46 protein-coding genes are annotated in these 56,775 nt (G+C 64.1%); 18 read left to right on the top strand and 28 right to left on the bottom strand.

Annotation, left to right across the window (positions count from 1 at the left end):
• Positions 1-108 precede the first annotated feature (108 nt).
• On the bottom strand, positions 109-906 hold the full coding sequence (locus RAM80_RS04450; protein ID WP_416425026.1) for an SDR family NAD(P)-dependent oxidoreductase: 798 nt from the start codon (positions 904-906) through the stop codon (positions 109-111).
• 558 nt (positions 907-1,464) lie between these two features.
• Here RAM80_RS04450 and RAM80_RS04445 point away from each other — a divergent pair.
• Entirely contained in the window at positions 1,465-2,604 is a 1,140-nt protein-coding gene (locus tag RAM80_RS04445) for a glutathione-independent formaldehyde dehydrogenase (protein WP_176570409.1), read from the top strand.
• Between the two features lie 413 nt (positions 2,605-3,017).
• Here RAM80_RS04445 and RAM80_RS04440 read toward each other — a convergent pair whose 3' ends face one another.
• Positions 3,018-3,419 carry a GFA family protein gene (locus RAM80_RS04440; RefSeq protein WP_416425025.1) on the bottom strand — a complete coding sequence of 134 codons (402 nt, stop codon included), beginning with the start codon at positions 3,417-3,419 and terminating at the stop codon, positions 3,018-3,020.
• A 174-nt stretch (positions 3,420-3,593) separates the two neighbouring features.
• Here RAM80_RS04440 and RAM80_RS04435 point away from each other — a divergent pair, with 174 nt between their 5' ends.
• The gene (locus RAM80_RS04435; protein ID WP_416425024.1) at positions 3,594-4,037 is read left to right on the top strand and encodes a GNAT family N-acetyltransferase; all 444 of its coding nucleotides are present in this window, start codon (positions 3,594-3,596) and stop codon (positions 4,035-4,037) included.
• Positions 4,038-4,465: 428 nt separating this feature from the next.
• Here the strand turns inward: RAM80_RS04435 and RAM80_RS04430 are convergent, their stop codons facing one another.
• Positions 4,466-4,912, bottom strand: a complete 447-nt coding sequence (locus RAM80_RS04430) for an NUDIX hydrolase (RefSeq protein WP_416425023.1) — start codon at positions 4,910-4,912, stop codon at positions 4,466-4,468.
• A 633-nt stretch (positions 4,913-5,545) separates the two neighbouring features.
• On the opposite strand from RAM80_RS04430, the gene RAM80_RS04425 reads away from it, so the two are divergent.
• Entirely contained in the window at positions 5,546-5,950 is a 405-nt protein-coding gene (locus tag RAM80_RS04425) for a hypothetical protein (protein WP_416425022.1), read from the top strand.
• Between the two features lie 2 nt (positions 5,951-5,952).
• Here the strand turns inward: RAM80_RS04425 and RAM80_RS04420 are convergent, their stop codons facing one another.
• The 9 genes from RAM80_RS04420 to RAM80_RS04380 form a co-directional block, all read right to left on the bottom strand.
• Positions 5,953-6,561 carry a class I SAM-dependent methyltransferase gene (locus RAM80_RS04420; protein ID WP_416425021.1) on the bottom strand — a complete coding sequence of 203 codons (609 nt, stop codon included), beginning with the start codon at positions 6,559-6,561 and terminating at the stop codon, positions 5,953-5,955.
• Positions 6,562-6,754: 193 nt separating this feature from the next.
• Positions 6,755-9,184, bottom strand: coding sequence for a TonB-dependent siderophore receptor (locus RAM80_RS04415; protein ID WP_416425020.1), 2,430 nt, complete (start codon positions 9,182-9,184; stop codon positions 6,755-6,757).
• An 85-nt stretch (positions 9,185-9,269) separates the two neighbouring features.
• Positions 9,270-10,232: a FecR domain-containing protein gene (locus RAM80_RS04410; RefSeq protein WP_416425019.1), complete on the bottom strand. Its 963-nt coding sequence runs from the start codon at positions 10,230-10,232 to the stop codon at positions 9,270-9,272.
• On the bottom strand, positions 10,229-10,750 hold the full coding sequence (locus RAM80_RS04405; protein WP_416425018.1) for a sigma-70 family RNA polymerase sigma factor: 522 nt from the start codon (positions 10,748-10,750) through the stop codon (positions 10,229-10,231). The genes RAM80_RS04410 and RAM80_RS04405 overlap by 4 nt, the downstream gene beginning before the upstream one ends.
• A gap of 255 nt (positions 10,751-11,005) precedes the next feature.
• Entirely contained in the window at positions 11,006-11,479 is a 474-nt protein-coding gene (locus RAM80_RS04400; protein ID WP_416425017.1) for a hypothetical protein, read from the bottom strand.
• 217 nt (positions 11,480-11,696) lie between these two features.
• Complete coding sequence (locus RAM80_RS04395) at positions 11,697-14,150, bottom strand: TonB-dependent siderophore receptor (RefSeq protein WP_416425016.1); 2,454 nt, start codon at positions 14,148-14,150, stop codon at positions 11,697-11,699.
• 90 nt (positions 14,151-14,240) lie between these two features.
• On the bottom strand, positions 14,241-15,194 hold the full coding sequence (locus RAM80_RS04390) for a FecR domain-containing protein (RefSeq protein ID WP_416425015.1): 954 nt from the start codon (positions 15,192-15,194) through the stop codon (positions 14,241-14,243).
• Between the two features lie 26 nt (positions 15,195-15,220).
• The gene (locus RAM80_RS04385) at positions 15,221-15,766 is read right to left on the bottom strand and encodes a sigma-70 family RNA polymerase sigma factor (protein ID WP_416425014.1); all 546 of its coding nucleotides are present in this window, start codon (positions 15,764-15,766) and stop codon (positions 15,221-15,223) included.
• A 158-nt stretch (positions 15,767-15,924) separates the two neighbouring features.
• Positions 15,925-16,731 (bottom strand): alpha/beta fold hydrolase, encoded by an 807-nt coding sequence (locus RAM80_RS04380; RefSeq protein WP_416425013.1) that lies wholly within the window; start codon positions 16,729-16,731, stop codon positions 15,925-15,927.
• 188 nt (positions 16,732-16,919) lie between these two features.
• On the opposite strand from RAM80_RS04380, the gene RAM80_RS04375 reads away from it, so the two are divergent.
• The 3 genes from RAM80_RS04375 (at position 16,920) to RAM80_RS04365 (ending at position 20,312) form a co-directional block, all read left to right on the top strand.
• Positions 16,920-18,866, top strand: coding sequence for a hypothetical protein (locus tag RAM80_RS04375; RefSeq protein WP_416425012.1), 1,947 nt, complete (start codon positions 16,920-16,922; stop codon positions 18,864-18,866).
• Between the two features lie 154 nt (positions 18,867-19,020).
• Complete coding sequence (locus RAM80_RS04370) at positions 19,021-19,971, top strand: sel1 repeat family protein (RefSeq protein WP_416425011.1); 951 nt, start codon at positions 19,021-19,023, stop codon at positions 19,969-19,971.
• A 101-nt stretch (positions 19,972-20,072) separates the two neighbouring features.
• Positions 20,073-20,312, top strand: coding sequence for a hypothetical protein (locus RAM80_RS04365; RefSeq protein WP_416425010.1), 240 nt, complete (start codon positions 20,073-20,075; stop codon positions 20,310-20,312).
• Positions 20,313-20,406: 94 nt separating this feature from the next.
• Here RAM80_RS04365 and RAM80_RS04360 read toward each other — a convergent pair whose 3' ends face one another.
• Complete coding sequence (locus RAM80_RS04360) at positions 20,407-21,633, bottom strand: MFS transporter (protein ID WP_416425009.1); 1,227 nt, start codon at positions 21,631-21,633, stop codon at positions 20,407-20,409.
• A gap of 261 nt (positions 21,634-21,894) precedes the next feature.
• Here RAM80_RS04360 and RAM80_RS04355 point away from each other — a divergent pair, with 261 nt between their 5' ends.
• Together RAM80_RS04355 and RAM80_RS04350 are read left to right on the top strand one after the other, a co-directional pair.
• On the top strand, positions 21,895-22,659 hold the full coding sequence (locus tag RAM80_RS04355; protein ID WP_416425008.1) for a hypothetical protein: 765 nt from the start codon (positions 21,895-21,897) through the stop codon (positions 22,657-22,659).
• 182 nt (positions 22,660-22,841) lie between these two features.
• The gene (locus RAM80_RS04350) at positions 22,842-23,174 is read left to right on the top strand and encodes a hypothetical protein (protein ID WP_416425007.1); all 333 of its coding nucleotides are present in this window, start codon (positions 22,842-22,844) and stop codon (positions 23,172-23,174) included.
• Between the two features lie 62 nt (positions 23,175-23,236).
• On the opposite strand, the gene RAM80_RS04345 is transcribed toward RAM80_RS04350, so the two are convergent.
• The 5 genes from RAM80_RS04345 to RAM80_RS04325 form a co-directional block, all read right to left on the bottom strand.
• Entirely contained in the window at positions 23,237-24,103 is an 867-nt protein-coding gene (locus RAM80_RS04345) for an urea carboxylase-associated family protein (RefSeq protein ID WP_416425006.1), read from the bottom strand.
• A gap of 11 nt (positions 24,104-24,114) precedes the next feature.
• A complete protein-coding gene (locus RAM80_RS04340; protein WP_416425005.1) occupies positions 24,115-24,792 on the bottom strand; it encodes a GntR family transcriptional regulator in 678 nt (225 codons plus the stop codon).
• Complete coding sequence (locus RAM80_RS04335; protein ID WP_416425004.1) at positions 24,789-26,291, bottom strand: amino acid ABC transporter permease/ATP-binding protein; 1,503 nt, start codon at positions 26,289-26,291, stop codon at positions 24,789-24,791. Before RAM80_RS04335 ends, RAM80_RS04340 begins: the two co-directional genes overlap by 4 nt.
• Positions 26,292-26,306: 15 nt before the next feature.
• Entirely contained in the window at positions 26,307-27,149 is an 843-nt protein-coding gene (locus tag RAM80_RS04330; RefSeq protein WP_416425003.1) for a transporter substrate-binding domain-containing protein, read from the bottom strand.
• 209 nt (positions 27,150-27,358) lie between these two features.
• On the bottom strand, positions 27,359-28,264 hold the full coding sequence (locus tag RAM80_RS04325; protein WP_416427411.1) for a LysR family transcriptional regulator: 906 nt from the start codon (positions 28,262-28,264) through the stop codon (positions 27,359-27,361).
• A 139-nt stretch (positions 28,265-28,403) separates the two neighbouring features.
• Here RAM80_RS04325 and RAM80_RS04320 point away from each other — a divergent pair, with 139 nt between their 5' ends.
• From RAM80_RS04320 to RAM80_RS04310, 3 genes are read left to right on the top strand one after another with little or no spacing between them, the layout of a single operon-like run.
• Positions 28,404-29,153 (top strand): 5-oxoprolinase subunit PxpA, encoded by a 750-nt coding sequence (locus RAM80_RS04320; RefSeq protein WP_416425002.1) that lies wholly within the window; start codon positions 28,404-28,406, stop codon positions 29,151-29,153.
• Complete coding sequence (gene pxpB, locus RAM80_RS04315) at positions 29,150-29,854, top strand: 5-oxoprolinase subunit PxpB (RefSeq protein WP_416425001.1); 705 nt, start codon at positions 29,150-29,152, stop codon at positions 29,852-29,854. The genes RAM80_RS04320 and pxpB overlap by 4 nt, the downstream gene beginning before the upstream one ends.
• On the top strand, positions 29,851-30,777 hold the full coding sequence (locus RAM80_RS04310) for a biotin-dependent carboxyltransferase family protein (RefSeq protein ID WP_416425000.1): 927 nt from the start codon (positions 29,851-29,853) through the stop codon (positions 30,775-30,777). The genes pxpB and RAM80_RS04310 overlap by 4 nt, the downstream gene beginning before the upstream one ends.
• A 35-nt stretch (positions 30,778-30,812) precedes the next feature.
• Here the strand turns inward: RAM80_RS04310 and RAM80_RS04305 are convergent, their stop codons facing one another.
• From RAM80_RS04305 to RAM80_RS04295, 3 genes are all read right to left on the bottom strand, one after another.
• On the bottom strand, positions 30,813-31,373 hold the full coding sequence (locus RAM80_RS04305; protein WP_416424999.1) for a fasciclin domain-containing protein: 561 nt from the start codon (positions 31,371-31,373) through the stop codon (positions 30,813-30,815).
• A 122-nt stretch (positions 31,374-31,495) separates the two neighbouring features.
• Positions 31,496-32,107: a DUF1826 domain-containing protein gene (locus RAM80_RS04300; protein ID WP_416424998.1), complete on the bottom strand. Its 612-nt coding sequence runs from the start codon at positions 32,105-32,107 to the stop codon at positions 31,496-31,498.
• A gap of 67 nt (positions 32,108-32,174) precedes the next feature.
• Positions 32,175-34,214: a TonB-dependent receptor gene (locus RAM80_RS04295; RefSeq protein ID WP_416424997.1), complete on the bottom strand. Its 2,040-nt coding sequence runs from the start codon at positions 34,212-34,214 to the stop codon at positions 32,175-32,177.
• A 421-nt stretch (positions 34,215-34,635) separates the two neighbouring features.
• On the opposite strand from RAM80_RS04295, the gene RAM80_RS04290 reads away from it, so the two are divergent.
• From RAM80_RS04290 to RAM80_RS04280, 3 genes are all read left to right on the top strand, one after another.
• Positions 34,636-35,949, top strand: coding sequence for an MFS transporter (locus tag RAM80_RS04290; protein ID WP_416424996.1), 1,314 nt, complete (start codon positions 34,636-34,638; stop codon positions 35,947-35,949).
• Positions 35,946-38,285, top strand: coding sequence for a TIM-barrel domain-containing protein (locus RAM80_RS04285; protein ID WP_416424995.1), 2,340 nt, complete (start codon positions 35,946-35,948; stop codon positions 38,283-38,285). The genes RAM80_RS04290 and RAM80_RS04285 overlap by 4 nt, the downstream gene beginning before the upstream one ends.
• A 212-nt stretch (positions 38,286-38,497) precedes the next feature.
• Positions 38,498-42,349 carry a CheR family methyltransferase gene (locus RAM80_RS04280; protein WP_416424994.1) on the top strand — a complete coding sequence of 1,284 codons (3,852 nt, stop codon included), beginning with the start codon at positions 38,498-38,500 and terminating at the stop codon, positions 42,347-42,349.
• A gap of 3 nt (positions 42,350-42,352) precedes the next feature.
• Here the strand turns inward: RAM80_RS04280 and RAM80_RS04275 are convergent, their stop codons facing one another.
• From RAM80_RS04275 to RAM80_RS04260, 4 genes are all read right to left on the bottom strand, one after another.
• Complete coding sequence (locus RAM80_RS04275) at positions 42,353-44,551, bottom strand: EAL domain-containing protein (RefSeq protein WP_416424993.1); 2,199 nt, start codon at positions 44,549-44,551, stop codon at positions 42,353-42,355.
• A 289-nt stretch (positions 44,552-44,840) separates the two neighbouring features.
• Complete coding sequence (locus RAM80_RS04270) at positions 44,841-46,985, bottom strand: TonB-dependent siderophore receptor (RefSeq protein WP_416424992.1); 2,145 nt, start codon at positions 46,983-46,985, stop codon at positions 44,841-44,843.
• 207 nt (positions 46,986-47,192) lie between these two features.
• Complete coding sequence (locus RAM80_RS04265; protein ID WP_416424991.1) at positions 47,193-47,447, bottom strand: DUF3077 domain-containing protein; 255 nt, start codon at positions 47,445-47,447, stop codon at positions 47,193-47,195.
• Between the two features lie 436 nt (positions 47,448-47,883).
• Positions 47,884-49,308 carry a sugar porter family MFS transporter gene (locus RAM80_RS04260; protein WP_416424990.1) on the bottom strand — a complete coding sequence of 475 codons (1,425 nt, stop codon included), beginning with the start codon at positions 49,306-49,308 and terminating at the stop codon, positions 47,884-47,886.
• A 269-nt stretch (positions 49,309-49,577) separates the two neighbouring features.
• Between RAM80_RS04260 and RAM80_RS04255 the strand changes: the two genes are divergently transcribed.
• Both RAM80_RS04255 and RAM80_RS04250 read left to right on the top strand, forming a co-directional pair.
• A complete protein-coding gene (locus tag RAM80_RS04255; RefSeq protein ID WP_416424989.1) occupies positions 49,578-49,895 on the top strand; it encodes a helix-turn-helix domain-containing protein in 318 nt (105 codons plus the stop codon).
• A complete protein-coding gene (locus tag RAM80_RS04250; protein WP_416424988.1) occupies positions 49,888-51,147 on the top strand; it encodes a type II toxin-antitoxin system HipA family toxin in 1,260 nt (419 codons plus the stop codon). Before RAM80_RS04255 ends, RAM80_RS04250 begins: the two co-directional genes overlap by 8 nt.
• Positions 51,148-51,156: 9 nt before the next feature.
• On the opposite strand, the gene RAM80_RS04245 is transcribed toward RAM80_RS04250, so the two are convergent.
• Positions 51,157-52,017, bottom strand: a complete 861-nt coding sequence (locus RAM80_RS04245; protein ID WP_416424987.1) for a LysR family transcriptional regulator — start codon at positions 52,015-52,017, stop codon at positions 51,157-51,159.
• A 122-nt stretch (positions 52,018-52,139) separates the two neighbouring features.
• On the opposite strand from RAM80_RS04245, the gene RAM80_RS04240 reads away from it, so the two are divergent.
• Together RAM80_RS04240 and dctA are read left to right on the top strand one after the other, a co-directional pair.
• Positions 52,140-53,309, top strand: coding sequence for a mandelate racemase/muconate lactonizing enzyme family protein (locus RAM80_RS04240; RefSeq protein WP_416424986.1), 1,170 nt, complete (start codon positions 52,140-52,142; stop codon positions 53,307-53,309).
• A 77-nt stretch (positions 53,310-53,386) separates the two neighbouring features.
• Positions 53,387-54,682 carry a C4-dicarboxylate transporter DctA gene (gene dctA, locus RAM80_RS04235; protein ID WP_416424985.1) on the top strand — a complete coding sequence of 432 codons (1,296 nt, stop codon included), beginning with the start codon at positions 53,387-53,389 and terminating at the stop codon, positions 54,680-54,682.
• A gap of 115 nt (positions 54,683-54,797) precedes the next feature.
• Here dctA and RAM80_RS04230 read toward each other — a convergent pair whose 3' ends face one another.
• Entirely contained in the window at positions 54,798-55,580 is a 783-nt protein-coding gene (locus RAM80_RS04230; protein WP_416424984.1) for a WbqC family protein, read from the bottom strand.
• Positions 55,581-55,633: 53 nt separating this feature from the next.
• Complete coding sequence (locus RAM80_RS04225; protein ID WP_416424983.1) at positions 55,634-56,524, bottom strand: glycosyltransferase family 2 protein; 891 nt, start codon at positions 56,522-56,524, stop codon at positions 55,634-55,636.
• Positions 56,525-56,775 lie beyond the last annotated feature (251 nt).

Genomic DNA, 56,775 nt, shown 5'->3' with positions numbered 1-56,775 from the left:
CCAAATAGCTGGACCACCATTCGACTGTATTGGCAGCGCGACGTTCCCACGTCAGCAATTGCAAACTGGAGGCCCGTTTGCAGCTTTCTGTGCGTTACCCGTAAACGGTTACTGCTGCACCGCTTGTACCGACCCACCGTCCACTCGAACATTGCTGCCGTTTATGAAAGACCCCCGATGCGAGACCAGCAGCGCGATCACCGCCGCCACTTCCTCAGGCTGACCTCGGCGCTGCTGCACGATGCCGGGCCGCTCTTCCTTGAGAAAGCTCTCAACCGCTTGTTCAAAAGAGACGCCGAGCTTCTCGGCTCGCTTGCGCATCATGTCATTGGTCATTCCTGTTTCGATGAACGCGGGAGCCACGGTGTTGCACAACACGCCATGCTCGGCTTCCCTGTACGAGAGGTCCTTTACCCACGCAGCGAGGGCAGCCTTGGCAACGTTGTACACGGCCTCATCGTAGTAGGGCTGGGCGGCATTTTCCGAGGTGATACACACAAACCGCCCCCACCCGCGTGGGCGCATGCGTGGAATGGTGGCGCGTGCTACGCGCACCGAAGAGAAGAAGTCAGTTTGCCAGGCCTCTTCGTAGTCAGCATCAGAGAGTTCGAGAGGATCGCCTTTGGCACCGGTAACCCCGGCAGTGTGCACGACGATGTCGATTTTACCGAAATGTGATTCGCCATCAGCCACCACCTGGTTTACGGCTTGCTGGTTTGTGACATCTGCCGCCACCAACAGGCGTTCGCCGGGCAGGTTGGCGAACGCAGCCTGCAAGGCACCTTCATCACGATCGGTCAGTACCAGCAGGACACCTTCTTCGCTCAACAGTCGCGCTGTTGCCTGGCCTATCCCGCCACTGGCGCCCGTTATAAGCGCGACACGCCCTGTTATTCCAAGATCCATATGAGCCTCCTCATCGAAACAATGAAGCCGGTGGCATATCTCCGGCACTCATGGTTCGACCAACGCAGAACTACAGTGGCTCCAAAAAAATACTAGAAAGGGCGGCTGATTAAAGGTCCGAGAGCGTGTGCCACAAAACAGTTTGAATTCCACAAGGTACGCCCCCCTCCAAGACAATAACTACCTCGGGTATTTCAGGAGTAGCCATGAACACTCATTCAAAGGATCAAAATGGTCCAGCCCTAGACAATCCGGACTCATTGCCCCCCAGCCCGCTGGCTAGTGGTACTGGCTCAGATAAGGTCGATGAGCCTTTACCTCCAAGTCCGCTTGCGCCCAAGTCTGGACGGTCTGACAACCCGGTCTTGCCTAGTCCGCTGGCAGCCAGGTCGAAGAATGCTGACAACCCAATCCTGCCTAGCCCTTTAAGTCGCGCGACAAAAAAGGCTTGAAGGCCTTTCGTCAGGCTGTTGCTCGCTCCGTTGAAACGATGCCTGCGTGGGTGGGCCTGATACTCGTAAGCGAGCAAATTGTTCGGCCACACCAACGGAGAACGACATGAAAGCCATTGTCTACAACGGGCCCCGGAATGTAAGTGTGCAGAGCGTGCCAGACGCACGTATCGAGAAGCCCACTGACGCGCTCGTGCGGGTCACTACCACGAATATCTGCGGGTCTGACCTTCACATGTATGAAGGCCGTACTTCATTTGAGACCGGTCGGGTATTCGGCCATGAGAATCTGGGAGAGGTGATCGAGGTAGGCAAGGGCGTGGATCGCGTTAAGGTCGGCGACAGGGTTTGCCTGCCGTTCAATATTGGTTGCGGCTTCTGCGAAAACTGCGAGAAAGGCCTGACCGGCTTCTGTCTCACGGCTAACCCCGGCAGTGCAGGTGCCGCATATGGCTTCGCCGAAATGGGGCCTTACCAAGGCGGCCAAGCCGAATTGCTCCGGGTTCCTTATGCCGATTTCAACTGCCTGGTGTTGCCGGAAGACGCGCAGGAGCGCGAAGACGACTACGTCATGCTCTCCGACATTTTCCCCACGGGGTGGCATGCCACCGAGCTGGCAGGGTTGTTGCCTGGAGAGAGCATTGCTATCTACGGGGCTGGTCCGGTGGGCCTGATGGCAGCTCACTCGGCGATGATTAAAGGTGCGTCACAGGTGTTCGTGGTCGACAACCACCCTGATCGGTTAAAGCTTGCTGCGCAAATGGGGGCTACGCCGATCAATTCTCTGGAAAAAGAAGCAGTCGATCAGATTCTCAACCTTACCCATGGCAAAGGTACCGACCGTGGCTGTGAGTGCGTGGGCTACCAGTGCTGTGATCGTCACGGCCATGAGGCCAACCATCTGACAATGAACAACCTGGTCGCCTCCACCAAGGCCACGGGTGGCATCGGGGTGGTAGGGGTGTTTGTACCGCAGGACCCAGGAGCCAAGAATGACCTAGCGAAGGAAGGCAAGATGGCCTTTGACTTCGGCTCATTCTGGTTTAAAGGGCAGCAAATCCGCACGGGGCAAGCCAATGTGAAGGTTTACAATCGCCGGTTGGCGGAGCTGATCCATCATGGCCGCGCGTCACCTTCGCAAATTATCTCGCACCGTCTGACGTTGGACGAGGGGCCGGCGGCTTACGGGCACTTTGATGCCCGGGACGAGGGCTGGACCAAGGTAGTGCTCAAGCCAGCCGCTTGACGTTCATGATCTGGAATGGCGGAGGTGCGCCACAGAAATGTTCCCGGGGTGGAGCAGGTTCACTTTGCGTACCTCCGCTTTACTTTTGAACTACAAACGGCGCTGGGGCGATAGCTTTTGCTGGCTTACTAGATATCCACTAATAAATTTCCAGGACTTGCGATGGCAGCCGCAAGATTTTAGGCACAAGACTTGGAGCAGTCTTGGCTGAGATCCCCGAAGCGATCTTTCACTCCACGACCTGTCTGGGACTGGCGACCCCATCGTAGAGTTGCCGCCTGGAGTGCACGGCACCGCATTATTAGAACGACGCGCCTTCTCGCTACTGGCTGTGCGTGTGATAAGGGTGGAACGGGGAGCTGTTTTTGGCCGTGAGCAGTTGGCCGCGACTGACCGCTATCGACCCAAAGCGGTCACTCAGATTTTGAGCAACAGCCAGATGACTTGTACCAGAGGGCTGCGGAATCGACGTGGAGGTGCTTTTGGTTGTGGGGCAGTAGAGGCGTATCAAGCGTGCCTAGCGCTACCGAAATCCAGTCGGAAAATTCACCCTCACAACGTGACCAGAACAGGGTCGAACCGCACTCTGCACAGAACTCGCGCAACACCGTCTGTGAGGATGCATAGGTCTTGAGGTTGTTGGCGCCGCGAAGAATTCGTAGCGCGCTACGCGGAACGCTGCCATATGATGCAAACGCTGCTCCGTGAGCCTTGCGGCACTGGCTGCAATGACAATGGCTTACTGCTTTGGGAGGGACGAGCAACTCATAACCGACCTCTGCGCACAGGCAGCTTCCTTGGTATGCCTTGGGCATGTGTTTCTCCATGCGGTCAAAAAAACCAGTGTAACTGCCCCAGACTCGATCCGCCGAGAGACCGCCTGTGGCCGATAGCGGCTGCCCCGGCGATGGCTACGATTATTTGTCGGACTTTGCTATACAGCTCGTAGACCATGCCCTGTCTGCAGGCTCAATAAAAAGGCTAATGGAATGGCACTTCAACTTCGACAAGCACGTATCACCGATCTTCCGGCCGTCTATCGAGGCGAGGAGAGCTACATCCGCTGCTGGGAGCCCAAGCATGAATCTGCTTGGCGCACCCAACTGGAACGACACCTGACGCGGTGGGTAGAGAATTTTGACCGTCTGACAGTCGCGCTCATGGACGATCAATTCGCGGGTTACTCACTCTGGGTGCCTGAGCACTCTCACGCGGAACTTTGCACTGTTCATGTCGGGCCTGAGTATCGACGTTGCGGCGTTGGAATGGCCCTCCTGGAAGCTTTTGTGACGGACGCGGCACAGCATGGATTCCGGCAGCTGCGGCTGAGTGTGCGAGCGGATAACCCTGCGAAGAGACTGTATGAGAAAGCGGGATTTTTATGTACCGGGCTCGGTGCGCATGATTACCTGACGTACGAACGCCTCGTTTGAGAGGGCTTTGTTGTTTGTCCGGTTCTGGACGAGTGCCGTCTCTGGTAACCAGCCATTCCCGCTCCAACGCGGACAGCCCTCGATCCACTCGGTGTCACTCGCTAACTCAGCGCCAGAACTCTTTGAGTCTTTTGCGCAACAACTCCAGTGCTCGCTGGAACACCGAATGGCATTCGGTGTAGGGGAGGTCTTCGAGCGAAGCTGAGGACGAGAGCACAACTGCGCAATCATCCAGGTGGGAGCGAGGCCTGTAACGTCTCCAGATCGACTGTCGGGAGTTCGAGGTTTTCCAAAGCGAGCATACTGCCGTTGCAGAGCTGCCAGCTGTAGAAATCTGAAAAGTCGCTTCTGGCCAGTGCGCGGATTGTCTTTGCGACGAAGCCATGCGCAACGAGAAGAATACGCTTCGATGAGTATTTCGACTCTCGTCAGATGCCCGCGCGCACGAGGATGTCGACAAGCCCTTCCGGAAATATCCGCTCATTGGTGGACCTCAATTCTTCAATGGACCACCAATAATGGTCTGTCATGACCTGGCGCTCATGGGGCGACCACTCCGAGCGGGATAGGGACTGGTCCCCGGCATGCACGACAAAATATCGCTCTACGGCCAGCACCGTCTCGCCACTGGGTAGAAGCAGCGAGACACGCCGGTGCGCCACTGCTTCCCCCGTTACTGAAGCTTGCAGACCGGTTTCCTCACGCAACTCGCGCATCGCCGCAGCGTGGAATGTCTCGCCTTGCTCCAGGCCACCTCCAGGGGTTGCCCAGTGGCAAGTGCCTGCCAAAGCATCCTGGGTATGGGTAAACCTGAAAAGGAGCACTTTTCGAGACGGGCTGATAACGAGCAATCGCGCTGCCTTGCGTTCGCGCATACGTGGTTTCTCCTTCTACAACCGCGGACCGTAAATGCTGGATAACCCAGATGATATCCACGGCTCTTTTGCTGATGAGCAAATTGGCTCAACCGGGTGTTCCTGCCGGCAAAACGCCTAAAAGTCTGCAGGCCTGCTAATGGGTGGTTTGCTGCCAGGCCTGGCTAACTCATCCCATTCAGTAATCTGGGCCTGTCTTCGTTGCGGAAAATACAAGCACAACTCAGCGCCCACTTGCCCCTTCATGGAGGGGGCCGGTTTCGTGCCCTGGATCACTACCGCAATGATCCCGTCCTGCCCGGAGAAATAAGCGTTCGAGCGAAAAAACGATGGCTCGGTCAAGGTGCTCAAGGTTTTGCAGGCTGCCCGCGCCGCGTTTATCAACGCCGGTTCGCGGACAGCATCAGCATTTGCCGTTGCCCACCCCAGCAAAGCTATCCACAACGCCAAGCACTTCCATGTCAATTTCCGAATCTCCAGTCGGTGACAAACCTATTCATCGCGCAACGCGAGCAGCTTGCCAGTTGATGAAGTTATCCGAAAAAAATGACCGTTGTAGTCCGCGGGCCGTGGTCATAAAAGTGGAATCTCACTCGTGGATCATGCTGGGTATTAGCGGAGGAGGGATACCCCATGGATTGGAAGCTGGCGCTGGTATTGTCGGCATCGATTTTCACTTGTCAGGCCCACGCGGATTCAGTTGCACAAGTATTGGGAGGCGCGCTCGGCTCGCTGGACTGCGTTGAGATTAACGATGTAAGTAGCAAGCGTGTGTGCGAAGCACGCGCTGTATCAAACGGCGGCGGATGTCGTCAGCTGTCATCCTCTGCCGATCGTGAAGCCTGCCTGGATAGATCTGTCTTTCCACGCAAGGCTCGGCTCGCGCGGCTGGGTGGTGACCCGATAAAGGCAGATCTGCGCTGGCCGCCGACCGAACAGGCCGCGCCTACTGCGCCGCGCTTGCCTGGTACCGAACTTGACCGCATCGCGGGCGGCTTGGGAATAAGCCCGCTGAGGACTACGGCACTCAAACCCTGACCTCAGCGAGTTACGGCGATTGTTTCGGGGTTTCTGGCGATGAGGTCGAAGCGATGCCAGTTGAGAGGGCCGTCGTCTCTTTCAATCAACGTTTCAGTTTCCCGTAGTAGCGCGATCTCCATGCCGCCGCAGAGCCCTCGAATATCCTGCTCGGTGTGCAGAGTGAGATTTTCTAGCGCGGACCATCCATGTCGGACTCCGAAAAAATGACCGACGAACACGCCACCTGGTATCAGGGCACACCGAATGTGGTCCCACAGCAATGCAAAATGGCCAGGCCGGCAGAAGGGCAGTGACAAGCCGGCATGGATCAAGCCTGAGCGCGGCAACGGTGGCATTTGTTCAAAGCTGGCGAGCGCAGTGGTTAGTCTTCCGTGCTTTTCCGCTGGGCACGTCGCCGTAGTTAGCGCAATGGCTCCAGGCTCTTTATCGATAGCCAATACATGCCAGCCGGCGTCTAGCAACTGTCTTGTCTCGTTGCCCGCGCCACACCCCAGATCAACGGCCCATGGAGCACTTGTCCTTTCTGGCGCCAGGGCCAGTGCTTTGGCTAGCAGTGCGGAGGGGGCACGTGTGGCGGTTTGATGATAAAAGTCGTTCCAGGAGCGCACCGTTAAACCTCAATTCGCCCATGTTGCGGGGTACAGGGACGCAAAACCAGATTTGATTGCAGGGTGTCGATCGGAGGCCCGCTTCTGGCCGAGAGCAGCCAGTCGCTGGGCCTGTAATACACGGGAGAAATTCAGCGCGCCCTGCAGCCTGACGTGAACCAGCAACGGAAATCAGGCTACAAAGCGCCCATTATCAGAAGTCGTATCGCGTACTGATCATGAAGTTCCGGGGGTTACCATACAAACCTTGCGCTCCATTGATGCTACTGAAGTAAGTTTTATCGAACAGGTTGTTCAGGTTCAGCGTGGCGGAAAGTTTGGCGGTGAACTGGTAGCGAGCCATCGCGTTGAACACCGCGTAGTCGTCCTGTTTGATGGTTGTGCCGCTGAACGCCACGTAGGTCGGGGAATTCCAGTTGACGCCACCGCCTAGGGTCAGGGCATTCCAGTTCCCGCCGACGTTGTAGGTGGACCAGAACTTTACCATGTCGACTGGTATGGTCGTCAGGTTGCGGTCACCCTGGGCGTCACGCGTTTCGGCATGGGTATAGCTGCTACTTAGGTTCCAGCCTTGCACGGGTTGGCCATTGAGTTCCACCTCATAACCCTTGGTGATGGCACCTTTGACGGCGCGGTAGGCGCTATTGCTGGTTCCGGGAATCGTATAGCCGATATCCAGTTCGGCGAGGTTATCGCGCTTGACTTCGAACACCGCCGCGCTGGTGTTGAGGGCACCATTGAAGAACGCGCCTTTCCAGCCGGCTTCGTAGTTCTGGCCCGTGACCGGGTCAAGCACTACGCCGTTGCGATCCTGGTTGCTTTGTGGCTGGAAAATGTCGGTGTAGCTCAGATACACCGATTGTTCCGGAGTCAGGTCGTAGACCAGGCCTGCGTAGGGGGTGACTACGCCGTTTTCGCGTCGTCTCGACGTGCTGCCGGCCGTGCCGGTGTAGTAGCGCAGGCTGTAGTCGTAGCTGTAGTCGGAGTTGCGTACGCCCAGGATAAGATTCAGGTCGTCGGTCACCTTGAAGCGGTTGGCGATGAAAACCCCGCGCTGCTGGTAATGGGTCTTCATCACGAACGAGGGCGTATAGGTCGTACCCTCGGGCAGGTAGTTCTCCCACGTGTAGAAGTTGAAGAGGTTGGAGATGCCATCGCTCAGCACGTTATGGGTGTTGTCGTAGCTCGTGTAGTTGAAGCCGGTGACCAGTTCATGGGCGCGTCCGAACAGCTCGTAGGGAGCGTGCAGAGTCAGGTTGAAACCTTTCTGGGTTTGGTCCGCATTGGCCAGTCCACGATCGGCCCGGGCGTTACCAGTGGTCTGGTTGAGTGAAGGCAGCACGCCTACGTCTTTGAACAGGTAGTTGCCGATCAGGTCGGTGCGGTCGATGTCCATGTAGTTGCCCGCAACGTCCAGCGACCAGTCATTGGCGAACCGATGCTGCAGGGCAACCAGGTAGTTGTAGGTCTGGATCTCGTCCTTGGCCCAGCGGGCGCCCACGCTGGTGGATCGTGAGAAGTGAGCCGGCTGGCCGTTGCTGTACACCAGGGGGACGCCGGCGGCACCGTCGATGTCGATTTTCGAGTAGTCGACCCCGGTACGCAGGGTGGTGTCATCGTCCAGGTCGAACTCCATCACGCCGTAGAGAATGTCTCGATCGCTGCCATAGGCGTCCATGAAACTGTTCTGGGTCTGCTTGGCGCCCACTAGCCTCCCGCGAATGCTGCCTTCGGCGTTAAGGGGACCAGAGACGTCTACCTCGCTACGGTAGAGGTCCCACGAGCCCGCACCGGCTTGCACATGGGCCTGAAAGTCGCGGGTCGGTCGCTTGCGGACCATATTGATCAGGCCACCTGGGTCGCCGGATCCGGTCATGAGCCCGCTGGCGCCGCGCAGCACTTCGATGCGGTCGTAGAGCACCATGTCCATCGAGGTTTGTGGGATGGTGCGGGTCTGGCTGTCGGACTGGGTAGTGATGCCGTCGATCTGGTAATTGGTGATGGTGCTGCCGCGGGAGTAAATGTCGAAGCGGTCCATGCCGCTGTAGGCCACATTGATTCCGGGTGTCTGCTCCAGCACGTCGGTCAGGCGATTGAGTTGCTGGTCATCCATGCGCTGGCGAGTCATCACGCTCACCGACTGCGGAGTTTCGCGCAGGCTGAGACTCAACTGGGTTGCCGTGGCGCTGGCACCTGTGGTGTAGGAACCGGTATTTTCAGTGAGCTCCCCCAGCGCGTACCCCGATACCGATGTCGCACCCAGCTCCATGGCGCCAGCGTTGTCAGTCACTTTCAGCAAGTACACGCCATTGCTCTGGCGTACTGCCTGCAAACCACTGCCTGCCAGCAACATGGCAAAGCCTGCGTCAACGCTGTAGCGACCGTTCAGCCCTGGAGACTTGCGCCCTTGGGTAAGCGTTGCCTCGAAGCTCAGGGCGACGCCTGATGCGCCGGCAAAGCGGCTCAGGTTTTCGGTCAATGACCCGGCGGCGATATCGTACGTACGGTTTTCATCAATGCTGGCTGAGGCAGCGAATGTGTTGGCCGGCCAGGCGAGGCTCGTGCCAATGGCCAGGTGAATGGCTAACGCCAGGGCAGCATGCGGTCGTTGGGTAAAGCTCACGGTTCCCTCCCCGAGAACACTCGTTAATCCGTTTCCAGGGGTAGGCCGAGCCAGGTGCAGGAAAAGTGCAACGCTTGCGGAAATTTTATCGACGCCCGTCGCGAGCCACCACCGAGACCCAATAGCGGGTGCGCCGAACGACCTGTACCGGGAAGGCACTCTGCAGCGCCTCCAGTGCATGGTCGGTGTCGTCGATAGGGAACGACCCCGACACCTTCATCCTGCCAATCTGCGGATCGCATTGGAGAATGCCGGTGCGATATCGGGACAAGCGGGAGATCAGGCTTGCCAGAGGCTCATCGATCGCGATCAGGTGACCCTGTTCCCACGTTGCCACCGTCGCATCATTGAGACGCAAGGGCTGAGCACCACTTGGTCCGAATCGCACCTGCTGGCCCGCTTCAAGCCGGATGCCCGGGGCAGCACCGACCGTCAGCTCAACCGCTTTTTCCAACACCGACACGTTAGCGCCGACATCATCCACAGTGACAGCGAAACGCGTTCCCAGCGCGAGCACCCGCCCATAGCGAGTTTCGACCATGAAGGGGCGTCGTTGCTGATCACTGCCCGTTGTCACCAGGATTTCTCCTCGGCGTAGCGTCAGCAGGCGATGTTGATTGTCGTACTGCACATCTACCGCGGTGTCAGTGTCGAGCAACATTCGTGTGCCATCTGCCAGGTTGATCTCGCGCCGCTCTCCCACTGCACTTCGGTAGTCGGCCATCCACTCGCGACGGGTATCACTGCGCCATGCTGCACGACCCAATGCCCCTGTGCCGAACAACAGCGCAAGCCCACTGAGTACCTGTCGACGGGACTGAGCGACGCCGAGCAGTGTCGAGGATGCTACCCGTCGGGGTAGCTGCCCCATGGCATCAGTCACGGTTTGCATCCGCTCCCACGCCCATTGTCGTTCGGGATTGCCGTCATGCCACTGGTGCCATTGCAAACGCTGCTGCTCACTGGCCTCGCCAGAGGCGAGCACTGCGTACCAACGCGCCGCCTCGCGGATCGCGTCACGCTGTGCGCGGCTTGGCCCTGAATTCATACGTCCAGTTCCAGTTGCATCAAACAGCAGTGCTCCATAGCCTTGGCCATGTGGTAATTGACAGTGCGAACCGACAGACCCAATTGTTCGGCAATCTCTTTATACGTAAGGCCGTCGAGTTGGGAGAGGATAAACACCTGGCGCACCCTAGCCCCTAGGCCGGCGAGCATCCGATCAACTTCAAGCAGGGTCTGGAATACAATCGCCTGTTCCTCGAGGCTGGGCACTTCGGCAGGGGGCAAGCAGGCGAGGGTGTCCAGGTAGATCCGCTCCAGGGAGCGGCGCCTGAACAGATCAATCATCAAACCCTTGGCCACGGTTGCCAGATACTGTCGCGGATCCCGTATATCCTGGGCGTTGCATGCCTTGAGCACTTTCACGAACGTGTCCTGGGCCAGGTCGGCCGCATCGCTGTGGCAGGCCATACGTCTGCGCAACCAGGTGCGAAGCCAGGAATTATGTTCTACGTAGAGATTGCCGACGATGGCGCTTGAGGGGGAAGACACGGCAAAAGCCATCCAGCTGCTTAGTGGGAATAGGTTGCATTATCGTTTGTAGTGCTGAACGGTGGCAATAGGCCTTGGTCAGGGAATTAGCGTCCGCTCCTGCCCGGTCGCAGTCACCACTATCGGCCGAAACGGCCTCAACAACCCTTGCCCATTTCCTCATACCTACCATCGACGAGCTGGCTCCCCTCGCTCCACACCAAGCTCGCTGTCATCCGGCGTCATGCACGTCTCCCTGCTAAACCGCCGAAGCGCGCCGAATCATGCTCAAGCCCACGCATACTCAGTCAACCTTTTGAATTCTGCCAAGGCGTCTTGAAATTGCCCCCTGTGGAATGAGGCTCGTTGATTGGTCTCGTTCCAGTTCACAGCAGTGATAACGCCGGAGATGGTGTCGAGTGCTCTACCAAAACGCGTCCAGCTGACAATGTCGCCGCTTATTACTTGCTCCACTACCGCGACCGTACAGCTCAAATCCATGTCATCCGCGCAGACCAACAGCGGCACGATCGTCGAGCCGTCTTGTGCGCCGGGTTCGAGCACTTGCCATGCGTATCGAAGGTGGTCGTCGTCAATCAACCAACCTTGTGCAGGGACCAGACCCTCGGTGATGTCATTGCCCGCGCTGTCATACGCGATGCCTTTGATCCAGTTGTCCAATGGAATGGAGTCAAGCGTGAAAACCGGGTGAGGGGCTGTAGCGTGTTTCGATTGGTGCATCGTTGCGCTGATGATATTCATGCCGGCTCATGCCTTGAAAGCGGAAGGGGCAAGACTATCAAAAACCAGGTTGGCAGCACCGAACACCTCGGTTCCAAGCTGTGGCAAGGCTGATAACCGGCGTCGACGGAGGGGCGGCTTCTGACCGACAGCATCCTCCGCCGATGGTTGCTTTCAACCCACAGCCGCCTTTCGCCAAGTGACATGCCAGCGTCTGCCGCCAGCATGCCTACGCGGTCTAGAAGTTCCCTTTCAACGTCACCATATAGTTGCGCGGATCACCGTAGTAGTTACCGCCAGTGCGGTCGCCGATGGTCGCGTAATAGGTCTTGTCGAAGAGGTTGTTACCGTTGAGCGCGACGCTCCAATGGTCGTCGATGCGGTATTGCAGCCGGGCGCTCCACAGCGCATAGCCGGCCTGCTCGGTCTTGATGGTGCTGGAGAGGCGAGAGATGTCGCTTTGTGCAGTCACGCCGCCGCCAAGGGTCCAGCGGCTCAGGTCGCCGGCCAGTTGGTAGTCGCTCCACAGGCGCAACGAATGACGCGGAATGAGCGTGTTGTACGTGGTGCCATCACTCACCGCGACGTTCACGCTGCGCACTGGGCTTAACGTTTCGGTGGTGGTGTAGGTGTAGCCCGCGCTGACCTGGAGACGTTCCAGGGGCGATCCGTTAAGTTCCATCTCGACGCCTTGCGCGCGAACCTTGCCAGTGTCGATAGAGCAGGAGGCGCAGATCGAGGCATCGTTGACCGCCACGGCGGCGTGTTCCTGATAGGTGCGGAACAGGCTCATCGAGCCATTGAGCCCACCGTCGAACCACTCGCCCTTGATACCCAGTTCGTAGTTCTTGCCGGTCTTGGGGTCCAGCACCTTGCCGCTGGCGTCGGTGTAGGATTGTGGTTGAAAGACGTCGGCGTAGCTGGCGTACAGCGTCAGGTTGGGCGTCAGGTCGAACAGAATGCCGGCAAAGGGCGTGACTTGGCCGGTTTCCCTGCGCTCGTCGGCAGGTGCAACGCCATATGCGTGGCTGTCATTGGTGTAGTGCCAGTCGCTGACGCGGGCGCCCAGTACCACGGTCAATGGCTGGGCGAGTTTCACGCGCAGGTTGGCGTAGAGCCCTTGCTGCTTGACGGTGGTCTTGCTGGGGTACGGCCAGCCGCCACGGTAGCTGTTGTTGATGATATAGCTGTCGCTGGGCTCGACGAAGTGGGTGGGGTTGAACACGTCCGAGCGTTGCTGCATGAACGCCAGCGCCCAGGTGTCATGGCTGTGGGAGTAGCTGGTGTTGGCGCCAAGGGTCAGCTCATGCTCGAGGCCCCAGGCGCGGAATTTGCCGTCCAGGTAGCCATCGAAACCATAGTCAACCGAGTCGTAGTCAAACAGCCCGGCAATGGACTGGATCGAGGAGGACGTCGCACCTGGCGCGACGGTACCGACGCCTATGCCTTGTACGTATTTCATGTCCTGCAGGTTGTGGGAGTAGACCCCGGCAAGGCGTGTGCTCCAGTCATCGTTGAGGCGGTGTTTGACGTCGGCAAAGACTGTGGTGCGTTCACTGTCCCAGTGGTTCCAACTGGCGCCCAGGCAGGTCGAGCGCTTGAGCTTGATGTCAGAGCCATCGCTGTAGCTGGGCAGGCCGCCGAAGCAAGGAGTGGCCTGCAGCTTCTCGTAAGCTATGCCGACACCCGCGGTGGTGTCGTCGTTGAAGTCATAGTCCAGCGCGCCGTAGGCCACCTGGTCCTCGCGCTTGCCGTAGTCGTAAAAGTAATGCCGGCTTTGCTCGCCCACGATGGCACGGCCGCGCAGGGTGCCATCCGCGTTGAGAGGGCCGCCCACATCAACCTGCGTGCGGTAGTTGTCCCACGTCCCGCCCGATAGGGTGAGGGTGGTGGAAGGTGTGGCCTGGCCGCGTTTGCGCACCAGGTTGACCGCGCCGGCCGGCGTGCCGGCGCCTTGCATCATGCCTGCGGCCCCTCGCAGGAATTCGACGTGATCGTAGAATGCCATGTCGCTGCTGAAGCTGTTGGCCTGGACGTAGTTGCCGCCGATGTCCAGCGGTACACCATCGAACTGGAACGGCGCGTCCATCTTGAAACCGCGGGAGTAGAAATATTTTCCCCCCATGGGCGAGCCGGACACAGTAACGCCGGGCGTCTGCTCCATCACCTGATCGATGGTGTTGAGGTTTTGGTCATCCATACGCTTGCGGGTAATGACGGTCACCGATTGCGGTGTCTCCTTGATGCTGTGCTCACCTTTACCCAGTGTGATCGCACCGGTGGTGTAGGACCCCGTACCTTCGGTGACCGAGCCCAACCGACCGTTGATGTTGGTTGCAGCCAACTCCAGGGCGGAGACGTCTGCCACTTGCAACCGGTATTCATTGTTACCGATCACCTGCGCCGTGAGCCCGGTACTGGCCAGCAGCATCGTCAGCCCGGCGTTGAGGTCAAAGCGGCCATGCAGGCCCTGGCTGCTGCGTCCCTGCGCCATCTCGCTCATGCCCACCAGATAAATGCCTGATTCAGCGGCGAAGCGCGACAGCACGTTGCTGAGCGGGCCGGAGGGTATGTCGTACTCGCGGGTTGCCGTTTCAGCGGCCAGGGTCATGGCGCTGGGCAATGAGCAGGCGGCGAAGGTCAGCAGGGAAGCGCACAAACCTAGGGGGGCGCAACGGGGACGATAAAACATCGGTTCCTTGTCCTCAAGACGATGAGATGGGTTGGGTTCACTCCTAAACCCGGCGAGGCCCTGAAAAGCGGAACCGTATTGAAAAAATATTCAGGGCTTGCTGTTGCTGGCGCTGATGGTGATCCACCAGGGCATGCGCCGGTCAACGTTGATCGGCAGGGACGAGGCGAGGATGGAAAGCGCGGCGTCGACATCACGCACCGGCAGGGTGCCGAAGACATTCAACTGCGCCACCGCAGGATCTATGGCGATGTGGCCGAACCAATAGCTCGACAGTTCGTCGAGCACCTGGCCCAGAGGAATGTCCTGGGCCAGCAACATGCCCCCAGACCATGCCCGCCTTGCAAGGTCTGCCGGGGCAGTCGGTGGCAGCGGGCCCACCGCGACGCTCTGCCGGCGACCCGCCTGAACGACCCGGTTCTCACTGCTGTCGGCACGGCTGACTTCAACAGCGCCCGCGAACACCGTCAGCTCGGTTGCCTGGTCGTGCAGCCGTACGCTGAATTCGGTGCCCAACGCGCGGAAGCGACCTTGCGCGGTCCTGACAATAAACGGCCGCTCGGCATCGTGTGCAGTCTCGATCAGCACCTCGCCCATGAGCAGGTGCACCAGGCGATGGCTGCCCGAGAAGTCAATGTCAAAAGCAGTCGTGGTGTTTAGCCACACGCGGCTGCCATCCGGCAATTGCACGTGCCTCAGCTCGCCGATGCCGCTGCGGTAATCGGCGACCAGGCTGGCACCCCAGGTGGGCAGCGGCGTCAGGCGCCAGCTCGACCAGAAGGCACCGATGCCGGCGAGTAAACCAAGGCTACGCAACACTGCGCGGCGCCGTACCCGCTGGTGCGCCAGCAACAGATCGTCGGCAGCGCGACGGCGGTCCGGCAACTTGTGCAAGGGGTCGAAGCGCAGGCTGATGGATTGCACTGCCTCCCATGCCACCCGATGGGCTGGGTCTGCCTCAACCCATTGATGCCACGCCGCTCGCTGCGCCGGGGCGGCTTCGCCACAGCGTAATTCGGCGTACCACTCGGCCGCTTGCTCCATGACCTTGAACCCGGGTTGGCCAGGCATCAGCAGGGTGTCTCGGCACAGAGCGCGGTGGCTTCAGACGCCGCCTGCAGCTGCAGGCAGCCCAGCATCGCCCGCGCCACGTACTTGCGCACCATGCGATCGGACACACCCAGCTGGGCGGCCACTTCGCGGTCAGTCATTTGACACACCACCGCCAGTACAAACGCCTGCGCGGCTTTGGCGGGGAGCTCGATCAGCATCCGCCCGACCTCCTGCAAGGCTTGCAACACGGCCGCACTCTGTTCTGCCGACGGCGCGTAGCGCTCCGGTTGAGCGGCCAGGGTGTCGAGCCAGGCGTGTTCGATCTCTCGTCGCTGCCAGAGGTTGATGCACATGCCATTCGCGATCTTGCGAAGATAGCCGCGAGCGGCCAGTGCGTTGTCGAAAACAGGCTGCACAGGCTTCAGCAGCAGGCGCACAAAGGTGTCCTGCGCCAGGTCCGCCGCATCGACACTCGACCCCAGGCGCCAGCCCAGCCAGTGACGCAACCAGGCGTTGTGCTCAGCATACAGGCGCTCGACAGACGCAGAAGGCGGGTTCGACATTGAGGTGACTTACCTGAGAAATACTGGCGAAAGAGAACTTATATCATTTGCGAGGGGATTATTGAGACTTTGATATTGAAATGCAATTGGTTCATCGCGCCCGTCCGCTCCCAGGCTCGCGTCCAGTTGCCGCGGACCCCGCCCAGCGCATGACAGCCTCAGCCGCCGACGAACACCGAACCCCGCAACGCCTCATCACCCCCCTCCCGACACAAAAACGCCCGCACCACCTCCGCCGTCTCCCTTGCACGCGTCACCACGAAAAAATGCCCCTCGTCCTCCATCACCCGCACTTCGGCACCCTTAATGGCACGCCGCAGGATGCGCGCGTTGTAGGGCTGGACCAGGGTGTCGCGGTCACCGGCAAGAATCAGCGTGGGCTGGCGCAGCCGGTGCAGCCGCAGCAGGCTGGTCCAGCCCGCCAGGGCGGCCAGCTGGTAGTAGTAGGCGCCGGGGTTGGCGGTGAGCATGCCCTTGGCCACGCCGAAGTGCAGCAGCGCCTTCAGTGAGTTGCGCGAGCCTTTTTCTGGCTGCCCCTTGACGTTGCTGCCGCGGCCGAGAAAGTCCAGCACATCGCCTGGCTTCACCCACATTGCCGGGCCGGCCGAGGTGGCGGCCAGGATCAGCCGGCGTACCCGGGCCGGGTAGCGCAGGGCGAACTCCTGCGCCAGGGCGCCGCCCCAGCTGACGCCGAACACATCGACCTGCTCCAGGCCCAACTGCGTGAGCATCCCGGCAATCACCTCGGCATGGCCGGGCAGGCGCAGGGGCCAGCGGGGCGCCTGGGATTGGCCGACGCCGGGCACGTCGAGGGTGAGGGTGGTGTAGTCCGCCAGCTCGTCGCGCAGCGGGTCGAAGGTTGGCATCAAGCCGCCCAGGCCGTTGAGCAACAGCAGCGGTGCGCCCTGGCCGCGGACCGAGACGTGCAGTTGCAGGCCGTTGACCGTGAGTGTTTGCGTTGTCATGGGTAATTACTCCTGGTCACCCCTACACCATAGACGCTGCCGCCGGCGACGCGGTTGAAACGTTCTGTCGAGATAATTTCCTCCCCAGAACCGCAGTGTCCGTGGACGGAAGTGGCATACTTCCACGCTACCCAAGGCGCCAGGCGACAAATGCCGCCGCAAGCCGTCCTGTTTGGCAATGAGCGTACATGCACCCCGAACATCTTGACCTGTCCAGCCCCCTGTTCCTGCCTGTTACCCAGGAGACCTGCACACGCCTGCTGGCCGACGACGGCGCGGCCGGACTCGCCGCCCTGAGTGCCCCGGAACTGGCTGCCGTGCTGGTGATCCAGAACCTGGCCCAGGCCGCGGAAAAAGACCTCAACGCCGCCGGCGTCGAGAAGGTGCTGGCCCGGCTGATCGCCTGGGCGGCCGCGGCGAAGCAGCCGGCGGGCCTGCTGGGCGAGGCGCAGCGGCTGTTCGACCAGGGCAAGCTGTACTACGGCCTTGAGGCCATCAAGCAGCTGCCGTTGCGGTTCCTCGAGGCCGAGGAGGTGGCGGCGCAGGCCTACCTGCTGCCGGGCGGCGAGTGGGACAACTGCTTCAGTGTGCGCCACCACCAGGCGAACAACCCGTACCGCGAGCAGGTGGTGACGGCGCGGCACCGGGAGCGCTGGCTGAGCGACGCCCAGGACAAGCTGGTGCGCACCTTCCGCGCCAACCTGGGCGAGGATTTGCATGTGCAAGGCTACGCGGGGGTGGGCAAGAGCCACCTGCTGGGGGCCCTGCTGGAGTTCCTCACCCCGGAGGCCACCCTGGTGCTGGCGCGCACGTCGGGCAAGCTCGAGGTGTTGCGTGGCCACATGGGCGGGCCGCGGGACAGGAAAGCGGGGGCCACCTTCGAAGGCTTTGCCTATGCGCTGCTCAAGCACTCCAGGTTTCGCCCGCCGAACAAGGTGGCCGGGCTGCCGACCGGGCAGGCGCTGGCGTTGGAGCTGAATATCCTGGGCTTTCGCGGCTACGACGCCCAGGCCACGCTGAACCTGTGCATCAAGGTGCTGGCGCGGTATTCGGGCTCCAGGGACTACAGCCTGGGCGCCGGCCACCTGCCGCATTTCCAGCAGGCGCTGAGCAGCACCGACACCCAGGTGTTGCTCGAATACGCCAGTCGCCTGTGGAGCTACCTGGACGCGAACCCGGCGTGGGCCGGGCGGGGCGACTTCGCCACGTTGCTGATGATCAAGCGGGCCAGCCTGGCAGGCAGCGTGGTGCCGGCGCGCTTCACCCATGTGCTGATCGACGAAAGCCAGGACATTCCCGCGTCGCTGTTGCAGATCATCGAGCGCGGCAAGCAGGTGTTGATCACCCTGGGCGACGAGTACCAGCAGGTCAAGGGGGCCACCGTGCGGCGCACGCGCGAGGTGCGCAAGAGTGACCTGAGCTATTCGGTGCGTTCGGGGCGCAACGTCGAGCGCCTGGTCAACCCGCTGATCTCCCGGCACTCGGCCAAGAGCAAGGTGTACTTCGAGGGCGCCCGCAACGCTGACGTGGGGGTGGAGCATTATCCCGAGGGCTTTGTGCCGCCTGACGGCTGTGCGGTGCTGACGGCCTCGCGCTGGGACACCATGCGCTGGGCCATGCAGCTGGAGCAGGCCAACTGTGCCTTCAGCCTGCCGGACAAGGCTGCCCAGGCCGACCTGCAGCTGTTCATGACCACGGCCATCACCCTGTTCAAGCCCGCGTTCTACAGCCGTGACCAGGCCGGCCACGCGGATTTCAACGAGCTGCTGGACTGGCGTCAGGTGCGCGAGGCCCATCAGTACGATGAAGCCTTCCTATGGGTGGAGTCAGCGCTGGAGAAGGGCTTCAACCTGGCCGACATCACCCGCCTGAACCGCTTGCAGGTGCAGGCCGGCAAAGGCTGCCTGCTGATGATGGCGCAGGACGCCGGCGGCATGGAGTTCGACCGCGTGCTGCTGACCCCCGAGCTGCTGACCACGGTGCAGTTCAAGGACGCCTACGCCTTCGACGAGCGGATCTGCGCGGTGTACATCGCCATTTCCCGGGCGCGGCAGCAGCTGTACCTGCCTTTCGACGTGGTGGAGTGGGTGGAATATCATAAGGGGCAGCTGTTCAGGGAGTTTCACGGGTACTGATGCGGCCCCAGACCGTCGCCGCTGCCGAAGGCTGCGCTGGCCAGCGCAGCGCCGGTGGCAGGGCCTGCGGCTGGATAGACATGGATAGGGAAATCATATGACAGCTTTCACACGGCAGTGGCGTCTCGCCCTGGCGTTATCGTTTTGTTGGCCAATGGCCGGTTGGGCGCAGGCAAACGTCGCCAGTGTCTGCCCGTCCCAGCGTTTCGAGCAATTTCTGCCAGCGTTTTCGGCGGACATTGGCCTGCAATCCGCTTTCCTCAAGCACCACGTGCGCGCGTTGCACCTGGTGCCTACCGCCGCAGGCGTCGTGCCCTACCAGCCGTTGGTGGACAGCCGGGCGCTGAAGTTTCCGCTCATGACCGCTATCGCGCACCCGCCGGTGGACTCGATCAACCTGGCGGCTGATGGCCTGTCTGCCACCTACACCGACAAGCGCGCAGGCCTGGGCAACATCAAGGTCTACACCTTCGCCCACGAGCGCTGCTGGGTGCTCACGGGTATCGAGGACTGGTCGGTACGCGATGCGCAGTTGAAGTTGCCCGGCACCGCCGGCATGTCACTGGCTGAACAGCGCTGCGCCGCCCGGGCGGATGTCTACGGGCAGCTTGGCGGCCCTGAGCGTTACCCGTTGACGGCCGAGTTTTTCCAGGCAGCGGAAGAATACTGGGTGTGCGCTGCCGGTTCGGGTGACCCGGATGCCAGCTACAGCGCGGCCAGCCTGAGCATGTCGGAAATGGCGCCTAACCTGGGCTATGCCGCTACGGAAAAGCTTTACCTGGCGGCCCTGAAGGGGCACCCCGACAGGGCCGCCATGCTGGCGTGGTATTACTGCGATGGTGGCGACCCGGCGGGCGCCGACACCTGCGTCGCCCCGGCGCAAGCCCTGGCCGTGTTGGAGCAAGGCGCAGCGACCGGCAATGCGCAAGCCCTGGGCTCCCTGGCCGAAGGGCTCGAGTCAGGGCGCCTGGGGCCCCCCGACGTGCGGCGTGCGCTGGCGTGCTACCGCGCCGCCGTGCAGGCTGGCAACAACGAGGCGAAGCCGGCGATGGATCGATTGCTCGCCAAGGGCGGCATCGCCGGCGAACCGGCTGGTTGCCTATAGGCACCCACCGCCCACCCGTCGGCGCCGCGGCACTTGCGCCGCTCCCCCAGCCTCCCATCTATAGGCGCGGATACCCCGCGCCCCCAAGGGGAGTCATCATCATGGTGAACACAACCAACGGACCAGAAGCCGCTTATCCAGGGCCGGATGACAACACGCCCGAGACGGGCGAAGGCCACGACTCGGGGCTTGAGCACGCCAGTTCCGAGCCGAAACAGGGGACCGGCGAACGCCCGGTAGACTGGGATCCGCCGCCCGGCAACCCGGGTTCCGACCAGGATGCCCAGGTGGACCGGGACAAGGGCAGCGCGAAGACCGACAGCCTGATCGACTCGGAATAGGTTTGAGTGTGTACAGCGGCCGATGGCTGACGCGGCCTGCGGCCGTTGCTACAGGCCCGTAGCAGCGGCCGCAGGCCGCGTCACAGGCACCGCATCAACCAGGCTGTACCGCCAGCTCATTGCTGACACTACGCCCCAGCACCAGCACCGTGACAAAGCCTGCGCCCACCAGCGCCGTGGCCAGGCTCAGCAGCATCGCGGTGCCGAACTGGTCGACGATGCGCCCGCCGAAGAACGAGCCCACGGCAATGATCACCTGGAACATCGCCACGAACAGCGGCATGCCGCGTTCCACGTCCTTGGGCGCGACCACGAACATCCAGATGCTGGCGCAGGCCGGGAAGGCGCCGAAGGCGAAGCCCCACAGGCCGATCAGCATGGCCGCGCCGGTCATGCCGGTGGCGAAGTGCGGGAACAGGGCGGTGCTGGTGCCGATCATCACCGCCACCAGCAGCAGGGTGTGGCGCACGCTGCGGTTGGCGGCGAAGCCGGCGAACACGTTGCCCAGCACCCCGGCCACGCCGTAGAGCAGCAACAGCGAGCCAATGGTCGGTCCATCGAAGCCGGCGCTCTGCTTGAAGAACGGCGCCACGTAGGTGTACGCGGCAAAGTGCGCCAAGCCGATCAGCAGCACTGCAATCAGGCCAACCCGCGCCTGTGGGTTGATGAACAGCGCCGGCAGGTCACTGACACGAATCGCCTTGTCGGGGTTGAGCCGCGGCAGCAGCAACACCTGCGCCAACAGCACCGGCACGCCCACCAGGGCGGTCACCAGGAAGGTCATGCGCCAGCCCATCAGGCCGCTGAGCCAGGTGCCCACCGGCACGCCCAGCACCGTGGCCAGGGTGACCCCGACCATGATGATCGAGGTGGCCTGGGCCACACCGACGCCCTTGGGCGCCAGGCGGCCGCTGAGGGCGATGGCCGTGGCCCAGAAACCACCGATGCTGATGCCCAGCAACACGCGGCCGAACAGCAGCAGGCTGAAGTCGCTGGCGTAGGCCACCACGGCGTTGGCGATGATCATGTTCAGGGTCAGGCCGACCAGCAGGTAGCGCCGGTCCATGGCGCCGATGCCCACCGACAGCAGGGGGGCGGCGAGGGCGGCCATGATGCCGGGCAGGGTCACCATCAAGCCGGCATGGCCGGCGCTGATGCCCAGGTCGCTGGCGACGTCGTTGAGCACGCCCACGGGCAGGAATTCACTGGTCACCAGGGCGAAGGCGCCCACGGCGACGGAGAGTATCGCCAGCCACTGCTGGAGCACGCTCTGTTGGTTATGTTCGGGACGGCCGCGAGGGGCCTGGCTAGCGCTTGGCATGGTACTGGGTTCCAAGTGGGGAAAGCCGCCTGAAGCAGGCGGGCGAAGCGGGGGGAAAGATTGGAGGCAATTATAGGGGCGGCGTTGGCAGGCCGACAGGCGGTGGGTTCGATAGTAAACATCAGTGCGGTTGATAAAGTGCCTGCCGCACTATCAATAATGGCCTGTCTGCCGCCCCCTTATTGAATTAGCATGGGCGCGCCGAACCCTGCGCGCCCCGTGCCGGGAGGCCCTCCCAATCATGAATCTGCCAGCCCCGCCATGACTGCCTTCTACTTGAAACTGTGCGTTACCCCCGCCTTGATGCTCGCCATTTCCCTTGCCGGCAACCGCTGGGGCACTCGCCTTGCAGGCCTGCTCTCCGGCTTGCCGGTGACCTCGGCGTTGATCATGTTGTTCCTGACCCTGGAGCAGGGCAGCGGCTTCGCGCTGAGCGCCATTCCCGGCGCGCTGGCCGGGCTGTGCGCGGTGCAGGCCACCTACCTGTGCTACGTGGTGGTGGGCCAGCGGGGGCGCGTGCCGGTGGCGTGCGTGGCGGCCCTGGCCACCTACGGCCTGATGGCCGCGCTGATGAGTCACCTGGGCAGCCTGGCGCTGTCGGTAATGGTTACCCTGGCGTTGCTGGCGTCGATCATCATCGTCACCCGCGGCCAGCCCCAGGCCGCCCCGGCGCGCCTGGTGCAGGTGCCGCGCTGGGTGATCCCGATGCGCATGCTGACCGCCACCCTGTTGCTGCTGGCCATTACTGCCAGCGCCACCTGGCTGGGCCCCGTCGCCAGCGGCATGCTGGCGCCGATCCCGGTCATCGCCTGGCCGCTGGCGGTGTTCGCCCACGTCCAGGGCGGTAGCCAGGAAATGAGCAAGATCGTGCGCGGCAACGCCATCGGCGGTGTCGGGGTGCTGGGCTTTTACCTGGTGCTGGAACTGACCATGCTGGAGTGGGGCGGGTTGCCGTCGATCGCGGCAGCGGTGGTGCTGGCGGTGGTGGCGACGTTCGTGCTGGCCAGGGTGCTGGACCGGCGCTGAGCGGGGAGGGGGGATCAGCCTACATAGACTCTGGTAACCCCTGCAAAGTTCCTAACCTGTTGAAAATATTTAATATTTTTCATAATTGCAGCGAACTTTTGCTGACCCTGCGGTCTATCTGATGAGGTTCGTGTCAAAAATGACACATCAGACTCAACTGCCTTATCAGAGATTTCCAGACCATGAAATTCCATAGCCCTTCGATGGTACTCGCGGCCCTGCTTTCGTTGCTGACCGCGGGTGCCGCCTGTGCCACGCAAATGCCTGCGCCTGCCATCCAGGCCCCGGCGCCGGCTGCCGCCGTGCAAGGCGCCGCCAACCCATGGCCGAACCTGCTCGGCATGGCCAGCCAACAGCCTGGTGCGGTGCTGGCGTATGACGACCGCCGCCGTGACGGCCACTGGCGTTCCCATCGCGAAGAAGTACGGCGTGCCCAGTGGCGCCGCGAGCAGGCCCGCCGCGAGGCCGAGCGCCGTCGCGAGTGGGAGCGTCGTCATCATTATCATCGCCGCTGAGGCGCTGCGGGCATGACGCGGCCTGCGGCCGCTGCTACAGGCAGCGGCCGCGGGGCGGCATCCTACGCCTGCACCCCATGGCTACGGTCGTAGCCATTGACCTTTGGCGCGACCCAGCCTGCGGGTGTTTGCGCCGCTTCGTAGATCTCCACCAACAGCGGATAGCACTTGGCCGTGTCCGACGAGTGCTCGGCCGAGCAGTCGCCGCCCGGGCAGGCGGACAGGCAGCCCAGCAGGTCAATTTCGGCGAAGAACTCCAGGTAATCGCCAGGCTGCACCGGGCTGGCCTTCATGAAGTACTGGCCGGTGTCGCGGGTAAAGCCGGTGCACATGAACACGTTCAGCACATCATGCACATGCGGCTCGGCGTCGCGCAGGGTCAGCCCGGTAGAGGTCGACAGCGCGCGCGTCAGGTTCGAGTGACAGCAGTGGTGGTACTGGCCGCCGCCACTGAGCAGGTTGTGGGTGTAAGGGTCGCAGCGCGTGCCGATCACGTCGTGGACCGAGCCACCAAATTCATCGAAACCGTACCAGTCGAGCGTGTCATGGGTGATGGTGGCCATGGGGCGCAGGGTGGGGAAGCTCGAGAACAGCTGGTCGCCGACCCCCAGGTGCGTGCCGTTCAGGGCGCGGGTCTTGCCGGTGTAGAAGCGCTCGGTCAGGTCGTGCTGGTTGAACAGGTTCAGGTCGCCGACCTGGGGGCCTTCGGTGGACACAATGCGGAAAAAACTGCCGGCCGGCACGGTGAAGGTGGCGGCGTCGCGGGCGGGCACAACCACGGTCCTGACGTGCGTGAGACCGTCGCGCACGGCGCGGTAGGCGCCGATGTCAGGGCGCGGCAGGGTCTCGACCGGGTAACACAGGACCGGCTTGATGGCCTTGCGTTGCGCGGCGTCGAGGGGAGCTTGGGTAAGCGGGGCAGGTTTCATGGGGTTCTCCGTCAGGTACGGGTAGGGTGGCTCAACAGGTCGAGCAGGGCGTGCTCGGAATCGTCGAGGTAGCGGTTCATGCTGTCTGCGGCTGCCTGGCGCTGGCCGGCCGCGAGCAGGTCATGGATTTCATGGTCGCGCTCCAGCCACGGGCGCTGGAAGTTCGCCTCGTCGGGGGCGACGGCGAACACCAGGCGCATCTGCGCCGCGATGTTGGTGAAGAACGCATCCAGCAGCGGGCTGCGTAGCAGGCCCACGATGTGCTGGTGGAAACGCAGGCTGTGGGTGCCGAACGCCTGCCAGTCCTCACGGTCGCGGGCCAGCTCGGCGGCCTCGATGGCATCGAGCATGCGGTCGGACTGGTATTCGCGCAGCGGCTGGCTGCCCAGGATGGCCTGGATCTCCAGGGTGCGGCGCACCAGGAACAGGTCGCGCACCTCGGCCACGCCCAGGCGGCGCACCATCACGCCTTTGTTGCGCACGTAGGTAGCCAGGCCCTCGCGGCCCAGTTGGTGCAGGGCTTCGCGCACGGTGTTGCGCGAGGCGTTGTAGCGGTTCACCAGGTCGGCCTCGACCAGGGCCATGCCCGACAGCAGGCGGCCGCCGATGATGTCTTCGCGCAGCTCCTGGGCCACCTGGTCGGCCAGGGACAGGCCCTGGCTGGCGTGTTCGGGAAGTGGAAGGTTCATGCCAGCTGTACGTCCTTGAGGAAGCGGCCCATGCGTTCGCTGCGGTTGTCCAGCAGCTCGCGCGGTGCGCCGGTTTGCACGATCTGCCCGCGCTCCATGAACACCACGCGGTCGGAGACCTGAAAGGCGAACTTCATTTCATGGGTGACGATGATCATGGTCATGCCGTCGCGGGCCAGGTCTTCGATCACCTTGAGCACGTCGCCCACCAATTCCGGGTCCAGCGCCGAGGTGGGTTCGTCGAACAGCATCACCTGCGGGCGCATGGCCAGGGCCCGGGCAATGGCCACGCGCTGCTGCTGGCCGCCGGACAGCTGGTGCGGGTACTTGCCGGCGTGCTCGCGCAGGCCCACCTTGCTCAGCAGCGCCAGGCCCAGGGCGTGCAGGTCGCCGTCAGCGCCGTGGCCGTGGTGGCGTGGGGCGAGCAGCACGTTGTCGAGCACGGTCTTGTGCGGGAACAGGTTGAAACCCTGGAACACCATGCCCACCTGGACGATGCCGGTCATGTGCACCCGCGGCCCCAGGCCGCCGCCGGCCTCGCCGCTGCCACGCAGGAACGGCGCGCCGCACAGCTCCACGGTGCCGGCGTCCAGGCCTTCCAGGCCGTTGAGCGTACGTATCAGCGTCGTCTTGCCCGAACCCGAAGGGCCGATGATCGACACCACCTCGCCAAAGCGCACGTCCAGGTCGATGCCCTTGAGCACTTCCAGCGGGCCGTAGTGCTTGCGCGCGCCGCGCACTCGCAGCGCGTGTTCGCCCAGGCGCACTGGCGTGGCCGGTTGCACGGCGGTGCCGGCGGCGCTGTCGGCCACCGCGCGGGGCGTGCGCTGGCTGACGTCCAGGTAGCGCTCCAGGCGCCGCAGCAGGTAGCTGAACACCGTGACAATCAGCACGTAGTAGAAGGCCACCGCGAGCATGGTTTCCATCACCAGGAAGTTCTGCGTGTAGAGCTGCTGGCCCACCAGCAGGATCTCCGACAGCGAGATCACCGACACCAGTGAGGTCAGCTTGACGATGGTGATGTACTCGTTGGCCAGGGTCGGCAGCGCCACCCGCAGCGCCTGCGGGATGACGATCAGGCGCTGCACGCCGCCGTAGCGGATGCCCAGCGCCTTGCCGGCTTCCAGCTGGCCCTTGTGCACCGCCAGCAGGCCGCCACGGTGAATCTCGGCAATGTAGGCAGCCTCGCTCAGCACCAGGGCGATCAGCCCGGCGGCGTAGGGGTTGGACAGCAGCACGCTGGTGGCCGGGAACACCTGGGGCAGGTTGTAGACGAATATCAGCAGCACCAGCAAAGGCAGGCTGCGGAAGAACCAGATGTACAGGGCGGCGGCGCGGTTGAGCGCGCGCCTGGGCGATTGCCGGGCCAGGGCCAGGACGAAGCCCAGCACGATGCCCAGCACCCAGGTTTCCAGGCTCAGTTGCACCACCGTGCCCACGGCCTTCCAGAAGTCGCCGTTGACCAGCAGGCTGGCGGCGTAATGCCAATCGAATTGCATGGGGATTACTCCGGTTTACTGCGCGGCTTGCGGGTTCTGGCCCAGGGCCTGGGCGATCTCGGCAGCGCTGGGTTCGCCCAGGTTGTACTGGGTCAGCAGGGTCTGGTATTCGCCGCTGGCTTTCATGGCGCTGAAGCCCTGGCGCAGTTCGCCCAGCAGGGCGTCGTTGCCCTTGCGCACCGCCAGGCCGATGACCACGGGGTAGATCAGCGTGCTGGAGCTGATGGTGACCCGGCCCTTGAGCTTGTCGGTGGTGATGCGCGCCACTGCCGCGTCCTCGAACTGCACGTCCACGGCCTTGGCCAGCAGCGCCTGGGCGGCTTCCGGCGAGGTGGGGAATTCACGCGAATCGATCGCCGCCTGGCCGTTGGCCTGGCAGTAGTCCTTCGACAGCGCCGCCAGCTTGGGAATCCACGAGCCGCCCTTGATCGAGGCCACGCGCTTGCCGCACAGGTCCTGGGGTTGCTGGGGGCGGAAGCTGTCGTCGCTGCGCACCATCAGCGAGGCGCCGCTCTTGAGGTAGGGCAGGAAGTCCACCTGGGCGGCGCGCTCGGGGGTCACGTACAGCGCCGAGGCCACCAGGTCGAAGCGCCGGGCGTTGACGCCCATCACCAGGTTGGCGAAGCGCGTGTCGACGAACTGCGGCTGCAGGTTCAGGTGGCTGCCCAGCAGCGTCATGAACGCCGGGTCGAAACCGGCGGGCTTGCCTTGCGCCAGGTACGTGTAGGGCGGGTAGGTGAGGTCCGAGCCGATGCTCAGGCGTTGCGGCTGCAACGTGGCCTCGTCGGCCTGGGCGTGGGCGGCGGCGAGCAGGGACAGGGCGAGAAGCGAACGGGTGAGGCTGGCACGTCTGGACATCGGGAAGCTCCGCTGAGAGATGATTGTTCAACAATCCTTGCGGAGTGAGTAATCAATACCCGTGCCAAAACTCGTAGCAGCGGCCGCAGGCCGCGTCCTGATCTTGTGGGAGCTGGCTTGCCAGCGAGCTGTTGGGGCCATAAAAGCTCGCTGGCAAGCCAGCTCCCACGAGACAGTCGGTGATACGCGGGTGGTTGTGGTGCCCTTGTTTAGCGCAGGTGCACCTGGCCGGGGCGCAATCCCTGGGCGTGTTCGGCGGCGGCTTCGCGTGCCAGGCCTACCAGGCTTTCCACGGTCTCCAGGCCGACGCCGGCGCGCCAGCTGGCGAACATCTCAAGGTCGGCCGGGGCCGGTTGCACGTCCAGGCACTGCAGGCTGCCGTTGGCCAGCGCGCTGCTGACCAGCGCCGGGGGCAGGGCGGCGATGCCGAAGTCCTCGGCCAGCAGCCGTTCCATGGCCGCCACCGAGTTGATGCAGCACAGCCGTGGTGCACGCAGGCCGTGGGCGTGCAGCAGGCCGAGCAGGTCCTGGTGCGGGCGCGAGTGACGGGAAAAGGTGATCAGTCGTTGGTTGGCCAGCAGCGCCAGGCTATCGGCCTGGTGGGCGCTGCCCGGGCGGGCCAGCCAGGCCATGGGGTAGCTGGCCAGGTGGGCGTTGCGCAAGCCCTCGTCGGGCAGCGGGTCGGTCTGCAGCACCAGGTCCAGCTGGCCGCGGCGCAACTGCTCGGCCAGGTTGCGCGCGGTGTCGGCCTGCAGGTCCAGCTCCAGGGCCGGGCGCAAGGCATCGATGCGCTGGATGAACGGCCCCAGCCAGGTGTGGATCACGCTTTCCATCACCCCCACGCGTACCCGCCCGGGGTGGCCGGCGTCCACCGCCTGGCGCAGCGCCTGGGTGCTGTCCAGCACCTGCTCGGCGTAGCTGAGCAGGGCCTGGCCGCGCGGGGTCACGGTGGCGCCGCGGGCGTCGCGCTCGAACAGGCGCACGCCCAGTTCGTCCTCCAGCGCGGCGATGCGGTTGGACACCGCCGCCTGGGTGCTGAACAGCTTCTGCGCGGCCAGCCGAAAGCTGCCCAGGCGCGCGACCCAGATGAAGGTTTCGAGGAACTTGAGGTTCATGGCGGCGGCTTCCGGCGGGCGGGCGTTCATCATAGCGGTGATCGACTTTGTTTATCACCTGTACCGCGAATAATCCGTTGGACCCTGCACGGGCGGCGTGTGAACAATTTACCCATCAGCCACCTGCGGAGTGCTCCCCATGAAACGCCCCTTGCTCAACTGCGATATCGGCGAAAGCTTCGGCGCCTGGTCCATGGGCCTGGACGCCGAGGTGATGCCGCTGATCGACTGCGCCAACATCGCCTGCGGTTACCACGCCGGCGACCCCGGCACCATGCGCCGCACCGTGGCCCTGGCGGTGAGCCACCAGGTGCGCATCGGCGCGCACCCGGCGTACCCCGACCTGGTGGGCTTCGGCCGGCGCAGCATGGCCTGCTCGGCGCAGGAGATCGAAGACCTGGTGCTGTACCAGGTCGGCGCCCTGGACGCCATGTGCCGCGCCGAGGGCAGCCGCGTGCAATACGTCAAGCCTCATGGCGCGCTGTACAACGACATGATGGCCGACCCGGTGCGCCTGGGCGCGGTGATGCGTGCCGTGCGCGCCTTCGACCCGCAGCTGCCGCTGATGCTGATGGCCACCGCCGACACCCGCGCCAGCCAGGCGCTGGCCGATGAGCTGGGCCTGCAGCTGTGGTTCGAAGCCTTCGCCGACCGTGCCTATGAGCCTGACGGCCAGTTGGTCAGCCGTCGCCTGCCGGGCGCGGTGCACCACGACCCGGCCCAGGTGGTGGCCCAGGCCCTGGGCCTGGCCCGTGGCGAGCCGCTGGTCACCCGTGACGGCAGCGCCCTGCGCCTGCACGTCGACACCCTGTGCGTGCACGGTGACAACCCGGCGTCGGTGGCGGCGGTGCGGCAGATCCGCCAGGCGCTGGATGGCTTGCCGGCATGAAGGCGCGCATCGAAGTCGCGGCCATCGACAGCCTGACCCTGCGCTTGTTCGAGGTGATCGACGAGGCCAACGTGCCGTGGTTACTGGCCGCGGCGCAGCGCCTGCGCGCCACGTTCGGCGAGGCCCTGGTGGAGCTGGTGCCGTCCTACACCACGTTGATGCTGCAGTACGACCTTACCCAGCTGGACGACGCCCAGGCTCGGGCCCTGTGCGAGCAGGCGCTGATCGGCCTTGAGCCGGCCGCCGCCGACAGCGGCCGCGAGCTGGCCCTGCCGGTGTGGTACCACCCCAGCGTCGGCCCCGACCTTGAGGCCCTGGCGCGCCAGCGCGGCTTGCCGGTGGACCAGGTGATTGCCCTGCACAGCGGCCGCGCCTACGCGGTGTTTGCCCTGGGCTTTGCCCCTGGGTTCGGGTTCATGGGCCTGGTCGACCCGCAGCTGGCCAGCCCGCGCCTGGCCACCCCCCGCCAGCGCGTGGCGGCCGGCAGCGTCGGCATCGCCGAGCGGCAGACGGCCATCTACCCGGCGGTCTCGCCCGGAGGCTGGAACCTGGTGGGGCGCAGCCCGGCGCGGCTGTTCGACCCGGCCCTGGAGGGCTTCAGCCTGCTGCGCCCTGGCGACCGGGTGCGCTTTGTGCCGGTGCAACGCGACGAATTCCTTCGCCTGGGTGGCGATGACACGCCCATGGAGGCACAGGCATGACTGCACTGATCGTGGAAAAGGCTGGCCCCCAGGCCAGCGTGCAGGACGGCGGCCGTTTCGGCGTGCGCCACCTGGGCCTGACCCAGGGCGGCGCCCTGGACTGGCTGGCCCAGCACTGGGCCAACTGGATGCTGGGCAACCGCCTGGACGCCGCCGTGGTGGAGGTCACCCTCGGCGGCCTGCAACTGCGCTGCGAGGGTGAGGGCTGGCTGGCGCTGACGGGTGCCGACCTGGGCGCCACCCTGGACGGCCAGCTGCTGGACGTGTGGCGGCCGTTCAAGGTGCGCGCCGGGCAGCAGCTGTGTTTTGCCAGCCCTCGCCTGGGCCTGCGCGCCTACCTGGCGGTGCCGGGCGGGGTGCGTGCGCCGTTGCTGGCGGGCAGCTGCGCCACCATTGCCCGCGAGGGCGTCGGCGGCCTGGACGGCCATGGCAGCGGGTTGCAGGTGGATGATCGGCTGGCCTGGGAAGGGCAGGCCAGCGTGATACGCGCGGTGCCGCCGGCGCTGATTCCGGACCTGCGCGCGCCGGCGCGGCTGGAGCTGATCCTCGGCGCCCAGGCCGGCAGTTTCGGCGGCCAGAGCCTGTTCGATGCGTTCGACCAGGCCTGGACCGTGGACACTCGCAGCGACCGCATGGGCGTGCGCCTGACGGGCACGCCGTTGCGCTACGACGGCCCGGGGCTGGTGTCGGAAGGCATTCCGTTGGGGGCGGTGCAGGTGCCGCCCGATGGCCAGCCGATCATCTTGCTCAATGACCGGCAGACCATCGGTGGCTACCCCCGGTTGGGGGCGTTGAGCCCGCTGGCGGTGGCGCGCTTGGCGCAATGCCTGCCGGGGGAAAACCTGTGGTTGGTACCCCAGGTGACCTTCGCCGCGCAGCAGCGGCACCGGCGTTGTCTGCAGGCGTTGCGCGCGGCGGGGTAGGTGCGGACGCGGCCTTTGGCCGCTGCTACGGGGCGTTATTTGGGCATCAGCACGGTGTCTACCACGTGGATCACGCCGTTGGATTGCATCACGTCGGCGATGGTCACCGCAGCCTTGCCGCCCTTGGCGTCCATGACCCACAGCTTGCCGTCATGGGCCATGACGGTCAGGGTTTCGCCTTGCACGGTCTTGAGCACGGCCTTGCCGCCGTGGGCCTTGGCGTCTGCCATCAGCTGGCTGGCGGTGTGGGTGCCGGCCACCACGTGGTAGGTGAGGATCTTGGTCAGGTCGGCCTTGTGTTCCGGCTTGACCAGGGTGTCCACGGTGCCGGCGGGCAGTTTGGCGAAGGCTTCATTGGTGGGCGCGAACACCGTGAACGGGCCCTTGCCGTTGAGGGTGTCCACCAGCCCGGCCGCTTTCACTGCCGCCACCAGGGTGGTGTGGTCGTTGGAGTTGACGGCGTTCTCGACGATGGTCTTGGTCGGGTACATGGCCGCGCCGCCGACCATGACGGTGTCGGCGGCAAACACTGGCGCGGCCACCAGGCACAGCGCGGCGAAGCAGGCAGTGGTGAGGCGTTGGGCAAAGTTGAGCATGATGGAACTCCTTGATTCTTGTCCTTCGGCTGAAGGTGATTGAATGTACGGAGCCCGAGGCGAAGTGGATGCAGGTGAATGCCGCTCTATTTTCGCAACTGGGAACCTACCGCAGCCAGGGCTCAGCCCAGCCAATCCAGGGTCATCAGCAGCCGCCCGGCGTTGCCCGGCACCGGCGGCGAGCGATGGATGATCCCGCGCCCCTCATTCCCTTCCCAACGCTCGCCCTTGAACAGCGCGACGCTGCCCGCCTGCAGTTGCCGCGGTGGCAGGCATGGCTCGGCAGTGGGGTCGCCCAGCTGTTCGCGGGGCATGGCGCCTTCTTCCAGCCACTGGCTGCCCACCCCGGCGTAGGTGGTGATCAGGCGCAGCGACACCCAGTCCACGTGGTAGCGCGGGCACATGGCCTTGCTCAGCGCACGTATGCGCAGGCCCACGCGCGTTGCCCCGGTCAGGCAGGCGAACGCGTGGGTCAGCCAGGTCACGTCGGCGACAAAGCCGGCGTGGCCCTCCACGTCGCGCCACTCGCTGGCCAGGTCGGCCAGCAGCGGCGGCTGGTCGTCGTTCACGGCCACGGCGCGGGACTCGGCGTAGGGCAGGCCGGTGGCAATCACGCTCTCGGCAAAGGTAGTGATGTGCACCGGTAGCTGGCGCTCCCAGATGGCCAGGTTGACGTCGTCCTCAAGGGCCTGGGGCAGTATGGACAGCGCGGGGCTGCTCAGTTGTCTCGGCATGCTTGCATCCAAAAAGGTTATAACGTTGCGTAAAGAGTGGGCAGTGAAACCTGCCCACCCGCGTGGCTTAGAAGGTGGTGCGCAAGCCCACCTCAAGGCTTCGCCCCGGCGCCGGCGCGATGTCGCGCAGGATCGAGCTGGCGTAGCGCACGGTCTGGTTGGTGAGGTTTTCGCCCTTCACGAACGCCAGCCACTGGCTGCGGCCAATGTCGAAGCGGTAGCCGGCGCTGGCGCCCAGGGTGGTGTAGCCGTCGGTGCTGGTCTCGTTGGCGGGCACGTGGTGCTGGGCGTTGGCATGCTGGACGTCCACGCGTGCCTGCCAGCGGTCTTTTTCCCACAACAGGCCGCTGTTCAGGCGCAGCGGGGCGATGCGCGGCAGGGCTTCGCCGGTGTCCAGGTTGGTGGCGCGGGTGTAGTCGCCGGACAGCTCCAGCGCCCACTTGCCGTAGGCGTTTTCGCCCAGGGTCCAGTGGTCCTGGGCCTCGACGCCGGCGAAGCGGGCGCGCACGCCCGAGTAGGTGTACTCGGGGATGCCGCTGGCGTCCTCCTGGCCGTCGTCGTTGAGGGTGCGCCCGGTGCCCAGCAGGCCGATGTAGTTGGCGAAGTGGCTGTAGAACACGCCGACGCTGCCCTTGTGCACGCCGTTGTCGAAGCGCAGGGCCAGGTCGCTGGACACGGCTTTTTCCTTGGACAGGTTGGCGTCGCCCACCTCGTAGGTGCCGGTGGCCACGTGGGCGCCGTTGGCGTACAGCTCGTAGAAGGTGGGCGCGCGTTCGGTGTAGGCCAGGGTGGCGGCCAGCGACCAGACCGGCGTCAGGCTGTACACCGCGCCAGAGGACAGGCTGCCGGCGGTGAAGGTGCTGCTGCGGTCGGCGGCTTCGAAGCGTTCGTTGCCCTGGGCGTCGGGGGCCACGCGGGTGTGCTCCAGGCGGCCGCCCAGGTTCAGCTTGAGGCGGTCGGTGGCCTGCCAGTCTTCGAGGATGAACAGCGCGGTGGCGTCGGTGTCGGTCTGCGGCACGAAGGCTTCTTCGCCCAGGGCCTGGAACTGGCTGCGGTTCACCTGCGCGCCGACCACGCCTTGCAGCGGGCCGATGGGCTGGTGGCGGGCCTCGATGCGCGCTTCATAGCCCTTGTTCTTGAAGGTGGTGCCGACCTCGCCGTCCTCGATTTCGCTGTGCTTGTAGTCGGTGTAGCCGGCGTTGACCTTCACCGAGGTGAATGGGCCGTCCAGGTCGCGCACCTCGGAGGCGAAGGCGTAGTGGTCCTGCTGCATGCGGATGCGCACATCGTCCTCGGCCGGCGAGCCGTAGTTGCTGTCGTAGCTGCTGTACGACACCCCCGCGTAGCCGTGGTCCCAGGTGTAGGAGCCGCCGATGGCGCCGTTGTCCTGGCGGCCGTCGCTGTTGGCCAGGTGGTGCTTGCCGCCGTTGTCGTCGGCATCCTCGCTGGCGCGCTGGCTGGCGCTGTGGGCGTAGCCGGGGATGCTCAGGTCGTTGAAGCTGCGGGCGCTGGCGTCCAGGTGCAGGGCGAAGCTGCCGTCGCCCACTTCCAGCTTGCCGGCGCTGCTGCGGGTGGTGTCGGCGCCGCCGTAGCGTAGTTCGCCGGCGCCATGAATGCCGTCGATGGCCTCGGTGGGAATGCGGTTGTCGAAGGTGTTGACCACGCCGCCGATGGCGCTGCCGCCATACAACAGTGCGGCCGGGCCGCGGATGATTTCCACGCGGTCGACGTTGATCGGGTCCAGCGGCACGGCATGGTCATAGGACAGCGACGAGGCGTCCAGCGCGCCCACGCCGTTCTGCAGCAGGCGGATGCGGTCGCCGTCCTGGCCACGAATGATCGGCCGGCTGGCGCCGGGGCCGAAATAGGACGAGGACACGCCGGGCTGGCCGCTGAGCGTCTCGCCCAGGCTGCCTTTTTGCGCCAGGGTCAGGCTGTCGCCTTCCAGCACCGTGCTGGGCGCCGCCAGTTGCGTGTTGCCCAGCGGGTTGGCGGTGATGACTTGTGATTCCAGCTCGATGGCCTTGACGGGGGAGGCGATGAGCAAGGCGGCGGCGAGTGGGGTCATGCGCAGGCGGGAGGTAGAGCGTCGCGGTGAAGGGTGCATCAAGAAAAGCCCTGATCGAGTAATGTCATAATGTTATATCATAACATTTACATTTCACCCACCCCCGTCGCACCTGCCGCAGGCGGCGTCCGGCGCCCCGCGGTGCGCCTGGCCATGCGCGGCGCCTGCGGACGCGGCCTGGCGGCCGCTGCTACGGGGGCGGTGTGCGCAGGTGTCGCGTAGCGTCCGGGCACGATTTCGCCACTATTGACAGCCGCACCCCGCTGCGCTTTAACTTGTACGACAACTACTGCCGCCGAACAAAGGATTTGTCCATGGCTCTCCCGCGTATCACCTAGCCGCAAGCTACCCATAATCTCCGCGACTTCAGCCTTGCCTCACGGGCTTGTATGACGTCTGCAAGGTGGCACCCCGCAACCGCCACCGGCCCCCATAAAAACAATTCAGGGTAAGCGGTCACATGACGACAAAAACGAGCGGCGCGCGCGTCACTTTCAGGCACCTGCGCTGGTGGATGCTGGCGCTGTTCCTGCTGGGGGTGACGGTCAACTACATCACCCGCAACTCCCTGGGCATCCTGGCCCCGGAGCTGAAGACCGAGCTGGGCATGAGCACCCAGCAGTATTCCTACGTGGTGGGCGCGTTCCAGTTGGCCTACACCTTCTTCCAACCCCTGTGCGGCTGGCTGATCGACGTGGTGGGCCTCAAGGTCGGCTTCATGATCTGTGCCAGCCTCTGGGCGGCGGTGTGCATCCTGCACGCCGGCGTCGGCAGCTGGTTGCAGCTGGCCGTGCTGCGCTTCTTCATGGGCGGCGCCGAGGCCGCCGCCACTCCGGCCACGGCCAAGACCCTGGGCGAATGGTTCCCGCGCAAGGAACGCCCGGTGGCGGCAGGGTGGGCCGGCGTGGGCTTCTCGGTGGGGGCCATGCTGGCGCCGCCGATCATCGTCATGGCCCACGTGCAATTCGGCTGGCGCGGCGCGTTCATGTTCTCCGGGGTGCTGGCCGCCGCCTGGGTGCTGCTGTGGGCCTGGCTGTACCAGGCGCCCCAGCGCCACACCCGGCTCAGCGCCGGCGAGCGCGCCTTGATTCTGCAAGACCTGGAGCCCGAGCAACCCAAGCAGCCGTTGCTCACCACCCTGCGCGCGGTGCTGCGCAACCGGCGCTTCTACGGCATCGCCATTCCCGCGTTCATGGCCGAGCCGGCCTGGGCGGTACTGAGCTTCTGGGTGCCGCTGTACCTGGCCAACGAACGCGGCATGGACCTCAAGCAGATCGCCCTGTTCGCCTGGGTGCCATTCCTGGCGGCGGACCTTGGCAGCGTCGCCAGCGGCTACCTGACCCGCCTGTACGTGCGCCTGTTCGGCTGCGCGCGGGTCAACTCGGTGGTGGCCAGTTCCGCCAGCGGCGCGGTGCTGATGCTGTCCCTGGCGTTCGTGGCGCTGACCCGCGACCCCTACGTGGCCATCGCGCTGATTTCCATCGGCGGCTTCGGCCACCAGATCATCTCGTGCATGCTCAGCGCCCTGGTGGTCGAGACCTTCGACAAGAGCCAGATGGCCACGGTCAACGGCATGCGCGGCTCCTGCGCCTGGATCGCCAGCTTCCTGTTCTCGCTGGTGATCGGCCTGACCACCGACACCTTCGGCTTCAACCCCATCTTCATCGCCATGGGCTTCTTCGACCTGCTGGGTTGCCTGTTCATGGTGCTGTTCATTGCCGAGCGCCGCACCGCGCGCGCCACCCCCTTACCTGACACCCGGACTGCCGTATGAAAACCTTGAAGCATTGGACGCTGGAACACCGTGGCCCCCACCACGTGGCCCTGAAGGTCGACGACCGCCATCTGTTCTGCCTGTATGTGCTGGAAACCTCGATGTTCCGCGTGCTGGTCAAGCGCCAGGGCGAGCTGGCGCTTGACCGCACCTGGTCCATCGCCCCCGGCCAGGACGTACCCTGGGAAGGGCGCCCGCGGGAAAGCCTGGAGGGCTTCGGCCTGCCGGCGTTCACCCTGGACGAGCATGAGCACGGCCTGACCCTGGCCACCGAGCGCCTGCGCGTCACCGTGCACCAGCCGTTGTGGCTGGAATGGGAACACCGCGACGCCCACGGCGCCTGGCAGCCCCTGGCCGCCGACCGGCCCACCAGCGCCTACCTGCTGGGCGGCGCCAACGACGGCGTGGCGCATTACCAGCGGCGGCACGCCGATGACCAGTACTACGGCCTGGGCGAGAAGGCCGGTGACCTGCAGCGCAACGGCCGCCGTTTCGAGATGCGCAACCTCGACGCCATGGGCTACAACGCCGCCAGCACCGACCCGCTGTACAAACACATTCCGTTCACCATCACCCGCCGCCCGGGCGCCAGCTTCGGGTTGTTCTACGACAACCTCAGCAGCAGCTGGCTGGACCTGGGCAACGAGCTGGACAACTACCATCAGCCCTACCGCCGCTACCAAGCCGAGGCCGGCGACCTGGACTACTACCTGTTCCTCGGCCCGCAGGTGCTGGACGTGACCAAGGCCTTCGTCCGGCTCACCGGCAAGACCCTGTTCGGGCCCAAGTGGAGCCTGGGCTACAGCGGCTCCACCATGCACTACACCGACGCCCCCGACGCCCAGCAGCAGTTGCTGAAGTTCATCGAGCTGTGCCGCGAACACCAGATCCCCTGCGACTCGTTCCAGCTGTCCTCGGGCTACACCTCCATCGGCGCCAAGCGCTACGTGTTCCACTGGAACCACGACAAGGTGCCGCAACCGCTGCAGCTGTCCGCGGCCTTCCACGCGGCGGGCCTCAAGCTTGCCGCCAACATCAAGCCGTGCCTGCTGCACGACCACCCTCAGTACGCCCAGGTGGCCGAGCAGGGGCTGTTCATCCGCGATTCGGAAAGCGAGGCGCCGGAGCGCTCGGTGTTCTGGGACGACGAAGGCTCGCACCTGGACTTCACCCACCCGCGCACCATCGCCTGGTGGCAGGCCAACGTCACCGCGCAACTGCTGGAAATGGGCATCGACGCCACCTGGAACGACAACAACGAATACGAAGTGTGGGACGGCGACGCCCGCTGCCACGGCTTTGGCCAGGCCATCGCCATCAAGCACATTCGCCCGGTGATGCCGCTGCTGATGATGCGCGCGTCCATGGAAGCCCAGCAGCGCTTCGCTCCCGATAAACGCCCGTACCTGATCTCGCGCTCCGGCTGCGCCGGCATGCAGCGCTACGTGCAGACCTGGAGCGGCGACAACCGCACCAGCTGGCAAACCCTGCGCTACAACACGCGCATGGGCCTGGGCATGAGCCTGTCGGGGCTGTACAACATCGGCCACGACGTGGGCGGCTTCAGCGGCGCCAAGCCCGATGCCGAACTGTTCGTGCGCTGGGTGCAGAACGGTGTGATGCACCCGCGCTTCACCATCCATTCCTGGAACGACGACCACACCGTCAACGAGCCGTGGATGCACCCCCAGGTGACCCCGGCCATTCGTGACGCCATCAACCTGCGCTACCGCTGGCTGCCGTATTTCTACACGCTGTTCTGGCAGGCCTGCGTGGACGACGAACCGATGCTGCGGCCCACCTTCCTCGACCATGAGCACGACCCGCGCACCTTCGAGGAAACCGACGACTTCATGCTGGGCCGCGATGTACTGGTGGCCAGCGTGGTGGAGCAAGGCCAGCGCAGCCGCGAGGTGTACCTGCCGCGCAACGCGCAGGGTTGGTTCGACTACCACAGCGGCGCATGGCATGCGGGTGGCCAGGTAATCAGCCTGGACGCCCCGCTGGAACGCCTGCCGTTGCTGGTGCGCGCCGGCGCCGCGTTGCCGCTGGCGGTGCGGGGCGACCAGCGCGAGCTGCTGCTGTTCGCCGCGCCAGGCACGGGGCAGGGCAGTGGCGTGCTGTTCGAGGACGACGGTGAAAGCCATGGCTGGCAGCAAGGTCAGGCGCTGTGGGTGGAATGGACTGTGCGCGGCGACGAGCAGCGCATCGACCTGGCCATCACCCACCGCGGCGACTTCCGCCCGGCGTGGCAAACCCTGGCGGTGACCCTGCGCCCGGGCGAGACGCGGGCGCTGTACATCAATGGCCAGGCGGGTAACACCTACGCGCTGTAACTCATCCTGTACAGCAACTGTACTTGTGGGAGCTGGCTTGCCAGCGAGCTTTTAAGGCCTCAAAAGCTCGCTGGCAAGCCAGCTCCCACGGAATGTAAGTGCACCCCCGCCTGAAAAATCCAATCGCCAGCACCATCCCCCGGCTTTATCATGAAACGTCCAGCCAGCGGCGCGAACGTCTGCGCCGGTGCTTTCCATTTTCAAGGATTTACATGGCCAACCCCCGCGAGCGCGACACCTCTCCAGCCGCAGGCACCGCGCTGCCGTTCGCCATCGTCGGCATTGGCGCCTCGGCCGGCGGCCTGCAGGCGGTCAAGCGCTTCCTGGAGCAGATGCCCGCGGACAGCGGCATGGCCTTCGTGATCATTTTCCACCTCTCGCCCGACCACCAGAGCTACGCCGACAAACTGCTGCAGGACGTCACCGCCATGCCGGTGATTCAGGTCAGCGACACGCTGCCCATCGAGCCCAACCACGTCTACGTGATTTCCCCAGCGCACGACCTGGCCATGGGTGACGGGCACTTGCGCGTCAGCCAGCCGCAGCCGCGGCGTGGCGGCCAGGTGGCCATCGACCTGTTCTTCCGCAACCTGGCCGACGTGCACCGCGAGCGTGCCTTCTGCGTGGTGCTGTCGGGCACCGGTTCCGACGGTGCCGTGGGGTTGTCGCGCATCAAGGAGCAGGGCGGTGTCACGCTGGTGCAGGCGCCGGACGATGCCGAATTCGACGGCATGCCCAACGCCGCCATCGCCACGCAGATGGTCGACTTCGTGCTGCCGGTGGCGCAGCTTCCGGGGAAAATCCTTGAGCTGTGGCGCAATGCCCGGCAGATCGTGCTGCCGGCCGACAGCGGCCTGGCCACGCTGACCCCGGCCAATGAGCGCGAGGCCGCGCTGGCCGAACATTTGGTGCAGGAGATCCTTATCCAACTGCGCCTGGGCACCGGCCACGACTTCAAGCACTACAAGCGTGCCACCGTGCTGCGCCGCATCGAGCGGCGGCTGCAGGTCACCGCCCAGCCCGACCTGCGCGCCTATTACCAGTACCTGCTGAGCACCCCCGGCGAGAGCAAGGCATTGCTCGACGACATGCTCATTGGCGTCACCAACTTCTTCCGGGACCGCGAAGCGTTCGACGCCCTGGAGCGCGATGTACTGCCGCAGCTGTTCACCGCCGTCGACGCCCAGGAGCGGCCGCGCGAAGAGGTGCGCGTATGGTCGGCCGGCACCTCCACCGGCGAGGAGGCCTACACCCTGGCCATGATGCTCAACGACCAGCAGCTTGCCTGCGACTCGGCGGCCAAGATCCAGGTGTTTGCCACCGACATCGACGACCGCGCGGTGGCCGTGGGGCGTGCCGGCGCCTACCCGCACGCCATCGTCGCCGACATACCGCCGGGGCGCCTGCGCCAGTATTTCATTCGCGAGGAAAACGCCAGCCGCGTGCGCAAGGAAATCCGCGAGAAGGTACTGTTCGCCAAGCACAGCCTGCTGGTGGACCCGCCGTTCTCGCAGATCGACCTGATTGTGTGCCGCAACCTGCTGATCTACCTGGACCGCGACGTGCAGCGCGAGATACTGCAGATGTTCCACTTCGCCCTGAACCCGGGCGGCTACCTGTTCCTGGGCTCGTCGGAATCGGTGGACCTGTGCCCCGAGCTGTTCACGCCGCTGGACAAGAAGAACCGCATCTTCCGCGCCAAGACCGGTGCGCCGGTAGAGCGGCGCCTGCTGAGCATGCCGCGCGGCGGCTACATACGCCCCAGCAACATCGCCAGCGCGCCGGCCGCGCCGGTGCAGCGCAAGCTGTCGTTCGCCGACATCCACCAGCGCGCCGTGGAGCGCAGCATGCCGCCCAGCATGATCGTCGACAGCAACAGCGACATCATGCACATGAGCGAGGGCGCCGGCCGTTTCCTGCGCCATGCCGGTGGCGAGGTGACGCGCAACCTGCTCAACCTGGCCATTCCGCAGCTGCGCCTGGAGCTGCGCACTGCGCTGTTCCAGGTGCACCAGAGCGCCGCCGCAGTGCGCGCGCGGCAAGTGGAGCTGTACCGCGACAAAGCGCATTTCCTCGTCGACATCACCGCCTACCCCTACACCGACAAAGAGACCGAAAGCGAGTGCGTGCTGCTGGTGTTTGCCGAGCAGGAAGTGGACGCCGCCCAGGTAGAGGCAGGCGTGGCGGTGCTGGCCGAGAACCAGGTGCTGGCCAACCTTGAACGCGACCTGCAGCGCACCAAGCTGCAGCTGCAGGACACCATCGAGCAGTCGGAAATTTCCAGCGAAGAGCTCAAGGCGTCCAACGAGGAAATGCAGGCCATCAACGAAGAGCTGCGCTCGGCCACCGAAGAGCTGGAAACCAGCAAGGAAGAACTGCAGTCCATCAACGAAGAGCTGTTGACGGTCAACACCGAGCTGAAGACCAAGGTCGAGGAAACCGACAAGATCAACGACTACCTCACCAACCTGATCGCCTCCACCGACATTGCCACGGTGTTCGTCGACCGCACCATGCGCATCAAGTGGTTCACCCCGCGCGCCACCGACATTTTCAGCATGCTGCCGGTGGACACCGGCCGCTCGCTGCTGGACATCACCCACCGCCTGGCCTACGACGAGATGGTCAGCGACGCCAGGACCGTGTTCGAAACCCTGAGCACCATCGAGCGCGAGGTCAGCAGTATCGACGGCCGCTGGTACATCGCCCGCCTGTTGCCGTACCGCTCGTGCGAGAACTACATCGACGGCATGGTGCTGACCTTCATCGACATCACCAAGCGCCGCGCCGCTGAAGAAGAGCTGCGCCTGGGCGAGGAGCGCCTGCGGCTGGTGCAGAACAACCGCCGCTACAGCCTGGGCGACGAGGAAATGGCCAGCGACCTCAGCGGCCACGCCGATATCTACCAGGACCCCAGCCAGGCCACCCAGGGCCAGACCATCAGCCAGCTCAAGGATGAGTTCTTCGCGGTGATGTCCCACGAACTCAAGCACCCGCTGAACCTGATACAGCTCAACGCCGAAATGCTCCGGCGCCTGCCGATGTTGACCCGCAACAGCATTGCCGCGAAGGCGGTGGACGCCATTCATGACGGCGTGGTCAGCCAGGTGCGCATCATCGACGACCTGCTGGACGTGGCGCGGGTGCGCACCGGCAAACTGCAGCTCAAGCGCGCCACCGTCAGCCTCGGCACGCTGGTGCGCGAGGTGTGCGCGGCCGTTACCACCGGCGACGGCCCGCGCTTGTTGGTGGAACTGCCTGACCCGGCCCACGAGCCGTTGCTGATTGACGCCGACGCCACGCGCATCGAGCAGATCATCTGGAACCTGCTGGGCAACGCGCTGAAATTCACCCCGGCCGATGGCCAGGTGCAGGTCATCGCCAGCCGCCATGGCGATGACGCCAGGCTTGAGGTGGTGGACAACGGCCTGGGCATTGCCCGCGACCAGCTGCACAGTATTTTCGAGCTGTTCAGCCAGGCCGACACCGCCCATTCACGCCAGCACCGCGAGGGGCTGGGCATTGGCTTGTCACTGGTGCGCCAGCTGGCCGAGGCCCATGGCGGCTCGGTGAAGGTGCATTCGGCAGGGCTGGGGCAGGGCAGCCGCTTCACCGTTCTGCTGCCGCTGAGCTTCCACGAGCCCGAGGCGCCGGAGGTGCTTGAAGAGAGCGCTGACGGCGGGCGCCTGGTGGGCCTCAAGGTGCTGCTGGTAGACGACTCGCCGCAGGTGCTGGAAGCCCTGGCCCTGCTGCTGGAAATGGAAGCGGCCGAGGTCAGCGCCTTCACGGTGCCAGAGCAGGCCCTGGCGGCGGCCGCGCAGGGCAGCCATGACCTGGTGGTGTGCGACATCGGCATGCCGGGCATGGACGGCCACCAGCTGATGGCGGCGCTGCGCCGCCTGCCGGCCTACCAGACGGTGCCCAGCATCGCCCTGACCGGCTACGGCACCACGGCCGACGTCAAGGCGGCCCAGGCGGCGGGCTTCTCCCGCCACATGAGCAAGCCGGTGGCGTTCGAAGCCTTCATTGAAACCATCGAGGCCCTGTGCCGGTTGCACAGCTGACCTTCAGCCGTGCCAGCCGCGGCTGTGCTCCCAGCGGGTGCGCCAGGCGGGCAGCTCGCTGGCCGGCATGGGTTCGGCAATGCCGAAACCCTGGCACAGCTCGCAGCCCAGTTGCAGCAGGCGCGCACCCTGGGCCGGGCTGTCCACGCCCTCGGCGATGATCTCGTGGCCGAAGGCGCTGGCCAGCTCCAGTATCGCCTGCAGGATGGGGATGTCCTTGCTGGAGTCGAGCATGTCCTTGATGAAGCTCTGGTCGATTTTCACCTGGGTCACCGGCAAGCGCTTGAGGTAGTTCAGCGATGAGTAGCCGGTGCCGAAGTCGTCCAGGGCGAAACGCACGCCCAGGGCGGCGCAGGTGCGGATGGTGCGCGACACCTCCTCGATGTTCTCCAGCGCGCTGGTTTCCAGTATCTCGATCATCAGCCGTTCGGGCGCCACCTGCGGGTAGGCGGCCAGGCCCTGGGTCAGCTTGGCGACGAAGTCGGGGTGCTGCAGCTGGCGCGCACCCACGTTGATGCTCACCGGCAGCTGCAGCCCCTGTTGCCCCCAGGCCTGCATCTGCGCCAGCACCGCGTCCAGCACCCAGTCGCCGATGTGTTCGGCCAGGGCGTTGCTTTCCACCAGTGGCAGGAAATTCTCGGGTGTCAGCAGCCCGCGTTCCGGGTGCTGCCAGCGCACCAGCGCCTCGGCGCCCACCACCGCGCCGCTGCGCAGGTTCACCTTGGGCTGGTAGAACAGCCGCAGTTCGTGGCCACGCACGGCCTGTTCGATGCGGTCCAGGCGCGCGTTGTGGCCACGCAGGTCGAGGTCGTGGCAGGCGTCGAACACGTGCAGGCGGTTCTTGCCGGCCAGCTTGGCCTGGTACATGGCCTGGTCGGCCTGGCGCAACAACTGGTCGGCACCCACCTCGCTGGCCTGCGGGTAATAGCTGACGCCGATGCTGGCCGACAGGCGCAGGGCCAGCTGGTCGACCTGCATGGTGTCGCTGGCGGCCACCAGCAGGCGTTCGAGCATGGCGGCGCTGTCGCCCACCTGTTCCAGGTCGACGATCAGCGCCACGAATTCGTCCCCACCCAGCCGCGCCAGGGTGCAGCCGTCGCGCAAGGTCTTGTTCATGCGCCGGGCGCTGATGGCCAGCACCTTGTCGCCTACTTCGTGGCCGTGGGCATCGTTGATGGCCTTGAAGCCGTCCAGGTCCAGGTAGGCCAGCGCCAGCGAGCGGCCCTGCGCCTGTGCGTGGGCCATGGCCTGCTGCAGGCGCACGGCCAGCAGCGTGCGGTTGGGCAGGCGGGTCAGCGGGTCGTAGTGGGCGACGTACTCCAGCTGCCGCTGGTATTCGTGCAGCTCGGTGCTGTCGGTGAACAGCGCCACGTAGTTCTGCACCTCGCCGCTGGAGTCCAGGATGGCGCTGATGGTCTGGCGCGAGGCGAACGTGTCGCCGTTGCGCCGGCGGTTCCACAGCAGGCCCTGCCAGTGGTGGTCCTGCTCCAGGCTGCGCCACAGCGCAGGGTAGGGGTCGGGCTGCTTGCCGGGCGTGGCCATGAAGCGCGAGTTGCGCCCCAGCGCCTCGTCGCGCGAGTAACCGGTGATGGTGGTGAAGGCGTCGTTGATCTCGACGATGTTGCCCGCAGGGTCGGTCACCATGATGGCTTCGCGGGCGTGGGTAAACACACTGGCGGCCAGGTTCAGGCGGCTTTCCACCTGGCGGCGGGCGGTCAGGTCGGTGAGGGTGACGCGCACGATGGCAGGGGCATACTCATGCTTGACGCAATTGAGGCGCGCCCGCCAGGGTTGGCCGCCGGGCCGAAGCAGGGTGAGTTCGCATTCCTGGGGCTCCAGGCTCTGGCACACCTTCACCAGGGCGATGTGCCAATGGTCGCGGTCGGCGGGCGCCACGTGGTTGCTGAAGCGCCGGCCCAGCAACTGCGGGCTGGGCACTTTCAGCAGGCTGGCGCCGGTCTGGTTGATGGCTTCCACGATGCCGTCCACGCTCAGGCTCAGGTAGCCCACCGGCGCCTGCTCGTAAAGGTCCTGGTACAGGTCACGCGAGGCCTGCAAGGCCTGGTGCGCTTCGCGCAATTCCTCGTTCTGCATCTGCAGTTCAAGCTGGTGCAATTGCAGCTCTTGCACTAATCGCTGGTGTTCATCCTGCTGCGCATCGGCCACAGGCGCATGGCGCGAACGGTTGTCAGGCGGCTGCATGGGGTAGGTGCCTCCAAGGTTCCATGGCAAAGGGCGTGATACCCGGAATGCAGTTGCGCGGGGCAACGTAAATACTACTAAAGCACAGCTCCGAGAAGGAAATATAGCCCAGGTCCGGGTGAGTCGACGGGCAGCGTGACGCGTTGGTGCTTGGCAGCAACTGTCTATTGGGTTGAACACTGTGGGAGCAAAGCTTGCTCGCGACGGCGTCAGTAAGGGCCCCATCGCGAGCAAGCTTTGCTCCCACAGTGTGTACCCCGACGACGCAGCAGCTGCCGCAGGCGGTGGCTCAGAAGTTCACGCTGGCGCTCAGCTTGGCGCTGCGCGGCTCGCCGACGTTTACCTGCAACTGCCCCGAGCCGGTGCTGGACGGGTAGTACTCTTTGTTGAACAGGTTGTCCACGTTCAACTGCAGATGCGTCTTGTAGCCGGCCACCGGCACGTCCCAGCGCAGGAAGGCGTCGGCCACGGTGTAGCTGGGCAGGTAGTAGCTGTTGTCGTTGTCGCCGGCCCGCTCACCCACGTAGTGCGCGCCCGCGCCGGCGTGCCAGTCGCCGTACTGCGACGGCACCCGCAGGTGGTGGGTGAGGTACAGGCTGGCGGTGTGCGCCGGCGCCTGGCTCAGGCGGTTGCCTTGGTCGGTGGGGTCGTCGAGGATTTCGGTGTGGTCGTAGGCGTAGGTGCCGACCATGTCCCAGCGCTCGGCGATGCGCCCGGTCACGTCCAGTTCCACGCCGCGCGAACCCACCTTGCCGGCCGCCTCGCTGACGCTCTCGCCATCCACGGTGGAGGTGGTGACCACGTTCTTCTTGACGATGTCGTACACCGCCAGGTTCAGGTTCAGGCCTGGCGCGATGTCGTACTTGGCGCCCACCTCATAGCTGCGGCCCTCCTCGGGGTCGAAGGTCTTGCCGCTGTCGTCCACCGTGGTGTTGGGCACGAACGAGCGGCTGTAGTTGCCGTACAGCGACAGCGCGTCGCTGGCCTGGTACACCAGGCCCAGCATCGGCACCGCCGCGTCGCCGTTACTGTCCAGGCTGACCGCGCGCGCGCTGCCCATGCCCTGGGCGATGTATTGGTCGTAGTGCTGGTAGCGCCCGCCGAACACCAGAATCCAGCAGTCATTGAGGTGCCAGTTGTCCTTTATGTACAGCGAGGTGGAGTTCAGCTGGTTGGTGAGGTCGCTGGTCGACTTGTTGACTACGCTGGGCTCGGCCAGGCTGCCGTAGCTGGGCGAGTAGATGTCGAAGCCCGACTGCGCGGTGTTGCGGTAGGTCTTGCCGCGGTAACGGTCTTCCGCCTCCTGGTCCACGCCCACCAGCACATCGTGCTCCTGGCCAAACAGCTGCTGGGTGCCGATGAAGTCCCAGCTGGCGTAGCGGGTCTCGTAGTCGTAGTGGCCGCCGTTGGCCTGGCGCGTCACCACGCCGTTGGCCGACAGCGCCGTAGGGTTGGCAATCGCCAGGCTGTAGCGGTCCTCGTTCCAGCCGTAGGTGACGCGGGTTTTCCAGTCGTCGCTGAGCTGGTATTCGAAGCGCGCGGTCACGCTTTGGGCAATGCCCACGGTTTTCGCCCACTTTTCATCCAGGCGCTTCTTGTACGACACGTCCGCCGGGTGGCCGTTGACGAACATGGTGCCGCGGTCGAACGGGCTGGTGTAGTCGTTGTACTCGTACGAAAGGTTGAGGCTGGCGCGCTCGCCGGTCCAGCTCAGCGACGGCGCCACCAGCGTGTGCTGCTCCACGCCGTAATTGCGCCAGTAGTCCTCGCTCTTGCGCTCGGCCACCAGGCGGTAGGCAAGGCCGGTGTCGCCAATCGGCCCGGTGGTGTCCAGGCCCAGGTCACCGCCCCCTTCACTGTAGGCCGAGCCGCTGAGGGTGGTGCTTTGCACATACTGCGGCTGCTTGCTGACCACATTGATCAGCCCGCCCGGGTCCATGGCACCGTACAGCAGCGAGGCGGGGCCCTTGAGCACTTCCACGTGGTCGGTGGTGGCGTCGAAGTTGGTCGACAGAATCGACTTCACCCCGTCGCGCAGAATCGAGCCATCGTCGTTGGTGCCAAAGCCGCGCTTCACCACCGAGTCCTTGGTGTTGCCCAAGGTGTTGCCCTGGCTGGCGCCACTGATGAACCTGGTGACGTCGTCCAGCGACTTCACGCTGTAGTCGGCGAGGGTCTGGTGCGTGACCACGTTTACCGTCTGCGCCTCTTCCTTGAGCGGCACATCGCTCTTGCTGGCCGTGGACGCGCTGGTGGCGGTGTAGCTGTCATCGCCACTGCTGGCCTGGGCGCCGATCTGCGTGGCGGGCAGGGTGGTTTCCTCGGCGGCATGGGCGCCGCCGGCGCACAGCAAGGCGCTGGCCAGCGCCGAGGCTAGCAACGGTGCGCGGCGGGGGAGGCTGGAGGTCGGGGTGGTCAAGGTGGGCACTCGCATACATGAATGATAATGATTCTAAGTTGCGGGTGCGTTGGGGGTGCGGTGTGTTTGTATGGGGTTGTCTGTAAGTTTTGATACAGAAGGGCGGGCGCCTGCCCCCCCCGTCGCGTAGCAGCTGCCGAAGGCTGCGTCTGGCCCGCGCGGTGTGCCAGGTGTTGCGCGGCGCTGGTGACGCGGCCTTGGGCCGCTGCTACGGCCGGTGGGTTACCTTGCCGCTATCAGCGCATCCACCAACCCCTTCGCGCCTTCTATGTGGTGCAGCGTTGACCACACCAGGCCTTTCTCAAGCGCAGCGGCATCGGTCAGCTCATAGGCCGAGTCGTAGGCGCAGCGCAGCAGGTGCGCCAGGTGGCACAGGGCGTCTTCCAGGCTGATGCCCGGGTTCACGCTGAAAAACGGCTGCTCGCGCGAATCGCGCATGCCGAAGGGCAGCGCGGTGGTTTCCAGATAATCATTCATGACCAGGTTCCCTTTGAGTAAAAACGGCGTGGTGGTGGGTGAGGCCGTGTAAAGGGGTGGGTCGGGTGTTGGCTTTTGCATGGAGAACCTCCTGATACGTTGAAGGAGCTCCCACTCTCAAGTGACCAAACAAGGGGGTGGCAGCTATGCGAGGGTTGGTCAACCGGGGTATCAGGGACCCGGCGCATCCGAAGACGCCCCGCGCACAGCTGCCATAAAACCTCATGCTGGCGAAACGCGCATGAAGATGGCGACGCTACTGCGCCTGATAACCAGTGGGTGACCAAACCCTACCGCTGATGAGCAGCGGCGGGCAGAGATTAGTCACCCATGGAAAAGCACGCAAGCAGCCAAATGTAAGCTAATTATTCGATTATCGCAGACATTGTAGGGCTTTTCCTAGGATGATTCCTACGTCTATGTTTCCCGATGTGTCTCACAACTCCTTCTTCATGTGCTTCTCGATCTGCTCCAGGGTCTTGCCCTTGGTCTCCGGCAAACAGAAAAACACAAACGCCAGCGAGCCCACGTTGATCGCCGCGAACACGAAGAACGTCGGGTTGCCCAGCGTGCTCACCGCCACCGGGAACAGGAACGCCACGCTGGCGTTGAACAGCCACTGCATCGACACCGCCACGCCGGTGAGCAGGCCCCGCACCTGCATGGGAAATAGCTCGGACATCAGCAGCCAGTACACCGGCGCGATGCACATCTGCATGAACAGCAGGAACACCAGAATGCAACCCAGCGCCGCGTAGCTTTGCGCAAGGTTCTGCGGCATGAACTGCAGCACGCAGCCCAGCGCCGCCTGCATCAGCACCACGATCACCAGGCCGGTCATCAACAGGTGTCGGCGGCCATAACGGCCGATGGCCCAAATGCCCAGCAAGGTGGCAACCACCGAGACCACGCCGTTGCCGATGGTGGCGGTGAGGGCGGCGTTGGTGCCCATGCCGGTGTGCTGCAAAATAATGGGCGTGTAGTACATGAACGCATTCACCCCGGTGAACTGCGCGGTAAAGCCCAGGCCCACGCCAATCAGCAGCAGCTTGCGCACCCACGGCTGGCGCAGCAGGGCCCCGGCAGAGGCGTGGCTGCGGTGCTGCTGGTCGTGGGCTTTCATCGCCTCGACCTCGCGCTTGGCTTCGGCGGGGCTGTCGCGCAGGGTTTCCAGCACGGCCTGGGCGTCGTCGTAGCGGCCCTTGGCGGCCAGCCAGCGCGGCGAGGCCGGCACGAAGAAAGTGCCCACCAGCAGCAGAAGGCCCGGTATTGTGGCAATCGCCAGCATGTAGCGCCAGATGCCCGGGGCGTGCAGCAGCGCCGCCAGCACCGCGCTCAGCACGTAGGCCAGCAACTGGCCGCTGACGATCATCAGCTCGTTGCGGCTCACCAGCCGCGCGCGCTTCGACGGCCCGGCGATTTCCGCGATAAACACCGGCACCGTGGCCGAGCCGCCGCCCACGGCAATGCCCAGCACGAAACGGGCGGCCACCATGAACGCAATCGACGGCGCCACCGCCGTGCCCAGGGCGCCGGCAATGAACAGCACCGCCAGCACCCGCAGGGTAACGCGGCGGCCGAAGCGGTCGGACAGGTAGCCGCTGGCCAGCGAGCCGAACGCGGCGCCGACGATCAGCGACGCGGTGATCAACCCTTCGCTGAGCGGGTTCAACCCCAGTCCACCCTGGTCCACCGGCAAGGTCATGAAGGGCAGCGCGCCGGCGATGATGCCGGTGTCATAGCCAAAGGCGAGGGCGCCCATGGTGGCCACCAGCACCGATATCAGGATCAGGCGCTGGGGCGAGCTGTGTTTCTGGGCGGTTTCACCCGTGGGGTGCGACGCGATAGTGCTGGTAGCCATGGGCGGCAAACCTCTCTGGAAACGACGGGGTGCCAAAATGGCTCACATCGTGTTTAGGGGCGTGCCAGAGCGGTTGGTTCCGTTTTTGTGGCTCGGAATGACGTAACGTGATGGGTACAACGTCCGTTGCTAATAAATCCATTTAAATATGGTTTATCGTGAATTTAGGCGTTTAGCGCACACAATACGGGATTTAAAATCGCTGATTGCGCTAAGCTTAAATCCATGGAAATGTGGGCTAACCGAGTGATGCGGATATTGTGGCCAAAATGTTGGATTTAAGCCTTACCAAACCTGCTGAAGTTGTGAAGCGGCTCTGCGAGCGCCTGCGCACCGAACGGCTGGCGCAGCAAATGACCCAGGCTCAGGTGGCTGCGCGCGCTGGAGTTGCAACCAACACCGTGTCAAATCTGGAGGCAGGGCGCAACGTGGGGTTCGAAGCGCTCGTTCGCGTGGCCATGGTGCTTGGGCGTGGCAAGGAGCTTGAGGGACTGTTCCTGCCCAAGCTGGAAAGCATCGATGACATTCGTCGCTACGAGAACAGCGCGCAACGGCAACGCTCGAGAAGGAAAGCCGACAATGCTTGAGAAAGTGGAGGTCTATTACGACGGCTGGGGTGAGCACTGGTTGTGGGGCACGCTGGTTTCGACGAAAGCCGTCACTGGGCGGCCCCAAGTGGTGTTCGAGTACAGCGACGAGGCAAGGAGCAAGGGGTTGGAGTTGTCCTCCTACACCCTGGCACTGGCGGGGGAGAGGTTGCGCAAAGGCTTCGCGCCGCATCAACTAGGGCTGCCAGGCCCTGTGTATGATGCCTTGCCTGACGGCTGGGGCATGCTACTCATGGACCGCCTGTTCAAACGTCGCGGTTTAAACCCCGCACGCATAGGCCCGCTCGAACGTCTCGCTTACATCGGCGGCAATGCCATGGGTGCGATGTCGTTCGAGCCGGTTGCGCCTGAGGTAGGCGAGCCGCTGGCGCCTGTCTCCATTGACTTGCTGGCAGCCGAAGTGCGGGAAGTTCTCAGTGGCGAAGGTGGCGAATTTTTGCAGCGCTTGTTGCTGGTCGGCGGCTCCCCACAAGGCGCCCGGCCTAAGGCGCTGGTTTACCGTGACCCACTGAGCGGGGCATTCACGACCGCTGCCGAGCCGGGATTCGAGGCGTGGCTGATCAAGTTTCCTGCCAGGGAGGAGCATCCCGAAGTGTGCGCGGTGGAAATGGTCTATGCCGAGTGCTTGCGCCTATGCGGCATACCGACGCCCGATACTCGGTACTTCAGTTTGCCCAATGGGCTCGCGGCGTTTGCCAGTAAGCGCTTTGATCGCCACGACGGGCTGCGCGTCCCCATGCAAAGCCTTGCAGCCTTCACCGGCGCCGATTTCAGGTCGCCTGGGGCTTTGGACTACGTCAACTTTCTTCGTGCCACGCACCTGTGTACCAACGATGTGCGCGAGAAAGCCCTCGCGTTCGAACGGGCGGTGTTCAATGTGGCGTTCAATAACCGCGATGATCATCCCAAGAACTTTGCCTACCTGATGTCGGCCGCGGGGCACTGGCGCTTGGCGCCCGCCTATGACGTGACGTTCTGCGAGGGACCAGGTGGCTATCATCAAATGGACGTATTGGGTGAGGCGCTCGAAATTGACCGCCAGGCGTTGCTCAAGTTGGCGAACGAGGCAGAGGTGGCTGCCGATGGCGCTGGCCGCCTGATCGACAGGTTTTGCGAGGTGGCTAGGCGTTTCAGGGTGATTGCCGAAACGATGTACCCTGGGGTCATTACCGAGCAAACCTTGCAGACCATCCAGGGTCGTATCAACGACAACGTCGACCTGCTTCGCTGATACCTGCCCCTACATATCCGCCCAAAACCGCTCCGCATGCTCCCCCAACGGCATCCGTGGCCGAAACACGCGGATCTGCGCGGCAATGGCCTGCAAGCCGTGGCCCGCGGCAACCAACCGTCCAGCCGCCACCTCGCTGGCGGCCAGGCTCTCGGGCAGCCACGCCACGCCCTTGGCCTGCAACGCCATCGACAACAGCACCGCGGCCAGGTGCGAGCTGAACACGGTGTCCAGCCGGGGGTGGCCGGGGTGGGCATGCAGGTGCGAGGCGACGATGCGCCCCAGCCCCGACTCGGCGGTGTAGGCCAGGAAGGGCAGGCGCTCAATGGTGTCCAGTTCTGGCGACTGCAATGCCAACAGCGCATCACTGCCAATGACCTTGCTCTCGAACAGGCTGCTGTCGAAACGCGGCGGCACCCCGGGGTGCTGGTGGCAGATCAGGAACTGCACCTCGCCACTCAGCAGCAGCTGTTCGCAGGCGGCCATGTTGTCCGAATGCAGGCTGATGCCCTCCAGCGGCGCGCCCTGTTCCATGGCGCGGATCCAGGCAGGGAAGAAGGTGAACGACAGCGAATGGGTGGCCGCAAAATGCAGGGTGCGGCTGGCCTTGCCGGCCACCTGCTGCACGTCGGCGCGCATCTGGTACAGGCGCCGGGTCAGCTCGCGGGCGTTGTCGAGCATGCTGCGCCCGGCTGCGGTCAACGTCGCGCCCTGGGGCGTGCGCTCGAACAGCTCGACCCCCACCCAGCTTTCCAGCGCGCGTATACGGCGGCTGAACGCCGGCTGGGTGACGTGGCGCAACTCCGCGGCCCGCGAGAAATTTTCACTTTCAACCAGGGCGTTGAAGTCTTCCAACCACAGCAATTCCATGAGCGATGCCTTGTACGCATAGGGTTCCCCATTAATAGCATTGGCCCGTTTTTCCCGTCCAGCCGTAGAGTCCCCTCGCACCCCTGGCCTGCCAGGCAAGACAATCAGAGAGGACGCTTTCCATGCGCATCGTCGACATCCGCGAGAAGACGGTTTCCATCGCATCGCCCATTGCCAATGCCTACATCGACTTTTCCAAAATGACCTGCTCGGTGGTCGCGGTGATCACCGACGTGATCCGCGACGGCAAGCCGGTGATCGGCTACGGCTTCAACTCCAACGGCCGCTACGGCCAGGGCGCGCTGATGCGCGACCGCTTCCTGGCGCGCATTACCGAGGCCGACCCCGACACGCTGGTGGACCAGGCCAACGACAACCTCGACCCGTTCGCCATCTGGAAAACCCTGATGACCAACGAGAAGCCCGGCGGCCACGGCGAGCGCTCGGTGGCGGTGGGCACCCTGGACATGGCCATGTGGGACGCGGTGGCGAAAATCGAGGGCAAGCCGCTCTATCGCCTGCTGGCCGACCGTTACCGCAACGGCGTGGCCGACGACAAGGTGTGGGTCTACGCCGCGGGCGGCTACTACTACCCGGGCAAGGACCAGAGCAAGCTCAAGGCCGAGATGCAGAGCTACCTGGACCGCGGCTACGACGTGGTGAAGATGAAAATCGGCGCCGCGCCCCTGGACGAAGACCTGCGCCGCATCGAGGCGGTGCTGGAGGTGGTGGGCGACGGCCGGCGCCTGGCGGTGGACGCCAACGGCCGCTTCGACCTGCCCACCGCCCTGGCCTACGCCGAGGCGATCAAGCCGTACAACCTGTTCTGGTACGAAGAGATCGGCGACCCGCTGGACTACGCCCTGCAGGCCGAGCTGGCCAACCATTACGAGCTGCCCATGGCCACTGGCGAGAACCTGTTCTCGCACCAGGACGCGCGCAACCTGCTGCGCCACGGCGGCATGCGCCCGGACCGCGACTACCTGCAGTTCGACTGCGCGTTGTCCTATGGCCTGGTGGAGTACATGCGTACTCTTGAGGTGATGAAGGAGTTGGGCTGGTCGTCCCGCCGCGTGGTGCCCCACGGCGGCCACCAGATGTCGCTGAACATCGCCGCCGGCCTGCACCTGGGTGGCAACGAATCCTACCCGGACGTGTTCCAGCCCTTCGGCGGCTTTGCCGACGGCATCCGCGTGGAAAACAGTTACGTGGGGCTGCCGGACATTCCGGGCGTGGGCTTCGAGGCCAAGGCCGCGCTGTACCAGGTGATGCGCGAGCTGGGCGAGGGCTGATTCGAGTTTTGCCGTAAGGCGGCCCCTGCACGGGGCCGTGCTTGTCCTCACTACAAAAACAACACTGAGGTACAACCATGAACACGACCACGCGCTGGTACAAGCTGTTGTATGTGCAGGTGCTGATCGGCATCCTGCTGGGCGGGGCGATCGGTTACCTGGTCCCCGACTTCGGCGCCAAGCTGCAACCCCTGGCCGACGGTTTCATCAAACTCATCAAGATGCTGCTGGCGCCGATCATTTTCGGCACTGTGGTGGTGGGCATCGCCAAGATGGGCAGTATCAAGGAAGTGGGGCGCATCGGTGGCAAGGCGCTGCTCTATTTCGAGGTGGTGTCCACCATCGCCCTGGTCATTGGCCTGGTGGTGGTCAACGTCATGAAGCCCGGCGTGGGCATGAACATCGACGTCAGCGCGCTCAACGGCGAAGCCATCAAGGGCTATGCCCAGGCGGCCCACGAGCAGGGCGGCGCGATCAATTTCTTCATGAACATCATCCCCACCACCTTCGTCGATGCGTTCGCCAAGGGGGCGATGCTGCAGGTGATTTTCATCTCGGTGCTGCTGGGCATCGCCCTGGTGCAGATTGGCGCGCCGGCCCAGCCGTTGATCAACGTCATCGACCTGTTGTTGCAGGGGCTGTTTCGCATCGTCGCCATGGTCATGCGCCTGGCGCCCCTCGGTGCGGGGGCGGGCATGGCGTTCACCATCGGCAAATATGGCATCGGCACGTTGCTGTCGCTGGGGCACCTGATGCTGGCGCTGTACCTCACTACGCTGCTGTTCATTGTGGTGGTGCTGGGCGCGATCGCGCGCTGGTCCGGCATTCCGCTGCTGACCTTCCTGCGCTACTTCAAGGACGAGATCCTGGTGACCCTTGGCACCTGCTCCACCGAAGCGGTGCTGCCGCGCATGATGATCAAGCTGGAGAAGCTGGGCTGCCGCAAATCGGTGGTTGGCATGGTGCTGCCCACGGGGTACACGTTCAACTCCGATGGCACCTGCATCTACCTGACCATGGCGGCGATCTTCGTGGCCCAGGCCACCAACACGCCACTGAGCCTGGCGGACCAGCTGGTGGTGCTGGGGGTGCTGTTGTTGACCTCCAAGGGTTCGGCGGGCGTGGCGGGCGCAGGCTTCGTGACCCTGGCCGCGACCCTGTCGGTGATACCGCAGATCCCGCTGGTGGGCCTGGTGCTGTTGTTGGGGGTGGACCGCTTCCTCAATGAAGCGCGGGCGGTCACCAACCTGCTGGGCAATGGCATCGGCACCCTGGCCATCGCCAAATGGGAAGGCGCCCTTGACCTGGCCAAGGCGCAGCAGGAGATCGCCCAGATGAACAAACCACCGGCCCCAACCCCGGTGACCCCGTAGCAGCTGCCGCCAGGCGGCGTCTTGCGGGAGCACCGCGTGGCCTGGGACGCGGCCTGCGGCCGCTGCTACGGGGGTGCGCAAAACCTTCGTAGCAGCTGCCGCCAGGCGGCGTCTTTCAGGCGTGGTTGACTGCCCGCGGGGTGCGGCGCCGTTCCTGTAGCACCGCCGGCTGCACGGGCGTCTCCACGGTGTGCAGCGAATAGCGCTGCAGCAGCGCCGCCAGCGCCTCGGCGTCGTTGAACATCATCACGTCGATGATGGACAGGTTGCCGACGAAGGGGTGCTTGAACTGGCGGTAGCTGATGTCGTCGTCCATGGCCAGGAACTTCAGTTCCAGCCCATGTTCGGCAAAATGCCGGGGGTCGTAGAGGCTGGTGCCGCCCATGGAATTGATGCAGCGCCGGGCGCCAAACTGCCGGGCGGTGCGGATGACCCGGTCCTGCTTGTCCAGTGGTGCCGGCAGCGTCAGGTCGGAGGCGCGGAAGAGTGGCGTGTGAATGCCCAGGTAGCTGCACAACTGCTTCAGGCTGTGCTCGATGTACAGCGCCAGGTTGCGCTCGGGGTGCAGGATTAGCGCCTCCAGCATTGGCATCACCTGGGCAAAGCAAGGTGCCTTGGCGTAGTTGCTCCTGATGACGTTCAACAACCGCTGCGCTTCGTCGGCAAAGTTGTCACTGGTCTCGCGTTGATTGATGGCCAATTCGAAGCTGCCACGTTTCAGCGGGAAGGTCAGCAGCCGCGCCTGGCCGCCGACGAGTACGTTATTGCGGTTGACCCAACCCGACTTGATATATTGCAAGTCGTCGCCCAGCACAAATACATCGGCGGCGGCAATCAGTTGGAAATATCCCAGATAAGGGAATAAATACGGCTGCATCATGGCGATTGACGTGAACATTCAGGTGTCCTCAATTATTTGAATTGTCTGTCGGGCAGCCGTTGCGGCAGGGTTCAAGTGGCAGAGGTGGTCAGGCGCTTATAAAGGTTGACGCCGATATTCCGGCCAAGCAGCATCAAGGCTTGTAGTTTTTGTAGCGGCGAGATGGCGGCCAGGGAAAAAGTAAAAACGTGGATCAGGAAGTATTCATACAAGGGCTGGTTGCCCAAGCGGTAATAATAATTGGCCAGCGCCTGGCAAGTCTGCAAACTCATGTGCAGCTTGCGTTTTTCCGAGCGCATGGAAAAGATGCCGCCGGGGTGCACCCGGTACGCGGCTGGTTTTATCTGCGCAAGAAACTTGCCCTTGCCGTGGGCGCCCAGCAGCGACCACCAGCACATGTCGCTGAGTGGCGCGCCCTGCAACTCCCGTGGCATCTCATGGAATACATTGCGAAAGCACACGGTCAGCGTGGACAGCTGGCGGCCTTGCTGCAACTCGAGGGCGCTGGCATCGCGGCGCAGCTTGCCTTGCAGCTGCAGGCCCCGTTCACCATTGATGTCGAAGGCCATGGCGTCGTGGAAGGTCAACACATAGTCGGGGTGGGCTTCGAGGAAATCGGCCTGGATCTGCAACTTGGCCGGGTCGGTCCAGTAGTCATCGCCTTCGCAGTAGGCGATATAACGGCCGCGGGCGTGCTTGAATATCTCGGGGATGCATTCCTTGCCTTGTTGGAATTGGTTTTCTGTCTGGTAAAACGGCCGGATAATATCGGGATAGCGGGTGGCATAGTCCGCAAGTATCCGCGCGGTGGCGTCGGTGGAGGCGTCATCGTGAACCAGAACTTCAAAAGGAAAGTTGGTCTGTTGAGCGATGAAACTGTCCAGGGTGGCGGTAATAAAAGCTTCATGGTTATAAGTGGGGCAAACAATACTGACGAGCGGGGCAGGGGAGTTGTTATTCATGGTTCGGCTGCTCGGGCATTAGCCTGTAGGTAAGGTGTTTGCATGATATGACCTGCCATTTTTCAGGCCTCCCTCTGCGCGTTGTGGGTATAGGTATCGTCGAAGAGGTTGTACCTGTCAACTGATGGGAAGGGTGATTTGTAAAATTTGCGATACGCGGTGTTAGGTAGCCTGCTTATGGTTTTATTGACTATGTAAAGTGTCAAAAAAACTGGCTCGGGCGGCGTTAAAGTTATGGCGCCTTAACGCGC

The organism is Pseudomonas sp. App30 (assembly GCF_047947025.1).
Taxonomy (GTDB): Bacteria; Pseudomonadota; Gammaproteobacteria; order Pseudomonadales; family Pseudomonadaceae; genus Aquipseudomonas.
The sequence above is the reverse complement of the archived record's forward strand: the minus strand, read 5'-3'. Positions and strand labels throughout refer to the sequence as shown.

What these genes read in the sequence shown, in the direction of transcription:
- RAM80_RS04450 (WP_416425026.1), bottom strand. Translation starts at nt 906, where the DNA reads ATGGATCTTGGAATAACAGGGCGTGTCGCGCTTATAACGGGCGCCAGT.
- RAM80_RS04445 (WP_176570409.1), top strand. Translation starts at nt 1,465, where the DNA reads ATGAAAGCCATTGTCTACAACGGGCCCCGGAATGTAAGTGTGCAGAGC.
- RAM80_RS04440 (WP_416425025.1), bottom strand. Translation starts at nt 3,419, where the DNA reads ATGCCCAAGGCATACCAAGGAAGCTGCCTGTGCGCAGAGGTCGGTTAT.
- RAM80_RS04435 (WP_416425024.1), top strand. Translation starts at nt 3,594, where the DNA reads ATGGCACTTCAACTTCGACAAGCACGTATCACCGATCTTCCGGCCGTC.
- RAM80_RS04430 (WP_416425023.1), bottom strand. Translation starts at nt 4,912, where the DNA reads ATGCGCGAACGCAAGGCAGCGCGATTGCTCGTTATCAGCCCGTCTCGA.
- RAM80_RS04425 (WP_416425022.1), top strand. Translation starts at nt 5,546, where the DNA reads ATGGATTGGAAGCTGGCGCTGGTATTGTCGGCATCGATTTTCACTTGT.
- RAM80_RS04410 (WP_416425019.1), bottom strand. Translation starts at nt 10,232, where the DNA reads ATGAATTCAGGGCCAAGCCGCGCACAGCGTGACGCGATCCGCGAGGCG.
- RAM80_RS04405 (WP_416425018.1), bottom strand. Translation starts at nt 10,750, where the DNA reads ATGGCTTTTGCCGTGTCTTCCCCCTCAAGCGCCATCGTCGGCAATCTC.
- RAM80_RS04400 (WP_416425017.1), bottom strand. Translation starts at nt 11,479, where the DNA reads ATGAATATCATCAGCGCAACGATGCACCAATCGAAACACGCTACAGCC.
- RAM80_RS04395 (WP_416425016.1), bottom strand. Translation starts at nt 14,150, where the DNA reads ATGTTTTATCGTCCCCGTTGCGCCCCCCTAGGTTTGTGCGCTTCCCTG.
- RAM80_RS04390 (WP_416425015.1), bottom strand. Translation starts at nt 15,194, where the DNA reads ATGGAGCAAGCGGCCGAGTGGTACGCCGAATTACGCTGTGGCGAAGCC.
- RAM80_RS04385 (WP_416425014.1), bottom strand. Translation starts at nt 15,766, where the DNA reads ATGTCGAACCCGCCTTCTGCGTCTGTCGAGCGCCTGTATGCTGAGCAC.
- RAM80_RS04380 (WP_416425013.1), bottom strand. Translation starts at nt 16,731, where the DNA reads ATGACAACGCAAACACTCACGGTCAACGGCCTGCAACTGCACGTCTCG.
- RAM80_RS04375 (WP_416425012.1), top strand. Translation starts at nt 16,920, where the DNA reads ATGCACCCCGAACATCTTGACCTGTCCAGCCCCCTGTTCCTGCCTGTT.
- RAM80_RS04370 (WP_416425011.1), top strand. Translation starts at nt 19,021, where the DNA reads ATGGCCGGTTGGGCGCAGGCAAACGTCGCCAGTGTCTGCCCGTCCCAG.
- RAM80_RS04365 (WP_416425010.1), top strand. Translation starts at nt 20,073, where the DNA reads ATGGTGAACACAACCAACGGACCAGAAGCCGCTTATCCAGGGCCGGAT.
- RAM80_RS04360 (WP_416425009.1), bottom strand. Translation starts at nt 21,633, where the DNA reads ATGCCAAGCGCTAGCCAGGCCCCTCGCGGCCGTCCCGAACATAACCAA.
- RAM80_RS04355 (WP_416425008.1), top strand. Translation starts at nt 21,895, where the DNA reads ATGACTGCCTTCTACTTGAAACTGTGCGTTACCCCCGCCTTGATGCTC.
- RAM80_RS04350 (WP_416425007.1), top strand. Translation starts at nt 22,842, where the DNA reads ATGAAATTCCATAGCCCTTCGATGGTACTCGCGGCCCTGCTTTCGTTG.
- RAM80_RS04345 (WP_416425006.1), bottom strand. Translation starts at nt 24,103, where the DNA reads ATGAAACCTGCCCCGCTTACCCAAGCTCCCCTCGACGCCGCGCAACGC.
- RAM80_RS04340 (WP_416425005.1), bottom strand. Translation starts at nt 24,792, where the DNA reads ATGAACCTTCCACTTCCCGAACACGCCAGCCAGGGCCTGTCCCTGGCC.
- RAM80_RS04335 (WP_416425004.1), bottom strand. Translation starts at nt 26,291, where the DNA reads ATGCAATTCGATTGGCATTACGCCGCCAGCCTGCTGGTCAACGGCGAC.
- RAM80_RS04330 (WP_416425003.1), bottom strand. Translation starts at nt 27,149, where the DNA reads ATGTCCAGACGTGCCAGCCTCACCCGTTCGCTTCTCGCCCTGTCCCTG.
- RAM80_RS04325 (WP_416427411.1), bottom strand. Translation starts at nt 28,264, where the DNA reads ATGAACCTCAAGTTCCTCGAAACCTTCATCTGGGTCGCGCGCCTGGGC.
- RAM80_RS04320 (WP_416425002.1), top strand. Translation starts at nt 28,404, where the DNA reads ATGAAACGCCCCTTGCTCAACTGCGATATCGGCGAAAGCTTCGGCGCC.
- pxpB (WP_416425001.1), top strand. Translation starts at nt 29,150, where the DNA reads ATGAAGGCGCGCATCGAAGTCGCGGCCATCGACAGCCTGACCCTGCGC.
- RAM80_RS04310 (WP_416425000.1), top strand. Translation starts at nt 29,851, where the DNA reads ATGACTGCACTGATCGTGGAAAAGGCTGGCCCCCAGGCCAGCGTGCAG.
- RAM80_RS04305 (WP_416424999.1), bottom strand. Translation starts at nt 31,373, where the DNA reads ATGCTCAACTTTGCCCAACGCCTCACCACTGCCTGCTTCGCCGCGCTG.
- RAM80_RS04300 (WP_416424998.1), bottom strand. Translation starts at nt 32,107, where the DNA reads ATGCCGAGACAACTGAGCAGCCCCGCGCTGTCCATACTGCCCCAGGCC.
- RAM80_RS04295 (WP_416424997.1), bottom strand. Translation starts at nt 34,214, where the DNA reads ATGCACCCTTCACCGCGACGCTCTACCTCCCGCCTGCGCATGACCCCA.
- RAM80_RS04290 (WP_416424996.1), top strand. Translation starts at nt 34,636, where the DNA reads ATGACGACAAAAACGAGCGGCGCGCGCGTCACTTTCAGGCACCTGCGC.
- RAM80_RS04285 (WP_416424995.1), top strand. Translation starts at nt 35,946, where the DNA reads ATGAAAACCTTGAAGCATTGGACGCTGGAACACCGTGGCCCCCACCAC.
- RAM80_RS04280 (WP_416424994.1), top strand. Translation starts at nt 38,498, where the DNA reads ATGGCCAACCCCCGCGAGCGCGACACCTCTCCAGCCGCAGGCACCGCG.
- RAM80_RS04275 (WP_416424993.1), bottom strand. Translation starts at nt 44,551, where the DNA reads ATGCAGCCGCCTGACAACCGTTCGCGCCATGCGCCTGTGGCCGATGCG.
- RAM80_RS04270 (WP_416424992.1), bottom strand. Translation starts at nt 46,985, where the DNA reads ATGCGAGTGCCCACCTTGACCACCCCGACCTCCAGCCTCCCCCGCCGC.
- RAM80_RS04265 (WP_416424991.1), bottom strand. Translation starts at nt 47,447, where the DNA reads ATGAATGATTATCTGGAAACCACCGCGCTGCCCTTCGGCATGCGCGAT.
- RAM80_RS04260 (WP_416424990.1), bottom strand. Translation starts at nt 49,308, where the DNA reads ATGGCTACCAGCACTATCGCGTCGCACCCCACGGGTGAAACCGCCCAG.
- RAM80_RS04255 (WP_416424989.1), top strand. Translation starts at nt 49,578, where the DNA reads ATGTTGGATTTAAGCCTTACCAAACCTGCTGAAGTTGTGAAGCGGCTC.
- RAM80_RS04250 (WP_416424988.1), top strand. Translation starts at nt 49,888, where the DNA reads ATGCTTGAGAAAGTGGAGGTCTATTACGACGGCTGGGGTGAGCACTGG.
- RAM80_RS04245 (WP_416424987.1), bottom strand. Translation starts at nt 52,017, where the DNA reads ATGGAATTGCTGTGGTTGGAAGACTTCAACGCCCTGGTTGAAAGTGAA.
- RAM80_RS04240 (WP_416424986.1), top strand. Translation starts at nt 52,140, where the DNA reads ATGCGCATCGTCGACATCCGCGAGAAGACGGTTTCCATCGCATCGCCC.
- dctA (WP_416424985.1), top strand. Translation starts at nt 53,387, where the DNA reads ATGAACACGACCACGCGCTGGTACAAGCTGTTGTATGTGCAGGTGCTG.
- RAM80_RS04230 (WP_416424984.1), bottom strand. Translation starts at nt 55,580, where the DNA reads ATGTTCACGTCAATCGCCATGATGCAGCCGTATTTATTCCCTTATCTG.
- RAM80_RS04225 (WP_416424983.1), bottom strand. Translation starts at nt 56,524, where the DNA reads ATGAATAACAACTCCCCTGCCCCGCTCGTCAGTATTGTTTGCCCCACT.